General features: G+C 67.9%; 52 protein-coding genes (2 of these 52 cut by a window edge). 35 read left to right on the forward strand and 17 right to left on the reverse strand.

Features of this window, described 5'->3' with window-relative positions; translation table 11 throughout:
• The 12 genes from fliF to AC1DVI_RS06895 form a co-directional block, all read left to right on the forward strand.
• Positions 1-728, forward strand: the end of a protein-coding gene (fliF, locus tag AC1DVI_RS06840) for a flagellar basal-body MS-ring/collar protein FliF (protein ID WP_476957286.1). It extends 937 nt beyond the left edge of the window; 728 of the gene's 1665 nt are visible here — the last part of the coding sequence; the start codon falls outside the window, past its left edge; the stop codon is at positions 726-728.
• A gap of 4 nt (positions 729-732) precedes the next feature.
• Entirely contained in the window at positions 733-1503 is a 771-nt protein-coding gene (locus tag AC1DVI_RS06845; RefSeq protein WP_476957287.1) for a FliH/SctL family protein, read from the forward strand.
• Between the two features lie 67 nt (positions 1504-1570).
• Complete coding sequence (gene fliN, locus AC1DVI_RS06850) at positions 1571-1900, forward strand: flagellar motor switch protein FliN (RefSeq protein ID WP_014198330.1); 330 nt, start codon at positions 1571-1573, stop codon at positions 1898-1900.
• The gene (locus tag AC1DVI_RS06855) at positions 1897-2763 is read left to right on the forward strand and encodes a motility protein A (protein WP_476957288.1); all 867 of its coding nucleotides are present in this window, start codon (positions 1897-1899) and stop codon (positions 2761-2763) included. The genes fliN and AC1DVI_RS06855 overlap by 4 nt, the downstream gene beginning before the upstream one ends.
• A 1-nt stretch (position 2764) precedes the next feature.
• On the forward strand, positions 2765-4303 hold the full coding sequence (locus AC1DVI_RS06860) for a sigma-54-dependent transcriptional regulator (RefSeq protein WP_476957289.1): 1539 nt from the start codon (positions 2765-2767) through the stop codon (positions 4301-4303).
• A 35-nt stretch (positions 4304-4338) separates the two neighbouring features.
• Complete coding sequence (gene flhA, locus AC1DVI_RS06865; RefSeq protein ID WP_476957290.1) at positions 4339-6501, forward strand: flagellar biosynthesis protein FlhA; 2163 nt, start codon at positions 4339-4341, stop codon at positions 6499-6501.
• A 43-nt stretch (positions 6502-6544) separates the two neighbouring features.
• The gene (locus AC1DVI_RS06870) at positions 6545-7606 is read left to right on the forward strand and encodes a flagellar biosynthesis protein FlhF (RefSeq protein ID WP_476957291.1); all 1062 of its coding nucleotides are present in this window, start codon (positions 6545-6547) and stop codon (positions 7604-7606) included.
• A complete protein-coding gene (locus AC1DVI_RS06875; protein ID WP_014198325.1) occupies positions 7603-8397 on the forward strand; it encodes a MinD/ParA family protein in 795 nt (264 codons plus the stop codon). Before AC1DVI_RS06870 ends, AC1DVI_RS06875 begins: the two co-directional genes overlap by 4 nt.
• A 7-nt stretch (positions 8398-8404) precedes the next feature.
• On the forward strand, positions 8405-10468 hold the full coding sequence (locus AC1DVI_RS06880) for a hypothetical protein (protein ID WP_476957292.1): 2064 nt from the start codon (positions 8405-8407) through the stop codon (positions 10466-10468).
• A gap of 14 nt (positions 10469-10482) precedes the next feature.
• Positions 10483-10845, forward strand: coding sequence for a hypothetical protein (locus AC1DVI_RS06885; RefSeq protein WP_476957293.1), 363 nt, complete (start codon positions 10483-10485; stop codon positions 10843-10845).
• A gap of 143 nt (positions 10846-10988) precedes the next feature.
• On the forward strand, positions 10989-11297 hold the full coding sequence (locus tag AC1DVI_RS06890; protein ID WP_476957294.1) for a hypothetical protein: 309 nt from the start codon (positions 10989-10991) through the stop codon (positions 11295-11297).
• A 66-nt stretch (positions 11298-11363) separates the two neighbouring features.
• Positions 11364-12596: a diguanylate cyclase domain-containing protein gene (locus AC1DVI_RS06895; RefSeq protein ID WP_476957295.1), complete on the forward strand. Its 1233-nt coding sequence runs from the start codon at positions 11364-11366 to the stop codon at positions 12594-12596.
• 13 nt (positions 12597-12609) lie between these two features.
• On the opposite strand, the gene AC1DVI_RS06900 is transcribed toward AC1DVI_RS06895, so the two are convergent.
• On the reverse strand, positions 12610-13047 hold the full coding sequence (locus AC1DVI_RS06900; RefSeq protein WP_149165171.1) for a flagellar export protein FliJ: 438 nt from the start codon (positions 13045-13047) through the stop codon (positions 12610-12612).
• Positions 13044-14390 carry a flagellar protein export ATPase FliI gene (gene fliI / locus AC1DVI_RS06905; RefSeq protein ID WP_149165170.1) on the reverse strand — a complete coding sequence of 449 codons (1347 nt, stop codon included), beginning with the start codon at positions 14388-14390 and terminating at the stop codon, positions 13044-13046. Before fliI ends, AC1DVI_RS06900 begins: the two co-directional genes overlap by 4 nt.
• A 277-nt stretch (positions 14391-14667) precedes the next feature.
• On the opposite strand from fliI, the gene ctrA reads away from it, so the two are divergent.
• A complete protein-coding gene (ctrA, locus tag AC1DVI_RS06910) occupies positions 14668-15399 on the forward strand; it encodes a response regulator transcription factor CtrA (protein WP_040134966.1) in 732 nt (243 codons plus the stop codon).
• Positions 15400-15469: 70 nt separating this feature from the next.
• Here ctrA and AC1DVI_RS06915 read toward each other — a convergent pair whose 3' ends face one another.
• The gene (locus AC1DVI_RS06915) at positions 15470-15709 is read right to left on the reverse strand and encodes a DUF1127 domain-containing protein (RefSeq protein WP_476957296.1); all 240 of its coding nucleotides are present in this window, start codon (positions 15707-15709) and stop codon (positions 15470-15472) included.
• A gap of 134 nt (positions 15710-15843) precedes the next feature.
• Here AC1DVI_RS06915 and gcvA point away from each other — a divergent pair, with 134 nt between their 5' ends.
• Positions 15844-16749 (forward strand): transcriptional regulator GcvA, encoded by a 906-nt coding sequence (gene gcvA / locus AC1DVI_RS06920; RefSeq protein WP_476957297.1) that lies wholly within the window; start codon positions 15844-15846, stop codon positions 16747-16749.
• Between the two features lie 46 nt (positions 16750-16795).
• Here gcvA and AC1DVI_RS06925 read toward each other — a convergent pair whose 3' ends face one another.
• The 6 genes from AC1DVI_RS06925 to AC1DVI_RS06950 form a co-directional block, all read right to left on the reverse strand.
• Positions 16796-17641 (reverse strand): CheR family methyltransferase, encoded by an 846-nt coding sequence (locus tag AC1DVI_RS06925; RefSeq protein WP_476957298.1) that lies wholly within the window; start codon positions 17639-17641, stop codon positions 16796-16798.
• Entirely contained in the window at positions 17638-18738 is a 1101-nt protein-coding gene (locus tag AC1DVI_RS06930; RefSeq protein WP_476957343.1) for a protein-glutamate methylesterase/protein-glutamine glutaminase, read from the reverse strand. The genes AC1DVI_RS06925 and AC1DVI_RS06930 overlap by 4 nt, the downstream gene beginning before the upstream one ends.
• 138 nt (positions 18739-18876) lie before the next feature.
• On the reverse strand, positions 18877-19242 hold the full coding sequence (locus tag AC1DVI_RS06935; protein WP_476957299.1) for a response regulator: 366 nt from the start codon (positions 19240-19242) through the stop codon (positions 18877-18879).
• Positions 19243-19290: 48 nt separating this feature from the next.
• The gene (locus tag AC1DVI_RS06940; protein ID WP_149165165.1) at positions 19291-19791 is read right to left on the reverse strand and encodes a chemotaxis protein CheW; all 501 of its coding nucleotides are present in this window, start codon (positions 19789-19791) and stop codon (positions 19291-19293) included.
• Positions 19788-22547: a hybrid sensor histidine kinase/response regulator gene (locus AC1DVI_RS06945; protein ID WP_149165164.1), complete on the reverse strand. Its 2760-nt coding sequence runs from the start codon at positions 22545-22547 to the stop codon at positions 19788-19790. Before AC1DVI_RS06945 ends, AC1DVI_RS06940 begins: the two co-directional genes overlap by 4 nt.
• A 331-nt stretch (positions 22548-22878) precedes the next feature.
• Positions 22879-23523, reverse strand: coding sequence for a histidine phosphotransferase family protein (locus AC1DVI_RS06950; RefSeq protein ID WP_476957300.1), 645 nt, complete (start codon positions 23521-23523; stop codon positions 22879-22881).
• A 243-nt stretch (positions 23524-23766) separates the two neighbouring features.
• On the opposite strand from AC1DVI_RS06950, the gene AC1DVI_RS06955 reads away from it, so the two are divergent.
• The 5 genes from AC1DVI_RS06955 to AC1DVI_RS06975 all read left to right on the forward strand — a co-directional run bounded on the left by AC1DVI_RS06955 (position 23767) and on the right by AC1DVI_RS06975 (position 30160).
• Positions 23767-23949, forward strand: a complete 183-nt coding sequence (locus tag AC1DVI_RS06955) for a DUF3553 domain-containing protein (RefSeq protein WP_476957301.1) — start codon at positions 23767-23769, stop codon at positions 23947-23949.
• A complete protein-coding gene (locus AC1DVI_RS06960) occupies positions 23946-24332 on the forward strand; it encodes a c-type cytochrome (RefSeq protein WP_476957302.1) in 387 nt (128 codons plus the stop codon). The genes AC1DVI_RS06955 and AC1DVI_RS06960 overlap by 4 nt, the downstream gene beginning before the upstream one ends.
• Positions 24333-24438: 106 nt before the next feature.
• Positions 24439-26859 carry a penicillin acylase family protein gene (locus tag AC1DVI_RS06965; RefSeq protein WP_476957303.1) on the forward strand — a complete coding sequence of 807 codons (2421 nt, stop codon included), beginning with the start codon at positions 24439-24441 and terminating at the stop codon, positions 26857-26859.
• Complete coding sequence (locus AC1DVI_RS06970; protein ID WP_476957304.1) at positions 26856-28091, forward strand: threonine ammonia-lyase; 1236 nt, start codon at positions 26856-26858, stop codon at positions 28089-28091. The genes AC1DVI_RS06965 and AC1DVI_RS06970 overlap by 4 nt, the downstream gene beginning before the upstream one ends.
• A gap of 113 nt (positions 28092-28204) precedes the next feature.
• The gene (locus AC1DVI_RS06975; RefSeq protein WP_476957305.1) at positions 28205-30160 is read left to right on the forward strand and encodes a M10 family metallopeptidase C-terminal domain-containing protein; all 1956 of its coding nucleotides are present in this window, start codon (positions 28205-28207) and stop codon (positions 30158-30160) included.
• Positions 30161-30219: 59 nt separating this feature from the next.
• On the opposite strand, the gene AC1DVI_RS06980 is transcribed toward AC1DVI_RS06975, so the two are convergent.
• Positions 30220-30699, reverse strand: a complete 480-nt coding sequence (locus tag AC1DVI_RS06980; RefSeq protein ID WP_149165158.1) for a flavin reductase family protein — start codon at positions 30697-30699, stop codon at positions 30220-30222.
• Positions 30700-30918: 219 nt separating this feature from the next.
• On the opposite strand from AC1DVI_RS06980, the gene AC1DVI_RS06985 reads away from it, so the two are divergent.
• The 6 genes from AC1DVI_RS06985 to AC1DVI_RS07010 all read left to right on the forward strand — a co-directional run bounded on the left by AC1DVI_RS06985 (position 30919) and on the right by AC1DVI_RS07010 (position 37792).
• Entirely contained in the window at positions 30919-31989 is a 1071-nt protein-coding gene (locus tag AC1DVI_RS06985) for a flagellar motor protein MotB (RefSeq protein ID WP_476957306.1), read from the forward strand.
• A gap of 198 nt (positions 31990-32187) precedes the next feature.
• Entirely contained in the window at positions 32188-33687 is a 1500-nt protein-coding gene (locus tag AC1DVI_RS06990) for a circularly permuted type 2 ATP-grasp protein (RefSeq protein WP_476957307.1), read from the forward strand.
• Positions 33684-34661 carry an alpha-E domain-containing protein gene (locus tag AC1DVI_RS06995; protein WP_476957308.1) on the forward strand — a complete coding sequence of 326 codons (978 nt, stop codon included), beginning with the start codon at positions 33684-33686 and terminating at the stop codon, positions 34659-34661. The genes AC1DVI_RS06990 and AC1DVI_RS06995 overlap by 4 nt, the downstream gene beginning before the upstream one ends.
• Positions 34662-34755: 94 nt before the next feature.
• Complete coding sequence (locus tag AC1DVI_RS07000; protein WP_476957309.1) at positions 34756-35496, forward strand: arginyltransferase; 741 nt, start codon at positions 34756-34758, stop codon at positions 35494-35496.
• A gap of 224 nt (positions 35497-35720) precedes the next feature.
• Positions 35721-36260 carry a TRAP transporter small permease subunit gene (locus AC1DVI_RS07005; protein ID WP_145627225.1) on the forward strand — a complete coding sequence of 180 codons (540 nt, stop codon included), beginning with the start codon at positions 35721-35723 and terminating at the stop codon, positions 36258-36260.
• A gap of 20 nt (positions 36261-36280) precedes the next feature.
• Positions 36281-37792: a TRAP transporter large permease gene (locus tag AC1DVI_RS07010; RefSeq protein WP_476957310.1), complete on the forward strand. Its 1512-nt coding sequence runs from the start codon at positions 36281-36283 to the stop codon at positions 37790-37792.
• Between the two features lie 123 nt (positions 37793-37915).
• Here AC1DVI_RS07010 and AC1DVI_RS07015 read toward each other — a convergent pair whose 3' ends face one another.
• The 3 genes from AC1DVI_RS07015 to recO form a co-directional block, all read right to left on the reverse strand.
• Entirely contained in the window at positions 37916-39013 is a 1098-nt protein-coding gene (locus AC1DVI_RS07015) for a TRAP transporter substrate-binding protein (protein ID WP_476957311.1), read from the reverse strand.
• 474 nt (positions 39014-39487) lie between these two features.
• The gene (gene parC / locus AC1DVI_RS07020) at positions 39488-41758 is read right to left on the reverse strand and encodes a DNA topoisomerase IV subunit A (RefSeq protein WP_476957312.1); all 2271 of its coding nucleotides are present in this window, start codon (positions 41756-41758) and stop codon (positions 39488-39490) included.
• Between the two features lie 18 nt (positions 41759-41776).
• Positions 41777-42499: a DNA repair protein RecO gene (gene recO / locus AC1DVI_RS07025; protein ID WP_476957313.1), complete on the reverse strand. Its 723-nt coding sequence runs from the start codon at positions 42497-42499 to the stop codon at positions 41777-41779.
• A gap of 204 nt (positions 42500-42703) precedes the next feature.
• Between recO and AC1DVI_RS07030 the strand changes: the two genes are divergently transcribed.
• The 3 genes from AC1DVI_RS07030 to AC1DVI_RS07040 all read left to right on the forward strand — a co-directional run bounded on the left by AC1DVI_RS07030 (position 42704) and on the right by AC1DVI_RS07040 (position 46585).
• A complete protein-coding gene (locus AC1DVI_RS07030) occupies positions 42704-45220 on the forward strand; it encodes a sensor domain-containing protein (protein WP_476957314.1) in 2517 nt (838 codons plus the stop codon).
• A 217-nt stretch (positions 45221-45437) separates the two neighbouring features.
• A complete protein-coding gene (locus AC1DVI_RS07035) occupies positions 45438-46031 on the forward strand; it encodes a hypothetical protein (RefSeq protein WP_476957315.1) in 594 nt (197 codons plus the stop codon).
• A 170-nt stretch (positions 46032-46201) separates the two neighbouring features.
• Entirely contained in the window at positions 46202-46585 is a 384-nt protein-coding gene (locus AC1DVI_RS07040) for a hypothetical protein (RefSeq protein ID WP_014198290.1), read from the forward strand.
• Positions 46586-46597: 12 nt separating this feature from the next.
• Here the strand turns inward: AC1DVI_RS07040 and AC1DVI_RS07045 are convergent, their stop codons facing one another.
• From AC1DVI_RS07045 to AC1DVI_RS07055, 3 genes are all read right to left on the reverse strand, one after another.
• Complete coding sequence (locus AC1DVI_RS07045) at positions 46598-47110, reverse strand: hypothetical protein (RefSeq protein WP_109070310.1); 513 nt, start codon at positions 47108-47110, stop codon at positions 46598-46600.
• Between the two features lie 102 nt (positions 47111-47212).
• Positions 47213-48901, reverse strand: a complete 1689-nt coding sequence (locus AC1DVI_RS07050; protein WP_476957316.1) for a DHA2 family efflux MFS transporter permease subunit — start codon at positions 48899-48901, stop codon at positions 47213-47215.
• Between the two features lie 54 nt (positions 48902-48955).
• Positions 48956-50062, reverse strand: a complete 1107-nt coding sequence (locus tag AC1DVI_RS07055) for an HlyD family secretion protein (protein WP_476957344.1) — start codon at positions 50060-50062, stop codon at positions 48956-48958.
• Positions 50063-50368: 306 nt separating this feature from the next.
• Here AC1DVI_RS07055 and AC1DVI_RS07060 point away from each other — a divergent pair, with 306 nt between their 5' ends.
• Entirely contained in the window at positions 50369-50989 is a 621-nt protein-coding gene (locus AC1DVI_RS07060) for a TetR/AcrR family transcriptional regulator (protein WP_476957317.1), read from the forward strand.
• Between the two features lie 11 nt (positions 50990-51000).
• Here AC1DVI_RS07060 and AC1DVI_RS07065 read toward each other — a convergent pair whose 3' ends face one another.
• Positions 51001-51675 carry a zinc-ribbon domain-containing protein gene (locus AC1DVI_RS07065; RefSeq protein WP_476957318.1) on the reverse strand — a complete coding sequence of 225 codons (675 nt, stop codon included), beginning with the start codon at positions 51673-51675 and terminating at the stop codon, positions 51001-51003.
• Positions 51676-51906: 231 nt separating this feature from the next.
• Here AC1DVI_RS07065 and ftsE point away from each other — a divergent pair, with 231 nt between their 5' ends.
• The 6 genes from ftsE to AC1DVI_RS07095 form a co-directional block, all read left to right on the forward strand.
• Positions 51907-52587: a cell division ATP-binding protein FtsE gene (gene ftsE, locus AC1DVI_RS07070; RefSeq protein ID WP_109070314.1), complete on the forward strand. Its 681-nt coding sequence runs from the start codon at positions 51907-51909 to the stop codon at positions 52585-52587.
• A 22-nt stretch (positions 52588-52609) separates the two neighbouring features.
• Positions 52610-53512 (forward strand): cell division protein FtsX, encoded by a 903-nt coding sequence (locus AC1DVI_RS07075; protein ID WP_476957319.1) that lies wholly within the window; start codon positions 52610-52612, stop codon positions 53510-53512.
• 35 nt (positions 53513-53547) lie between these two features.
• Positions 53548-54183, forward strand: coding sequence for a YdcF family protein (locus AC1DVI_RS07080; protein ID WP_476957320.1), 636 nt, complete (start codon positions 53548-53550; stop codon positions 54181-54183).
• Between the two features lie 13 nt (positions 54184-54196).
• Entirely contained in the window at positions 54197-54979 is a 783-nt protein-coding gene (locus AC1DVI_RS07085) for a lysophospholipid acyltransferase family protein (RefSeq protein WP_476957321.1), read from the forward strand.
• Entirely contained in the window at positions 54979-55962 is a 984-nt protein-coding gene (locus tag AC1DVI_RS07090) for an alpha/beta hydrolase family protein (protein WP_476957322.1), read from the forward strand. The genes AC1DVI_RS07085 and AC1DVI_RS07090 overlap by 1 nt, the downstream gene beginning before the upstream one ends.
• 130 nt (positions 55963-56092) lie before the next feature.
• Positions 56093-57163, forward strand: partial view of an adenosylcobalamin-dependent ribonucleoside-diphosphate reductase gene (locus AC1DVI_RS07095; protein WP_476957323.1) — the 5' end (the start) only. 1194 nt of this gene lie beyond the right edge of the window; 1071 of the gene's 2265 nt are visible here — the first part of the coding sequence; its start codon is at positions 56093-56095; the stop codon falls past the right edge of the window.

The following is a 57163-nucleotide window of genomic DNA, read 5'->3' on the forward strand; positions in this document are numbered from 1 at the left end:
CGCAGTCGGGCAACAACGCCGGGCCGATCTCGCAGAACAAGCAGAACCGCAGCGAAGAGACGATCAACTACGAGATCAGCCGGACCACCAAGAACCACGTCCGCGAATCCGGGCAGGTCCGCCGCCTGTCGGTCGCCGTGCTGGTCGACGGCACCTACAGCCTGCCCAAGGACGGCAACCCGGCGGCCTACCAGCCGCGGCCGGAGCAGGAGCTGGAGAGCATCAAGGCGCTCGTCCGCTCCGCCGTCGGCCTCGACGCCGTGCGCGGCGACACGCTGGAAGTCATCAACATGCGCTTCTGGTCGCCGGAAGACGATGTCCAGAAACCGGAGGAGCTGTTCCTCGGCATGACCAAGGACGACCTGTTCCGCATCGCGGAGATGGTCGTGCTGGGCATCGTCGCCGTGCTGATCATCCTGCTGGTCATCCGCCCGCTGATCACCCGCGCCTTCGAGAAGGCCGACCAGCAGGAGGAGGACGACATGGACCGCCTGCTGGCCGACCAGAGCGGCATGCCCGCCGCCCTGGCCGCGCCGACCGGCGCGCTGGCCCAGGACCTCGCCCTGGAAGCCGCCCAGGCCGACGAGGAGCTGGAGCAGATGATCGACATCAACCGCGTCGAAGGCCGCGTCCGCGCCTCCTCGCTGCGCAAGGTGGGCGAGATCGTGGAGAAGCATCCGGAGGAAGCGGTGTCGATCCTGCGCAACTGGCTGTATCAGGAGAGCTGACGCGATGAGTTCGGTCCGCAAATTCCTGTTCGACGAGTCCTTCGACGTGGATGCACCACCGCGCCGGCAGCGTCAGGCCGACGACGACTATTTCGACAACATCCCCCTGCCGGAACCGGAGCCCGAACCGGAGCCGGAGCTGCCCCCCGAGCCGCCACCGCCGGTGTTCGGCGAGGCCGATCTGGCCGCCGCCCGCGCCGCAGGCTTCGCGGAGGGCGAAACCGCCGGCAAGTCGACGGGCTACGGCAAGGGCTTCCTGGACGGCAACAACGCCGGCCGCAAGGACGGCTACGAGAAGGCCCGCGCCGAGATCGAGGCCACGGTGCAGGCCCGGACCGCCAACGCGCTGGAAACCATCGGCAACGGCGTGCAGCACTTGCTGAACGAGCATTACGCCACCAGCGCCCAACGGGCCGACCAGCCCGTGCACATCGCGCTGGCCATCGTCCGCAAGCTGATGCCGGAACTGGCGCGGCGCGGCGGGCTGATGGAGGTGGAAGGGCTGGTGCGCGCCTGCCTGACCGACCTGATCGACGAGCCGCGTCTGGTGGTGCGCGTCGCCGACGGCATGGTGGACGCGGTGCGCGAGCATCTGGATCAGGTGATCGCGGCCCGCGGCTTCGGCGCGAAGCTGATGGTGGTGGGCGATTCCGGGCTGGCGCCGGGAAGCTGCCGGATCGAATGGGCCGAAGGCGGGGTGGAGCGCGACACCGCCGGCCTGCTCGCCCAGATCGAACGGCGGATGGCCGGCCTGCTGGAGGCGCCGCCGGGCTGACACCTCGGCGGACCGGATGGCGGCAAGTAGCATTTTTTTGAGGTTCTAAGGGCTTCTGGAGACTTCGATGGCCAAGGACAGCTTCTCCCTCGACGAGTTGGACGGCGGCGGCCGCAGCGACATTGCGGAGTATGAGACCGGCCTGGGTCCAGCCAAGGACCTGGAAGCGGTCTACGACATCCCCGTCCAGATCTCCGCCGTGCTCGGCAAATCGACCATGCAGGTCAGCCAGCTGCTCAAGCTCGGGCGCGGCGCGGTGGTGGAACTGGACCGCAAGGTCGGCGAGGCCATCGACATCTACGTGAACAACCGTCTGGTCGCCCGCGGCGAGGTCGTCGTGGTGGAGGACCGGCTGGGCATCACCATGACCGAAATCATCAAGTCGGACCGCGGATGAGCCTCACACGAGACAGCGCCGAATCGTCCCGCCGGGGTGGGCGCTCCGCCCGGCCGCGCGGCGGGCTGGACATGGCGACGCTGGTCGGCCTGGCCGCCGCCGCCGTGGTCATCTTCGTCGCCATGGCGTCGGGCGGCAGTCTGCGCGCCTTCGTCGACCCGCCGTCGCTCATCATCGTGCTGGGCGGCACGCTGGCGGTCACCACCGCCTCCTTTTCGCTGTCCGACGTGGCCATCGCCTGGCGCGACGCCGGGGCGGTGCTGATCCACCGCACCAGCGACCCGCGCGGCGTGGCCCGGCAGGTGCTGCTGCTGGCCGAGGCGGCGCGGCGCGCTCCGGAGACGCTGCGCAACGTCCTGCCGGAGCTGAAGCACGAGTCCTTCCTGCACCGCTCCGTCACGCTGGTGGCCGAGGGCCTGCCGCCCGACGACATCGAGCGGATGCTGATCGGCGAGGTCGAGGCGTCGGGCGCCGGCAAGGTCAAGAGCGCCGGCGTGCTGCGCCGCGCGTCGGAGGTGGCGCCGGCCATGGGGCTGATCGGCACGCTGGTCGGCCTCGTCCAGATGCTGGGCAGCCTGAACGACCCGTCGAGCATCGGCCCGGCGATGGCGCTGGCCCTGCTGACCACCTTCTACGGGGCGGTGCTCGGCAACGTCGCGCTGGCCCCGCTGGCCGCCAAGGTGGAGCGGACTGCGGAGGAGGACGCGCTCGTCAAGACTCTCTACACCATCGGCGCGGTATCCATCGCGCGTCAGGAAAATCCGCGGCGTCTGGAGATGCTCCTGAACGCCGTTCTTCCGCCTGGAAAGCGGATTCAGTACTTCGACCGGGACTCCGACCGGGGTTCTCCGAGGGGAGCGTAAGATGCGTCTGCTGATCGTTGGAACGTTGGAAGGGTACATCACCGCCGCTGGCAAGATCGCCATGCAGCGCGGGGCGAAGGTGTCCCACACCGACAGCATCGAGGGCGCCCTGAACGCCCTGCGCGCGGCGGCGGGGGCGGACCTCGTGATGATCGACGTCAAACTCGACATCGCGACCTTCATCGTAAGTCTGAAGGCGGAACGGATCACCATTCCCGTGGTGGCCTGCGGCATCGGCACCGACGCGGCGGCGGCGGTGAAGGCGATCCGCGCCGGCGCCAAGGAATACATCCCCCTGCCCCCCGACGCGGAGCTGATCGCCGCCGTGCTGGAAGCGGTGGCGGAGGAAAGCCACGCCATCGTCTGCCAGGACCCGGCCATGCTGGCGACCCTGCGGCTGGCGGACCAGGTGGCGCCCAGCGACGCCTCGGTCCTCATCACCGGCGAGAGCGGCACCGGCAAGGAGCTGATGGCCCGCTACATCCACCGCAAGAGCCGGCGCTCCGACGCGCCCTTCGTCGCGGTGAACTGCGCGGCCATCCCGGAAAACCTTCTGGAATCGGAGCTGTTCGGCCATGAGAAGGGCGCCTTCACCGGCGCCGTCGCCCGCCGGCTGGGCCGCTTCGAGGAAGCCAACGGCGGCACCCTGCTGCTGGACGAGCTGTCGGAGATGCACCCGCGGCTCCAGGCCAAGCTGCTGCGCGCCATCCAGGAGAGGGAGATCGACCGCATCGGCTCGTCCCAGCCGGTGAAGATCAACGTCCGCCTGATCGCCACCTCCAACCGCAACCTGGAAAACGAGGTCCGCGCCGGCAACTTCCGCGAGGATCTGTATTTCCGCCTGAACGTCTTCAGCGTCGCCATTCCGTCCCTGCGCGAACGGCCGGCCGACATCCCGATGATCGCCGACCATTTCCTGAAGAAATACGCGCAGGCCAACGGGCTGGGCGAGAAGCGGCTGTCGGACGACGCGCTGCTGATGCTGCGTGCCCATCACTGGCGCGGCAACGTGCGCGAGCTGGAAAACACCATGCACCGCGCCGTCCTGCTCTCCAAGTCGGAGACGGTCGGGCCGGACGCGATCATGCTGACCAGCCAGTTGCTCGCCCCGGAAGGCTCGGCGCAGGCGTCGATCCCGACCAACTCGCCGGTCGCCAACCCCTTCGCCGGGCCGGGCGGCACGGTGCCGCAGGCGCCGCGCGGCTATGGGCAGCCGGCTCCCGGCTACCCGACCTCCTACGCGCCGCCGCAGGGCCACGCCGCGGGGGCCGCGGCCTACGGCAACGCCGGAGCGTCGTCCTATGGCAACGCCGGAGCGGCGTCCGGCGCTCCCGCCGTCCAGGGACTCGTCGGACGCACGGTGGCGGAGGTCGAGCGCGACCTGATCATCGGCACGCTGTCGCACTGCCTGGGCAACCGCACCCACGCGGCGAACATCCTGGGCATCTCCATCCGCACGCTGCGCAACAAGCTGAAGCAGTACAGCGAGGATGGGGTGCCGGTGCCGCCGCCGGGCAGCGAGGAACGGGCGGCCTATTGATCCGCTGATCGGAGGAAAGGCGGAGGAGCGGCGGCATGGCACTGACCGAACACAATCCCGGAGCGCGAGCAGGCGGCGGCAACATGTCCGCGCTGACCGACATGGTGGCCGTCGCCAAGGGCGCGCTGAAGCGCGGCGACCTCATCATGGCGGCCGGCATCATGCTGATCGTCGTCGGCTTGATTCTGCCGCTGCCGCCGATGCTGCTCGACATGATGCTCGGGCTGAACGTCACCATCTCGATCCTGATCCTGATGGTGGTGCTGTTCATCGAAAAGCCGCTGGAGCTGTCGTCCTACCCGACGATCCTGCTGATCACGACGCTGCTGCGCCTGTCGCTGAACATGGCGTCCACCCGCCTGATCCTGACCCAGGGGCATGAGGGGACGTCCGCTGCGGGCCATGTCATCGAGGCTTTCGCCGGCTTCGTCATGGGCGGCGACTTCATCATCGGCGTGATCGTCTACGCGATCCTGACGATCGTGAACTTCAAGGTCATCACCGCCGGTTCGGGCCGCATCGCCGAAGTGGCGGCGCGCTTCACCCTGGACGCCATGCCCGGCAAGCAGATGGCCATCGACGCCGACCTGTCCGCCGGCATGATCGACGAGACCACCGCCCGCGCCAAGCGCAAGGAGCTGGAGGACGAAAGCGCCTTCTTCGGCTCCATGGACGGTGCGTCGAAGTTCGTGAAGGGCGACGCCGTCGCCGGCCTGATGATCATGTTCATCAACGTCATCGGCGGCGTGTCGCTGGCGGTCCTGCGCTACGACATGCCGATCCTGCAGGCGCTGGACACCTTCACCAAGCTGACCATCGGCGACGGCCTCGTCTCGCAGATCCCGGCGCTGGTCATCTCCATCTCCGCCGGTTTCCTGGTGTCGAAGGCCGGCACCGGCGGCTCCACCGACAAGGCCGTCGTCGGGCAGCTCACCAACCACATCAGCGCGCTGGGGCTGGCCGCGGGCGCCATCACGCTGCTGGCGCTGATGCCGGGCATGCCGGTGCTGCCCTTCCTGCCGGTGATCGCCATCGTCGGCGCCGCCGCTTGGTATCTGCCGAGGATGCGCGCCAAGAAGGAGGCGGAGGAGGCGGAGGCGGCCGCCGCCGAGGCCGCGGGCATGGGCGGGCCGGGCGGCGGGGCCGCCCCCGTGGCCGACGAGCCGATCGCCACGGCGCTGGCCATCGACCTGATCCGGCTGGAGCTGGGCTACGGCCTGCTGTCGCTGATCAACCAGCCGCAGGCGGGCAGCCATCGGCTGACCGACCAGATCAAGGGCCTGCGCCGCCAGATCGCCGGCGAGGTCGGATTCGTCATGCCGGCGGTACGCATCCAGGACAACCTGCAGCTTCCGCCCAACTCCTACATCATCCGCGTCAAGGAGATCGAGGCGGGGCGCGGCGACATCCGCCCGAACATGCTGCTGGTCATGGACCCGCGCGGCGAGGCGATGAGCCTGCCCGGCGAGCAGACGGTGGAGCCGACCTTCGGCCTGCCGGCCATCTGGATCGAGCCGGGCTACCGCGAGGAGGCGCTGTTCAAGGGCTACACGGTGGTCGACCCGTCCACGGTCATCACCACGCATCTGACCGAGCTGATCAAGGACAACATGCCCGAGCTGCTGTCCTTCACCGAGACGCAGAAGCTGCTGGACGAACTGGACAAGGAACACCAGAAGCTGATCGCCGACGTGGTGCCGGCGCAGATCACTGTGGGCGGATTGCAACGGGTGTTGCAGAACCTGCTTGCAGAACGGGTTTCGGTACGCGATCTTGCCACCATTCTGGAGGGCGTGTCCGAGGCGGCAAGCCAAACCCGCAGCATCACGCAGATCACCGAACATGTGCGCACGCGCTTGGCGCGGCAGATCTGCGACGCGAACATCAACGAGATGGGAGTCATCCCGCTCGTCACCCTGTCCCCCGAGTGGGAGCAGGCGTTCGCGGAATCGCTGGTGGGTGATGGCGACGACCGGCAACTGACGATGGCGCCGAGCCGGCTTCAGCAATTCATCACTTCGGTCCGCCAAACCTTCGAGCGACACGCCATGATGGGCGAGACCCCCGTCCTGTTGACCAGCCCCCTGATCCGTCCCTTCGTCCGCTCGATCGTCGAGCGGTTCCGGCCGGCCACCGTGGTGATGTCGCAGAACGAGATCCACCCCAAGGCGCGGATCAAGACCCTGGGGCAGATCTGATGCAGGCCATGACGAACCAGTGTGACGGGCGGGGAGCGAGCCGATGCGGCTGAAGTCGTTCCACGCCAAGTCCATGTCCGAAGCCATGCGCATGGTCCGCCAGACGCTGGGCGACGATGCCATCATCGTCGCCACGCGCGAGGAGGAAGGCGGCGGCGTTCGCGTGACCGCGGCGGTGGAGGACGACGATCTGCTGATGGCGCAGGCGCGCACGGCCCAGCCCACCAGGACCGCCCGCCCCATGGTGGTGGTCGAGGAGGAGCCGGAGATCGACGTGGGCGAGGTGGTGGCCGACGTGCTGCACCGCCACGGCGTTCCCGCCGCGCTGGCCGAGCAGCTCATCGACGCCGCCGCGGGGCTGGACACCGACGACCCCGCGCTGGCGCTGGGCGCCGCGCTCGACTCCATGTTCACCTTCAGCCCGCTGCAGGACCGGCGCGGCGGCAACAAGCCGCTGATCCTGGTCGGCCCGCCGGGCAGCGGCAAGACGCTGATCGTCGCCAAGCTGGCCGCCCAGGCGGTCTTCCGCAAACGCTCGGTCGGCGTGATCACCACCGACACCGTTCGCGCCGGCGGCATGGAACAGTTGGCCGCCTTCACGCGTCTGATGAAAATCAAACTGGCGACGGTGGAAGACCCCGACGCGCTCGCGGGCGCGTTCGAAGTCAGCCGCGGCGCCGACGTCGTCCTGGTGGATACCGCCGGACGCAACCCCTACAACCGGGAAGACATGGCCGACCTCAAGGCCCTGCTGTCCGCCGGGGTGGCCGAGCCGATCCTCGTGCTGCCCGCCGGGCTGGACGCCATGGAAGCCGCCGACATTGCCCAATCCTTCAAGGCGCTGGGCGTGCGGCGGATGCTGATCACCCGGCTCGACATGGCGCGTCGGCTGGGCAGTCTCCTGGGCACCGCGCACCGTGCGCGGATGGCCTTCTGCAACGCCAGCGTTTCCTCCAAGGTGGCCGAGGGGCTGACACCGCTGAACCCGGTGGCCTTCGCTCGCCTGATGATGCCCGCCGAGGACAAGGCGGCGCGCAACCGGCCCAAGCCGGCGGCCCCTGCCAAGACCAAAGCCGTTCGTTCTTCGTCGAGGACCATCCCATGACCGATCCGGTGTTTCCGGCCGCCCTCAAGAACGTCCACCCGCTGCGCGGTGCCAACGTCATCGCCGTGGCCAGTGGAAAGGGCGGCGTCGGCAAGACGTGGTTCTCGATCACGCTCGCCCACGCGCTGACCAAGATGGGCAAGAACTCGCTGCTGTTCGACGGCGACCTCGGCCTCGCCAACGTCGACATCCAACTCGGCTTCCAGCCCAAGAACGATCTCGGCGCTGTCATCAACGGCGACGTGACGCTGGGCCGCGCGGCCCAGCGCTACACCGAGGGCGGCTTCGACATCATCGCCGGCCGCTCCGGCTCCGGAACGCTCGCCCAACTGCCGAGCCAGCGCCTGTCCGGCCTGCGCAACGACCTGATGGAGTTGGCCCGGCGCTACGACTGCGTCATCATGGACATGGGGGCCGGCGTCGACCGCACGGTGCGCACCCTGTCCGGCCCGGCCGGGACGACGCTGGTGGTGACGACGGACGAGCCGACGTCGCTGACCGACGCCTACGCCTTCATCAAGCTGACCCACGCCACCAACCCCACCGCCGACCTGCGCGTCGTGGTCAACATGGCGCAGAGCGTGAAGGACGGGGAGCGCACCTACGGCACGATTCTGAAAGCCTGCCAGAACTTCCTGAAATACAAGCCCGCCCTGGCCGGCATCATCCGCCGCGACCTGAAGGTGCGCGACGCCATCCGCAACCAGTCGCCGCTGCTGACCCGCTCCCCGAGCTCCGACGCCGCGCGGGACGTGCTGGCCATCGCCCAGCGGCTTCTGAACGGCCAGTAAGTCGGGTATGGGGGGCGCCCTTCCACCCCCGGCCGGCGGCACGCCCGCCGCCCCCGTGGCGGCCACCCCCGCGCCCGCCCCGGTGGCGGTCGCCGAGGGCACGGTCAAGGCCCTGCCGGAGCGCTTGCAGGACATCGCCCGCCCGGTGGTGCTGACCGGAACCGTCGTCGGCACCACGCCGGAGGGCGTGACCCGCGTGCGCACCCAGGCCGGCGAGGTGCTTGTGCAAACCCCGACGCCGCTGCCCGCCGACAAGCCGGTGACGCTCCAGATCACCCCGGCGCAGGCGTTGCTGGAGCAGGCGCAGGCCGCGTCGACCGACCCCGCCGCCGCATCCCCCACACAGAGCCTCGCGGCGAAGGTTCTGGTGCTGACCCAAGGCACCCAGACCGCACCCCCGACCACCGCGCCGAACGTCCCGACAGCACCGCCGACGAGCGGACCGGCGCAGACCGTCCCCGGCCAAACCGGCGTGGCGCGGCCTCAGGGCTCGGCGACGCCGGTCGTGATCCTGCCAACCCCGACGCCCGCCACGCCGACGGTGGGACCGGCGGGCCAGCCGCTTCCCCTGCTGCTGCCGGGCACCATCGTTCCCGCGCTGGTCATCGCCGCGGCGCCGAAGCCTCCGGCCGCGCTCGGCGCCGCCCCAGCCCTGCCCGGCCAGACCACCGCCACCCCGGCGACCCTGCCGCCCCTTCCCGTCGCGGACGGCGACAGCGGCCAAGCCCCGGCACCAACACAAGCCGGCCAACCCAACACACCCCCCGCCCCTCCACAGGCGCAGCCCACGCCTTCGGGCGCAGCACCGCTCCCCGGCAAGCCGATGCTCGACGCCACGGTGGAACTCGGCGGCGACGCGGCGCATCCCGGCGGGGAACTCGCGGAGCCCGCCGCTCCCCCAAAGCCAACCCCCGCGAAGCCTGCCGGGGAACCGGTCCTGACCCAGGGCGGCACCGTCGCTCTCAAAATCCTGACCGTCACCCCCCCGCCGGACCAGCCGCAGGCCACCCCGCCGGACGACGGGTCCCTCCCACCGGACGGCCAGAGCGCCGGCACCCCGCCCCGCAAGGACGGTGCCCCGTCCCAACCCGGTTCTTCGCCTCCCGCAGCGTCGCAATCGGCCCCTGCCTCGCCCCGCGGCGCTGCAACCCCGACCGCAACGCCCAGTGTTGACTCCGGCGCCTCCCCGACAACGCCGGAGATGCCCGACGGACCGGTGCTGAAGGGCACGGTGGCCGGCAGCACGCCGCAGGGCCAGCCGATCCTCGCCACGCCGCAGGGCATGCTGGCGCTGAACGTCCAGGCGAGTCTACCGCAGGGCAGCGCCGTCACCGCGGCCCTGACCGACCCCGCCAAGGCGTTCCAGACCGCGCCACCCCCGCTCACCGCAGAACCGGGGCCGCTGAGCGAACGGGACTGGCCCGCCATGCGTCAACTCCTGGCCACCCTGGCCGGGGTGGACCGCTCCGCCGCGCAAGCGCTGATCGGCACAGTGATGCCGCAGCCGAACCGCAAGTTCGGCGCGGCGCTGAGTTTCTTCCTGTCGGCGATCCGCGGCGGCGACGCCCGCGGCTGGCTGGGGGAGGACGCCGCCTCCGCCCTGGAGAAATCCGGCCAAGGCAGCCTGCTGTCCCAGTTGGAACGCGAGTTCCGCAGCCTTCAGCAGCAGGCGGGCGATCCCCTGCCCGGCGACTGGCGCCCCTACACCCTGCCGATGATGGACGCCAATGGGCTGATGCCGCTCAAGCTGCACATCCATCCCATAAATTCGGAAGAGGACGGCAAGACGGGCCGCAAGGGCGGCGACAAGGGGAGCCGCTTCCTGCTCGACCTGGATCTCAGCCGTCTCGGTCCGATGCAGCTCGACGGGCTGGTGCAGCCCAACCGGTTTGACCTGATCCTGCGCAGCCACACCCCGCTGGCGCCGGAGATCCGCCTGGACCTGATCCAGATTTTCGCGGACAGCATCCGCGCCGTGGGTTACATCGGCGGCCTGTCCTTCCAGTCCGGCGCCAAATGTTGGGTCAAGCTGACCCGCGTCGGAGCCGGCGGAAGCAGCTACACCGCCTGACGAGCCTGGACGCCATGCACCGCCGCGAGCTTCTGACCACCGCCTCCAACCCGGATGCCCGCCATGACTATCTGGTGGAGCTTCACGGGGAACCGGTGCCCGGCACTCGCCTGACCCTGCGCTACGTCCCAGACCGCGCGGTCGTGACGCCGGACGGCGTCGCCGCCTATCTCGGCGCCCTGTCCGACACCGCAGCGGCCGCCGGACCGGAGTCCCTGGCCGTCGCCGTGCTCGACGACCTGAACAACGAGCTGATCCCCCGCTGGGTGGAAGTCACGGTGGAGCGGACCCTGCCCGTCCCCCAGCGTGTGATCATCGAGGATCGCCAGCCCGGTTGGGACAACCCGCATCTTTTCGCCCGGATGCGACGCGTCTGATCCCTCGATCCCCGCCTTACCCTTCGTCCGGCATGGCTGCACCGCGCTGCGCCACAGCTTTCACCGCTTGCTTTCCTCAACCCGCATGAGAATAAAACGGGTCGGTCGGTGCGTGGATGAGTCCGTTGAAACGTGCACGAATATTGAGGCGTGCCCAAACCCTGTGGGCGCGCGTTGGGCTTCGCGCACGCCTCGAAGCCTTCATCCTGCTCGCCCTTCTTCCGATGGCGGGTCTGGTCGTCGTCCTTCTGCTTCAAGAGCGCAGCCAGGACATCGAGCGGGCGCGGGAGGCCACCCGTCTGCTCGCCGACCGCGGGGCGCAGCAGCAGGCGCAGATCGTGCAGCAGGCCCGCAGCGTCCTCCAGCTTCTCACCCTGGTCCCCGACATCCGGGACGCAAGCCCGGAACGTTGCTCGACCTTGTTGAAGCAGGCAACGGACCTTTATCCTTGAAGCACCGGCTTTGGGGTGTTCAACCCCGATGGCAACCTGTTGTGCAGCAGCAACAGGAGCCGGCCCATGAACCTGGCCGACCGTGACTATTTCCGCGAGGCTCTGGCGACGCACGGCTTCACGGTCAGCAACTTCCTGATCGGGCAGAACAGCAAAAAACCCCGCGTGGTCGCGGCCCTGCCGATTCTCGGTGACGACGGTTCGGTCATCCGCGTCCTGCTGGCTGGAGTGGACTTGAACTGGCTTGCGGAGCTGTCCGTCGACATCGCTCATGAGTCCGGTGGAACCGTATCGCTGTTCGATTCCGAAGGGACGATCCTCGCGCGCGTGCCGGACCCGCAGGGGATTGTCGGGCGATCGATGGCCGATCACCCGATGGTTCGAAAAATCATGGAGGAGGAGGCCGGGATCATCGAGGACGACGGTCTGGACGGCATTCCCCGGATCAGCGGCTTCTCGACCCTGGAGGAAACCGGTGCCAAGATCGTCGTCGCGGTCGCGCGCGCCGACATCCTGGCCGCGGCCGACCGGAATTTGCTCTTGGGAACCGGCGTGATCACCGGCGTGGTGCTTCTCATCGTCGGAGGGGTCTGGGTGCTAATGGAAGTCATGGTCCTGCGTGGCCTGAGGGACCTCAAGGCGTCGGCGGCGTTCCTGTCGTCAGACCTTTTCGATCCCCACGCCCCCTGCGCCCCGGCACCGGTCCACCCGTCGGAAATCGGCCAAGTCGCCCACGCGATGCGGACGATGGGACGGACGCTGAGCACCATTGCTTTCGAGGATCGCTTGACCGGGCTCGCCAACCGGCGCTTCTTCGAGGCTCACGTGGAGCGCCTTCAGGAGCAGCCGGCATCGGATCGCGATGCCGTGGCGATCCTCTACATCGACCTCGACGGGTTCAAGCCGATCAACGACCGGCACGGCCACCATGCCGGTGACATGGTGTTGAAGGAGATCGGCGACCGGCTGGCGCGTTGCGTGCGCCACGGCGATTTCGCCGCGCGCCTCGGCGGTGACGAGTTCGCGGTGCTGCTCTCCCTGCCGGACGGCCCACAGGGGCATTATGCCCTGGACGTTGCCAGACGCATCATCGACAGCGTTTCCACCCCGATCGCGGGCGACGGGCTCAACATCCGGATCGGATGCAGCATCGGCATGGCGCTGTGGCCGTCGGAGGCGGCGGACTTGGCCCTGGCGCTTCAGAACGCCGATCGGGCGCTGTACGCCGCCAAACGCGCCGGCCGTGCGCGCGTGGTGTCCTATTCGGATCTTCCCACTGACGACGCCACGGTCGATTGAACAGGCCGTGCTGTCAGGTTTCCAGTTCGCTTTCTTCCCGCTGGCGGCGGCGGAAGCCGACCAGCGCGGTTTCGTCCAGCATGTTGGCCTCCTTGCGCTTCAGCTTTTCCTTCTCGCGCTTCAGCCGCTCCTCCTCGGCCAGCTCGTAGCGCTTCAGCTCCTGGAAGGCCTCGGCCATCTCGTCGGTGGCGACGGCGATCTGGGCCTCCACCTGCCCCATGGACTGGGTCAGCCGCTTGCCGCGCTCCATCGCCGCCTGGATGTAGTTGCTGTAGGTGAAGGCGTATTCGACGTTGCCGCGCGCGGTGTCGCGCTCCGCCGCGATCTCTTCCTTCAGCCGGTCGATTTCGGCCTGGAGCCGGTCGGCGAGGTTCTGCAGCTCCGCCAGAGCCCGGCGCTTCTCGTCGAGCTTCCATTTCTGGAGGCGGATGATGGTCTTGAGACTGCTCATTCTTGCGGCGGCCACTGTTCAATGCCGAAGATGGCGGCAAGCTGGGCGTAGCTGTTGTCGAGGTCGGTCGCCTCGCGCTTGCCCTGCTTGAGGAACGCCTCCAAGGCCGGCTGGAAATGGATGGCCTCGTCCACCTGCGGGTCGGTGCCCTTGCGGTAGGCGCCGAGGCGGATCATCTCCGCCATATTGTCGTAGGACGACATCAGCCGCCGCGCGTGGTTCACCAGCTCGTTCTCCATGGGGGAGTTGCAGCCGGGCATGGTGCGCGACACGCTGCGCAGGATGTTGATGGCCGGATAGCGCCCGCGCTCGCCGATCTGGCGCTCCAGGACGATGTGACCGTCCAGGATGCCGCGCACGGCGTCGGCGATGGGCTCGTTGTGGTCGTCGCCTTCCACCAGCACGGTGAACAGCCCGGTGATGGAGCCCGACCCGCTGAGGCCCGGGCCGGCGCGTTCCAGCAGGCGCGGCAGCTCGGCGAAGACAGTCGGGGGATAGCCCTTGGTCGTCGGCGGCTCGCCGGCCGACAGGCCGATCTCGCGCTGAGCCATGGCGAAGCGGGTCACGCTGTCCATCATGCACAGCACGTTGCGGCCGGCATCGCGGAAGGCCTCCGCCACGGCCAGAGTCATGTAGGCAGCCTGGCGGCGCATCAGCGGCGCCTCGTCGGAGGTAGCGCAAACCACGACGCTGCGCGACAGGCCCTCCTCGCCCAGATCCTCGGTGATGAATTCCTGCAATTCACGCCCGCGTTCGCCGATCAGACCGATCACCGCGACCTCCGCGCCGGAGAAGCGCGCGAGCATCGACATCACCGACGACTTGCCGACGCCGGAGCCGGCGAAGATGCCCATGCGCTGCCCGCGGCAGCAGGTGAGAAAGGCGTTGATGGCGCGGATGCCCAGGTCCAGCTTCTCGCCCACCCGGGCGCGGGAGTGGGCGGGCGGCGGGTTGTTGCGGATGGGAACGCCATGCGTCCCCTTGGGCAGTGGTCCCTTGCCGTCCACCGGCTCGCCCAGCGCGTTGATGACGCGGCCGAGCCACGCCTCCGTCGGGAAGACCATGGGCTGGCTGTCCGACACCAGCGCGCGGCAGCCCAGCCCGACCCCGTCGATGGAGCCGAAGGGCATCAGCAGCGCGCGACCCTGGCGGAATCCCACCACCTCACAGGGGACCTGCCGGCCGTCGCGGGATTCCACGATGCAGCGGCCGCCCACCGACAGCTCCTTCTCGATCCCTCCGACCTCGACCAGCAGGCCGAGCACGGCGGTGACCCGCCCGAACCGGCTGCAACCGGACACGGACTCGATTTCCTGGAGGATGCGGGCGACGTCGGCGGGCACGGTCTTGCGGATCAGCGTACGGAAATGGGACGGGTGAGCCGGGCGCAGGCGGCGCAATTTGCGGTGGGCCGGGAGTCCGCCGCCATGCCGCCCGCGTCATGCTCGTCCAAAAACATTAACGTTAAATGAAGTGCTATGCCTCTGGCGTTAAGCTGAATCGTCTGTTAACCTGTGTAAACAGACGAGCGGATCTGTTAAGGGAATTGGTTAAGGAACTGCGGGACAGCAACGCCGCTTCGGAAGCCAGAAACGCGCCATCAAACATCGGGATATCGCCATGAGGGTTCTGCTGGTCGAAGACGATTCCTCCACGGCCAAGAGCATCGAACTGATGCTCCAGTCGGAAGGCTACATCGTCGACTCTACCGACCTCGGTGAGGATGGACTCGAAATCGGCAAGCTGTACGATTACGACATCATCATCCTCGATCTGATGCTGCCGGACATCGACGGCTACGAGGTGCTGCGCCGCCTGCGCGCCGCGCGGGTGACCACGCCGATCCTCATTCTTTCCGGCCTGTCGGAGCTGGACCACAAGATCAAGGGTCTGGGCTTCGGCGCCGACGACTATCTGACCAAGCCCTTCGACAAGCGCGAGCTGATCGCCCGCATCCAGGCCATCGTCCGCCGCTCCAAGGGCCATTCCGACAGCATCATCCGCACCGGCCGCCTGACCGTGAATCTGGACACCCGCACGGTGGAGGTGGACAACCAGCCGCTCCACCTGACCGGCAAGGAATACGGCATTCTGGAACTGCTGTCCCTGCGCAAGGGCACGACCCTGACCAAGGAGATGTTCCTAAACCATCTCTACGGCGGCATGGACGAGCCGGAACTGAAGATCATCGACGTCTTCGTCTGCAAACTGCGCAAGAAGCTGGCCGCCGCCACCCAGGGCGACAACTACATCGAGACGGTGTGGGGCCGCGGCTACGTGCTGCGCGACCCGCACGAGGAGGCGTCGCCGATCCCGCGCGTCCCGCACCAGCAGGCCCAAGCCGCCGGCTGACTGCCGAACGCCCATCACTGTTGAACGTCATGCCGGTGAGCGGCGGGTTCAGGCCCGCCGCCTTCCACGGTTATTCCTGCCAGAACGCCTTGTCGGCTTCGCGGCGGGCCTCCGTGCGGCTCAACCCGACATCGCGCAGCAGATGGTCGTCCAGTGCCGCCAGGGAGCGGCGCTGCCGGTGGCGTTCGATCATGCCGAGCACCTCCCTGAGCCCCCGCTTCAAAAATCCCTGCGCGCCGTCAATTCCAGCGTGTCCGAAGGACACCGTGCCCCGCTCCGCGGAAACGGCGCCCAGCGCTCTCCTGCTCATGATCCGACACTCCGCTTGATGAATTCCGTCCCTTAGGAATGCACCTGGAAGCGGCTTGCCCGCAAAGGATGCTTTCTCTAACCTGCATGAGAGAATTTCATGCGGCTAGGCAACAATCCGGCGGATGCGGACCCATGCAGATCCCTCCCCTCAACGGCCTGCGCGCCTTCGAAGCGGCGGCGCGCCATCTCAGCTTCACCCGGGCGGCGGAGGAGTTGAACGTCACCCAGAGCGCGATCAGCCACCAGATCCGGACCTTGGAGGATCGACTGGGCATCCGGCTGTTCCGCCGGTTGAATCAGGCGTTGGTTCTGACCGACGCCGGCCAGCTCCTGCTGCCCAGCGTGCGCGACGCCTTCGCGCGGCTGGCCACCGGCCTGGAGCGGGTGATGGAGCATGAGCGCTCCGGCGTGCTGACGATGAGCGTCTCGCCCTCCTTCGCCAGCCGCTGGCTGATGAGCCGCATCGGCCGCTTCCGCGCCCGCCACCCGGAAATCCATCTGCGCATCAGCGTCAGCCAGCACGAGATCGATTTCGAGCGCGAAGCCGACATCGACATCGGGCTCCGCCATGGCCTTGGGGTGTGGGAGGGCTTGCGGGCCGACCGCTTCCTCGACGACGCGGTGTTCCCGGTGTGCAGCCCGGCCCTGCTGCAGGGTCCGACGCCGCTGCGGCAGCCCGCCGACCTGCGCCATCATGTCCTGGTCGAGGAGACCGGCCACAGCTATTGGGCGACGTGGCTGGCGATGGCCGGGCTCGGCGACCTGAAGCCAAGCTCCGAGATGGTCTTCGACGAGATCGGAATCGCCATCGAAGCCGCGGAAAACGGCCAGGGCATCGCGATGGCGCGCGGCACCCTGGTGTCGGAGGAGTTGGCGAGCGGGCGGCTGACCCGGCTGTTCGACCTCGCCCTGCCGGGAGACTTCGGTTACTACCTCGTCTGCCCGGAGGTCACCGCCGACCGGCCGAAGATCGCCGCCTTCCGCCGTTGGGTCATGGAGGAAGGCGCCGCCGACCGTATCACCGTCACGCCGCCCTAAATCAGGCCGTTTTGAATCACAGCCTTTTGAGTCACAGCCATTTGAGTCACACGGCCGCCTTGAGCCCGCTCGGCACCTGGAAGCCGCCCAGGCTGTACAGACCGCGTTGGCCTTCCACCGGCTTGAAGCGGTCGGTGATGCCCAGCACGGTTTCCGCACCGCCCAGATAGAGCACGCCGTCCTGCGGCATCTGGCGGGCGATCGCCTCCAGAACCTTGGTCTTGGTCGGCTGGTCGAAATAGATCAGCACGTTGCGGCAGAACACGATGTCGAACTGCCCCAGGCCCGACAGGTCGCCCAACAGGTTGAATTCGCGGAAGGAGGCCATCTGGCGCAGTTGCTGGCTGATCTGCCACTTGTCGCCCTGCTGCTTGAAATGCTTCACCAGCATCTGAATCGGCAGGCCGCGCTGCACCTCGAACTGGGTGTAGACGCCCGACTTGGAGCGTTCCACCATTTCCGCGGAGATGTCGGTGCCGACGATCTCGATCCGCCAGCCGGCCAGCTTCGCCGCGTCCTCGCTCAGCAGCATGGCCAGCGAGTAGGCCTCCTGCCCGGACGAGCAGGCCGCCGACCAAATGCGGATCGACCGCTTGGCGGCGCGCGCCTCCAGCAGCCTCGGCAGAACGATCTGCTTGAACTGGTCGAAGGGCTTCTGGTCGCGGAAGAAGGACGACTCGTTGGTCGTCATCGCCTCCGTGATGTCGCGCAGCAGAGCTTCGTCCTTGCGCGTCCGCACGGTGGAGGCCAGCTCCTCCAACCCCTTCATGTTCCACTTGCGCGCCACCGGCATGAGCCGGGATTCGAGCAGGTAGGCCTTGTCCCGGGTCAGGACCAGACCGGAACGCTGCTTGAGCAGCGTGGAGAACATGTCGAAATCTTCGACTCTCATGCTGCCCTCGATGCGAACTTGCGGATGTAGGGACCGATTTCCTTGAGCGGCAGCACCGCGGAGCAGATGCCCGCCTGGGCGACGGCGCCCGGCATGCCCCACACGACGCTGGACGCCTCGTCCTGCGCGATCAGGGTGCCGCCGGCGTTCACCACATCGGTGCAGCCCTTCAGCCCATCCTGCCCCATGCCGGTCAGGATGCAGGCGAGAACCTTGCGCCCGCCGAAGGCGCGGAGGATGGACCGCATCATCGGGTCCACCGCCGGGCGGCAAAAATTCTCGGGTGGGTCTTTGGTCAGCGAAATCACGTTGGCGCCCGCACGCTGGGTGACCAGCATGTGGAAGTCGCCCGGCGCGATGTAGCAGCGCCCCGACACGACCGGCTCGCCGTCCTTCGCCTCCTGGGCGTTCAGCCCGCATTGGCGGGTGATGTGTTCGGCCAGGATGGTGGTGAAGGTCGCCGGCATGTGCTGGGTGATCAGGATCGGCTGGGTGACCCCGGTCTTCAGATGGGCGAGCACCTCGAACAGCGCCTGCGGGCCGCCCGTGGAACTGCCGATGGCGATCACGTCCGGCTTGACCTGGCCGACGGAGCCGACGGCGGGAGCCGGGCGCAGCGTGACGGTCGGCGGCTCGCGCTTGAGGAAGGCGGCGGGCACCGGGTTCAGCGGGCGCAGCTCGCCGCGGGTGCGGGACCCGGCGCGGCGGGCGGCGGCGCCCAGCGCCTTGACCTTCGACACCAGCTCGCGCTTGAAGGCGTCCGCGCCGCCGATCTCGCGGGTGGAGGTCGGCTTGGGGATGTAGTCGGCGGCCCCCGCGGACAGGCAGCGCATGGAGATGTCGGCCCCGCGCAGCGTCAGCGTGGAGGCCATGATGATCTTCACCTGCGGCGCCACCGCCAGCAGCTTCGGGATGGCGGTCAGCCCGTCCATCACCGGCATCTCGATGTCGAGGACGATGACGTCGAGCGAGTTGCGTTGCAGGGCGTTGACCGCCATCTGGCCGTCGCCGACCGACGCGACCACGCGGATCTCGGAATCGCCTTCCAGTGCGCGGGTCAGAAGGCCACGGATCACGGCGGAATCGTCGACCACCATCACCCGGACGGGATCGCCGCCGGCCGCGCCGGACGGATGCCCCGACGGCGCGGGGGGAGGAGGTCTGCCGAAACGATCGGACATAACGCAATCAGCCTTTCAGGGTCGGAGCGGCAAACGGTGCGGTGGTCCCGCCCGTCACAGCAGCCCGACCTGCTGGAACTTGGTCTGGATGATGTCGCTGTCGAAAGGCTTCATGATGTACTCGTTCGCCCCGGCGGACAGCGCCTCCTGGATGTGGGCGAGGTCGTTCTCGGTCGTGCAGAACACGACCTTGGGAAGATCCCCGCCGCTCATCTTGCGCAGACGGCGCAGGAACTCGATGCCGGTCATCACCGGCATGTTCCAGTCCAGCAGGATGGCGTCCGGCATCTTCTGCGCGCAGGCCTCCATGGCCTGCCTGCCGTCCTCCGCCTCGGTGCAGGCGAAGTGCAGCTCTTCCAGGATCTTCCGCGCGACCTTGCGGACCACGCGGCTGTCATCGACGACCAGGCAAACTTTCATGGTGAACGGGCCTCAGGCTTCGCTTTGCACACCGACCGGGGTTTCGCCTCAGGCCGCTTCCAACGTGGTGAAATTCAGCAGACGCGGCACGTCCAGAACCACCATGAGCTGACCGTTCAGGCGATAGATGCCCGTGGACACCTCGCGCCAGCGCGGGTCGAGGGTGGCCGGGTTGCGCTCGAAATCGTCGTTGGAAAGGCTCAGCACCTCCCCCACCGAATCGACCATCAGGCTGTAGAGTTCGCCGCGCAGGTCCACCACGATGGACATGCCCGGCTTGTCCTTCGGGCGCGACGTCAAGCCGAGCCGCAGGCGCACGTCGATGGCGGTGACGATGCGCCCGCGCAGGTTCAGCGAACCGGCGACCTCCGGCGGGGCCAGCGGGATGCGGGTGATCCGCTGATGCCCCAGCACGTCCTGGACCTGCAGGACCGGGATGCCGAACAGCTGGTCGGCGATCGTCATGGTCACATAGTCCTGGCTGCCACCGGAGGTGATCTCGTCGCCCTTGGACTTCTTGGTGGTGGCGGGCAGCTTGGCGTTGCTCATGCGGCACCTTTCTGCTCGGACAGGGTCTGCTGCAGCGCGTACAGCAGCGCGTCACGGTCGAACTTGGCGACATAGTCGGTGAACCCGGCCTGACGGCCGCGGTCGAGGTCGCGCGGGGAAGCGTGGCTGGACAGGGCGACCATCGGCGTGCCGCTCCAGCGGGTGCCGCCCTGGCGGACCGCTTCGGCGAAGTCGAAGCCGCTCATCCCCGGCATCTCGATGTCGGAGACGATGACGTCGAAGTCCTCGCCCGCCTCGCAGAGCGCCAGCGCTTCGTTGGCGTTCTCCACCGCGGTGACGTCGTAGCCGGCGACCGACAGCAGCGGGGTCAGCAGGTTGCGGAAGAAGGGGCTGTCATCGACCAGCAGCACGCGCTGGAGCGCCCTCTCCTCCTCATACGCATCGGTCGAGGACGAGCCGAACCAATCCTTGTAGGCCTGGGTCAGGAAGAAGCCCGCATCGATCACATCCGTCGCCTTGCCGGCGATGATCGCCGAGCCCATCAGGCCCGGACGGTCGGCGGTGAGTTGCACCACCAGACGCTCCTCGACGATGTCGACGATCTCGTCGACGATCAGGCCCATCGACCGGTCGCCGTCGGCGAAGACCAGCACCGGCTGGCGGCCTTCCTGGCCGATCATGAAACCCGGATCGATCGGCACCAGCGGCATCAGCTTGCCGCGGTACTGGACCACCGGCATGCCGTTGGACGATTCGACGCTGGCGAGATCGACATCCTCCAGGCGGGCGACCAGCGACAGCGGCACCGCCTTCGGCGCGCCGGCCCCGGCGCGGAACAGCAGGAGCGCCATCTTGTCCTCCTGGCGGGTCGCCTGGACAGAGGCCGCCTCCTTCGAGACGTTCTCGCCCATGGCCATCTCGCCGGTCGCCGACGCGATGCCGTTCGGGTCGAGGATCATGATGACCGAGCCGTCGCCGAGGATGGTGTTGCCCGAGAACATCTCGATGTGGCGCAGGATCGGCGCCACCGGCTTCACCACGATTTCCTCGGTGTCGAACACGCGGTCGACCATGATGCCGAAGGTGTAGGTGCCGACCTGCGTGACCACGATGAAGGTCTCGTCGGTCTTCTTCTCCCCACCTTCCTGGTCGTCCAGCCGCAGCAGCTCCTGCAGCGAGACCAGCGGCAGCAGGCGGTTGCGCAGGCGCAGGACCGGCGTGCCCTTCAGCCGCTCGATGGTGTGCTCGCTGTCGGCGGCGGCGCGCACCAGCTCGACTACGCTGATCTGCGGGATGGCGAAGCGCTCGCCGGCGCACTCCACGATCAGGGCGGAGACGATGGCCAGCGTCAGCGGGATCTTGATGACGAAGGTCGAGCCCTTGCCCTGCTGGGACTTGATCTCGATCGTGCCGCCGATCTTCTCGATGTTGGTCTTCACCACGTCCATGCCGACGCCGCGGCCCGACACGTTGGTGACCTTCGCCGCGGTCGAGAAGCCGGGCTTCATGATGAACTGGATGATCTGCTGGTCGGACATCGCCGCCAGCTCGCCTTCCGAGGCCATCCCGTTCTGGATCGCCTTCTGCTTGATCCGGTCGATCGCCAGGCCCTTACCGTCGTCCTGGATCTCGATGATGATGTGGCCGCCCTCGTGATAGGCGTTCAACGTGATGCGGCCGGTCTCCGACTTGCCCGAGCGCAGACGGTCGGCGGGCACCTCCAGGCCGTGGTCGGCGGAGTTGCGCACCATATGCGTCAGCGGGTCCTTGATCAGCTCCAGCACCTGGCGGTCCAGCTCGGTGTCGGCGCCGAGCATCTGGAGGTCGATCTTCTTGCCCAGTTCGTGCGACAGGTCGCGCACCAGACGCGGCAGCTTGGCCCAGGCGTTGCCGATGGGCTGCATGCGCGTCTTCATGACGCCTTCCTGCAACTCCGACGTCACGTGGTTCAGGCGCTGCAGCGGGGCGGCGAACTCGCTCTCCTTCTGCGACCGCAGGATCTGGAGCAGCTGGTTGCGGGTCAGCACCAGCTCCGACACCATGGTCATCAGGTTTTCGAGCAGGTCCACGTTGACGCGGATGGTCTGCGCGGCGACCGCCGATTCCTTCGTCGCGGCCTCGCCGCCCGCACCGGCGCCGGAGGCGGCCTCCGCGGCGGGAGCGGGCATCTTGGCGGCGGCGGGGACCGGATCGGGGTCCGGCACCACCAGATCGTGCGAGGGGACGGGGTCTTCCGCCGGTTCCGCGGCGACCGGGGCCAGGGCGGTGCTGGTCGGACCGGGAGTTGAGTTCCAGATCGCCTCAAGCTCGTCCAGCGTGAGGTTGCCCGAGGAGGCCGGGGCCACCTCCGCCGCCGCGACCGCGGGGGCCGGCGGGGGCTCCGGGGCCGGGGCGGGCTTGGCCGCGGCGGCGCCCAGCTTGCCTTCGGCGCACAGGTTCAGCCGCTCGATCAGCGGCAGGTCGTCGCCCGGCGGTTCCGCCTCCGTCGCCTCCAGCACCGCCAGCAGGCTCTTGATGGTGTCCAGCGCCTGAAGGATCAGCGAGACCGCTTCCGGGTTGATGGTCAGTTCACCGTCGCGGAACTTGCCCAACACGTTTTCCGAGGCGTGCGCAACCTTTTCCAGGCGTGGCAGGCCGAGGAAGCCGCAGGTGCCTTTGATGGTGTGCACCAGACGGAAGATGTTCGACAGAAGTTCCGGATTGTTGGGATTCTGCTCCAGACGGACCAGTTCCACGTCGAGAACCGACAGGTTCTCGTTGGTTTCCGTCAGGAATTCGGAGAGCAGATCATCCATGTCGCGATCCCCACGCCCGCAATTGTATCCGTTTCCGGCCGGGCCGTCCGGAGGGCGGCGTGCGCGACGCCGCCGGTACGGGCCTTTCCAGCTATGGTGGGAGCCTGTCAAACACTGATTAAGAGAACCTTACCTCCTTCGATACCACTCTCGGGCTCCGCCGTCATGCCGAGCCACGCGGCCCAAGGTCACAGCCGGCGAGGCCGGTGCCGACGCGGCGGCCTATGACCGCCGGACATGCTGCGCACGGCCATGACCAAACGCCGCGCACCGGACCGGCGGCGGTTTGAAAGACGTCGATGCGCGGGTCACGCCTCCGGCGGGGGCCGCGTCACCACTCCACGGTGAAAACCAGCCGATCCGGCCCGGCCGGGGTGGCGGCGACGCGGTAGCCGTCGTCTTCCGCGAAGCGCCCGGTCATGTAGGCGTGGATGCTGCGCGGGGTCAGGTCGGCGGCGGCCACTGTGCCGGCCAGCGCCGCCGCGGACTCGTCCTTCAGGGCGCCGGGCCGTCCGGCGGCGGTGATGATGAAGCGCCCCGCCTGCTCGTCCCCGTCCGCCGCGACGGTGATGGTGCCGCCGTGGGTCAGCGCCTCGTCGGCCAGGATGATGACGTTGAGCAGCACCTTCGACGCGCCGCGCTTGAAGGCGAGCTGGTCGTTCGGCACCCCCGCCGGCCAGTCCAGCGTGGTCCGCCCGCCCTCCAGCAGCCCCTGCGCGGAGGAGCGGGTGTCGCCGAAGCCCTTCTGCTCCCGCCCGGCGAGGCCGTAGGCCAGCCGGAAGACGCGCAGCCGCCGGTCGGCCTGCCCAGAGGAATGCTCGATCAGCTTCACCGCCTCGCCCATGAAGCCCCCGGCGGGCTCGTCCTCCATCTCCTCGATCAGTTCCAGCCCGTTGCGGATCGCTCCCACCGGGCTCACGAGGTCGTGGCAGATGCGGGAAGCGACAAGCTCGATCACGCGAATGTCCAGCGGCACGGGAGGTCTCCAGATCGTTGATGGCCGACCGTCGGCGAAACGGCCATCGGCCAAAGCGCGGCCCGGGGAACGTCGTCCAGGAACTTCCCCCGGCCGGGCGGCATTCTGTTGCATGCCGGTGCCCCATGGGGATGGCCGGCGGCGACGTCTGTTTGTATCATTCCAGGGGCGCGGATGCCGCCGCTTTTCCGCGGTCATCCCGCGAAAGCGATAACCGAATCCAGTGGATGCAGGGGGCGCGGCATGGWCGATTCATTGGTTCCCGGCGCCTGGGTGCGCCACCCCGCCCGCCCCGACTGGGGGTTGGGGCAGGTGCAGTCGGCCATCGGCGACCGCGTCACCGTGAATTTCGAGAATGCGGGAAAGCTGCTCATCAACACGTCGGTGGTCTCGCTGACCGTCACCGATCCGGACGACGCGCCGTGAATGGAAGGTTGCCGCTGGCCGTCCTCCTCCTGCTGGCCGCCGGCAGCCCCGCGCTGGGCGACGACGCGCCCGATCCGGAGCGCGGTAGGACGCTGTTCCGCGCCTGCGCCTTCTGCCACACGCTGACGCCGGACGGCGGCAACCGCGCCGGCCCGACGCTGTGGCGGTTGTTCGGGCGCCCCGCCGGGGCGGTGGAGGGCTATCACTACTCCCCGGCGCTGAAGGGCAGCGGCATCGTCTGGGACGAGGCGGCGGTGGCCCGGCTGTTCGAGATCGGCCCCGACGTGATGACCCCCGGCAGCAAGATGCCGATGCAGACCATCACCAGCGCGTCCGACCGGCGGGATCTGGTCGCCTATCTGAAAGAAGCCACGGCACCGTAGGTCCGGCATCGCGGGCTGTCGCGATCAGAATCGGTGAGCATGGCCCCGGGCCGCCCCCATCCCCATCTCTGTCTGTCGTGCCCCCTTTCCGAGTTCTGGTCGCCCGATGATTCCCCGTGCCGCCCGCAAGCCCCTGGCCATCCTGGTCGCCGCTCTCGCCCTGGTGGTCGTGGTGCCCGTGCTGGGGGCGGGCGGCTTCCTGCTGTGGCTTCGCCAGCAGACCCCGGCCTATGAGGGCGCCGCCGCCGTCCTGGGGATCGAAGGCCCGGTGGAGATCCTGCGCGACCGCAACGCCATCCCGCACATCTTCGCCGCCACCGAGCGGGACGCCTATTTCGCGCTCGGCTACGTCCACGCGCAGGACCGGCTGTGGCAGATGGAGACGATGCGGCGCAGCGGCGCCGGGCGTCTGGCCGAGCTGGTCGGCACGCGCTTCGGCGACTGGGCGCTGCGGCTCGACCGCTCCATGCGCACGCTGGGCGTCTATCGCCGGGCCGAGGAGGCCTATGAGGAGCTGTCGCCGGAAGCCCGCACGGCCTTCGACGCCTACGCCGCCGGGGTCAATGCCTGGATGGAGACGCGCCGCGAGGCGCTGCCCATCGAGTTCCAGCTTCTGCGCCACACGCCGGAGCCCTGGCGGCCCGCCGACAGCCTCGTCTGGGGCAAGCTGATGGCGCTCCAGCTCTCCGGCGATTCGCGGGACGAGCTGTTCCGCGCCAGCGCCCTGAGAAGCCTGACGCCGGAGCAGATGCGCGACCTGTTCCCGGACTCCGACCCCACCGCCCCGGTGACCCTGGCGGCGGCGCTCGACGGCATGGATTTGCCGAAGGCGCTGGCCGCCTTGCCCGACCTCGGCTTCGACACCGCGTCCAACGAATGGGCGCTGACCGGGGCGCGCAGCGCGACCGGCAAGCCGATCATCGCCAACGACCCCCATCTCGGGCTGGAGGCGCCGATCCTCTGGTATCTGGCGCGCATCGTGACGCCGGACCACCGCATCGCCGGGGCGACGATCCCCGGCGTGCCGCTTCACATCCTGGGGCACAACGGGCGCGTCGCCTGGGGCTTCACCACCACCCACAGCGACACCCAGGACCTGTTCATCGAGAAGCTCGACCCGCAGGACCCCGACCGCTACCTGACGCCGGACGGCGGTGCGGCCTTCGAGACGCGCCAGGAAACGATCCGCATCGCCGGCCAGCCGGACGAGGCGCTGACGGTGCGCGAGACGCGGCACGGCCCGGTGCTGACCACGCCGGACGCCGCATCCGCCACGCCGGAGGGTCATGTTCTGGCGCTGGCCTTCCCCGGCCTGTCCGACGCCGACACCACGGCGGAGGCGCTGTACCGCCTCAACCACGCCGCCGACGCCGCCACGGTGCGCGAGGCGCTGTTCCTCCACGTGGCGCCGCAGCAGAACGTCGTCTACGCCGACACCGCGGGGACGCTGGGCTTCCTGTCGCCGGCGCTGGTCCCGGTGCGGCGCGGCGGCGACGGGCGCGTTCCGGTGCCGGGCTGGACCGGCGAACACGACTGGATCGGCTACATCCCCTTCGACGCGCTGCCCCAGGCGGTCGATCCGCCGTCGGGCCAGTTCGTCAACGCCAACAACGCGGTGGTCGGCCCCGGCTATCCCTACGCCCTGGCGACCGAATGGCCGGACCCCGCCCGCGCGGAGCGGATCGTGCAGATGCTGAGCGACGGCCCGCACACGGTGGAGGAGGTCGCCGCCCAGCAGATGGACGAGCTGTCCCTGCCCGCTCGCGACCTGCTGCCTCTGATGCTGGAGCCGCTGCGCGGCGTGCCCGATTTCAATGGGCAGGCCCGCGCCGCGCTCGACCGTCTGGCCGGCTGGGACGGGCGGATGGACCGCGACCGGGCCGAGCCGCTGATCTTCTCCTGGTGGGAGCGGGAGCTGGTGCGCAGCGTCTTCGCCGACGAACTGGGGCCGCTGTTCCAGGGCTACTGGGACCTGCGCCCCCGCGCCCTGCACCGCGTGCTGACCCAGGCGCCGCAGTGGTGCGACGACCGGACGACGCCGGCCCGCGAGGATTGCACCGTCATGCTGGCCGGCGCCCTGAAATCGGCGCTGGCGGAGATCGAGCGGCGCCACGGAACGGACATGAACGGTTGGCGCTGGGGGGCGGAGCACAAGGCCGCCCTGAACCACCGGCTTCTCGGCCGGGTGCCGCTGCTGGGCCAGATGTTCGACCTGTCGCTTCCGACCGGCGGCGGCGCCTTCACCGTCAACCGCGGCACCACCCGCGTGCGCGACCCGCAGGACCCCTTCTCCCACATCCACGGTCCGGGGCTGCGCGCGGTCTACGATCTGGCGGACCTCGGCAACTCCCGCTTCTCCATCGCCACCGGCCAGTCGGGCAACCCGCTGTCGCCCCACTGGGGGGATCTGGTGCAGGGCTGGCGCGACGGCCTGGGCCTGCGGCTGGCCGGCGACCGCGGCACGCTGGCCCGCGACGGCGCCACGCTGCTCACGCTTTCCCCCATCCGACCAGGGAGTCCGCAATGACCGAGGCTACACCGTCTCCGACCCTGACCCTGGACGACGTCCGCGCCGCCGCCGCGCGGATCGGCAATCATCTTCCCGTCACCCCCACCGAGGCCTCCCCCCGCCTGTCGGAGATCACCGGCTGCTCGGTGGTGTTGAAGCTGGAGAACCAGCATCTCACCGGCTCCTTCAAGGAACGCGGGGCGCTCAACAAGCTGCTGTCGCTGGGTGAGGCGGAGCGGCAGGCCGGGGTGATCGCCATGTCGGCGGGCAACCACGCCCAGGCGGTGGCCTGCCACGCCACGCGGCTGGGCATCCGCTCGGTCATCGTGATGCCGTCCTTCACCCCCTTCACCAAGGTGGAGCGCACCGAAAGCCTGGGCGCGCGGGTCGAGCTGCACGGCGAGACGCTGAGCGACGCGGCGGCCTACGCGCAGGAGTTGGCGGCGCGCGAAGGGCTGATCTTCGTGCATCCCTACGACGACCCGCTGATCGCCGCCGGCCAGGGCACCGCCGCCCTGGAACTGCTCGACGCCGCGCCGGACCTGCAGGTGCTGGTGGTGCCGGTGGGCGGCGGCGGGCTGATCGGCGGCATGGCGGTGGCGGCCAAGGCGCTGAAGCCGGACATCGCGGTGATCGGGGTGGAGTGCGCCATGTTCCCGTCGATGCGCCAGGCGCTTGCCGGGCAACCCATCGCCTGCGGCGGCGCCACCATCGCCGACGGCATCGCCGTCAAGGCCCCCGGCGCCGTCACCCTGCCGCTGGTCCGTCGGCATGTGGACGCGGTGGTCGAGGTGGGCGAGCAACGGCTGGAAGAGGCCGTCTACCGCCTCGCCACCGTGCAGAAGCTGGTGGCCGAAGGCGCCGGGGCGGCGGGGCTGGCCGCGGTGCTGGACGATCCGGAGCGGTTCCGCGGCAAGCGGGTGGGCATCGTCGTGTCCGGCGGCAACATCGACGCGCGCATCCTGGCGCAGGTCCTGACGCGCGGGCTGGTCTACGAGGGGCGCATGGTGCGGCTGCGCATCGGCATCACCGATGCCCCCGGCGCGCTCGCCCGGGTCGCCCGCTTGCTGGGCGAGGCCGGGGCCAACATCGTGGAGGTGCACCACCAGCGCCTGTTCCACGACGTGCCGGTGCGCATGGCCGAAATCGACGTGGTGCTGGAAACCCGCGGGCGCAGCCACGTCCAGCGACTCGTCGCCCATATGGAGGAAGCGGGCTTTCCGACGGAACTGATGACGGATATTTCCTGAGACGCGGTGGAATGACGCAATAGGGTTCTCTTCTTACAACGACCCTAGGCAAAAGATACGCACTCCGTGATAGAGAAAAGCAACAGCAATACTCTCCATTAGGATACTCGCGTATGCCAGCCGCCTCCTGGGTCCCCACCTCGGTCGCCACCGCCTACGGGTTGACCTCCGCCAACCGCCCCGCCACCGACATCGACGGCGGCCCGCTGGGATGCGATCCCGCCCTGCTCCGGACCGGCATCGTGACGGCACCGGAGACGATCTCCGATCCCTCCCTCACCCCCATCCTGTCGGGGACCAAATGGGGCACCAGCCAAGCCCCGGCTCCGGTTACCCTCACCTACTCCTTCTATGAGGCCGGCGGTCCCGCCATCGCCGCCGCGGGGGTGAATCCCGCCCCGCTGAGCGCGACCTTCCGCGACGCCATCCGCGGCGCCCTGGCCAGCATCGCCGACGTCGCCAGCATCCGTTTCGTGGAGATCACCGAGTCGGCAACGGGCGGCCCGCTCGGCGCTCCCGGAGCGTCCGGCGCGCTGGTCGGCCATCTGCGCTTCATCGACGACGCCCGGCTGGACAACGATCCGGGCACGCCCGCCTACGCCATCGGTCCGTCCGCCTCGACCCTGTCCAGTGGTCTGGTCGCCTTCGATTCCAACCGAATCGACGCCGCCAGCGGCGCTGGATACGCGCGGGTTCTCCGGGAGATCGGGCGCGCCCTCGGCCTCACCGACAGCTTCGAGCCCGGCGATGCACCTGCGTCCGGCAACGATCCGCGGGCGGAGAGCGGCGTGTGGAGCACGGGCTGGACGATGATGTCGGTCACGCCACCAGCCTCCCGCCTGCCGGCCGGCACGGCGTTCAACCCGGTCGGGCCGATGGCGGCGGACATCCAGGTGCTGCAGTCCTGGTACGGCGCCAACCTGGGCACGCGCACCGGGGACGACGTCTACCGCATCGACGGTCCGCTCGCGGGAGCGGCGATCTGGGACGCCGGTGGAACCGATACACTGGACGCCTCCGCCGCGTCGAGCGGTCTGCACATCGATCTCTCGTCCAATGAGATCAATGGCAACGCCGTCATCGCCAAGGGCATCGGCATTGAAAACGCCATCGGCGGGGCCGGCAACGACACCATCTTCGGATCGTTCTCCAACCCCATCCATTTGGTCAATGGCACGTTTCTTCCCGGCAGCGCCAACAATCGCCTCGACGGCGGACCGGGCAACGACGACATCATGGCGGGGTCCGGTGACGACACGCTGATCGGCGGAACGGGCAGCAACGTGCTCGACGGAAGCCTCGGGTACGACACCGCGGTCTATGGCGCCGCCTCGACCGACGCCTATGCCTACAGCCTGCACGGCACCCTGTTCCTGTCGATTCCCAAGCTGGGCATCAGCGACCGGCTGCACGGGATCGAACAATTGTCCTTCACCGACCGCAGCGTCGCCGTCGCGGACGCCACCTCCATCCTGCGGTCCCACCTTCCCAATCCCGCCAAGGAGCCTCCGGTTCCCGTGCCCATCGATCCCGCGCGCCGCCTTTCGATCACCCGCGGCGGCGTCAGCACCGAAATCGCGATGGACCACTACTCCGGCCCGGTGAGTTGGCTTCACAACAGCCACATCGGCCAGAACGACAGCGAGGCGATGCGCGGGACGGAGCGTGCCGACTTCATCAACACGGTGGGCGGCGACGACGCGGTGGACGGCGGCGGTGGCGACGACGTGCTGGACGGCGGTCTCGGTTCCAATTACCTGACCGGCGGGAGCGGCGGCGACACCTTCTTCGTGGACGGGCGCGGCGGTGGCGTCACCTGGTCGACGGTGACCGACCTGGAGGCGGGGGAATGGGTCACCGCCTGGGGCTGGAAGGAAGGGACGTCCAAACTGACCTGGGCCGAGATGGCCGGCGCCGAGAGCGCGAAGGGCGTCACCGCGCACATCGATCTCGACAACAACGGCAGCGTCGACATGAGCATGACCATCGCCGGAAAGTCCCTCGGCGCGATCTTCGTCACCCCCGGAGAGGTCGGCGGCTCCAGCTACCTCGCCTTCGCCCTCAAATGACGCCCGGCCGATGACGGGCGCCCGGTCCCGTCCGGGCGCCCCGAACACCCCCTGATGCCTCAGGGAAGCTGCGCATAGGCGCCGCGGAAATAGAGCAGCGGCTTCCCATCCTCGCTGCCGGACAGGCGGCGGACGCGGCCCACGATGATGACGTGGTCGCCGCCGTCATAGACATGCTCCCGGTCGCACTCCAGGCTGGCGAGGCAGCCGGTGAGGATCGGCACGCCGCTGTCCCAGCGCTCGACCCCCACCCCGTCCCAGCGCTCTTGAAGGTCGCGGCGCGAGAAGCGGTTGGACAGCTCCGCCTGCCCTTCGGCCAGGATGTTCACCGCGAAGGACGGCGCGGTGGTGAAGGCCTCGAACGACATGGCCGCGCGGCCCAGGCAGAACTGCACCAGCGGCGGGTCGAGCGATACCGACGAGAAGGAGTTCACGGTCACGCCGATCGGCTCGCCGTCCGGGGCGACGGTGGTGACCACGGCGATGCCGGTGGCGAAGCATCCGAGGGCATTGCGGAAGGCCCGAGAGTCGATGGTCATGGCGGCCTGTATGGGCTCGTCGGTTATTGGGGCGAGGGTGCGGCGGCGAAACAGCGGGATTAACCCAGCCGGACCCTCGGCGCAAGCCGCATCTGCCCCGGACCGTCCGGAAGCGGCCGCCTTCCGCATTAAATGGATCTTAAGGATGAAGGTCCACCCTTCGGGTGTCGGCACGGACCACGAATTCCCGACCTCAAGGCCCCATTCAGCCAAGGCTTCATGTCAGCGAACCCGTCCGGCGGCGAACGGCCGATCATCATCAAGAAGAAGAAGGGTGGCCACGGTGGCCACCATGGCGGCGCTTGGAAAGTCGCCTACGCCGACTTCGTGACGGCGATGATGGCCTTCTTCCTGCTGCTGTGGCTGCTCAACGTCACCACGTCGGACCAGCGCAAGGGCATCGCGGACTATTTCTCGCCCACCTCGGTCAGCCGCGAAAGCTCCGGGTCCGGCGGCATGCTGGGCGGACGCACCATCACCGCGCCGGGCGCCCAAATCTCTCCCTCCTCCCCGATGTCCGCCGATGTTCCGGTCTCCGGTCCGCCCGGCCATTCGACCCAGGAGGACGACGAGGCGAACGACCCGACCGACGCCGCCCCGCCGCCTTCCTCGCCCCCCGCCTCGCCCGCCGAGCAGAAATCCAACGAGTCGCGGCTCGACTACCAGAAACGGCTGGAGGAACAGGCCAAGCAGCTCGGCATTCCCGGCCAGAAGCCGGGGGAACGGCTGTCCGACTTCGCGGAGCGGGTGAAGGAAGGCGGCGAGAAGCTGCAGGACGCCCAGAAGGAGGCCCGCCAGTTCCAGCAGGCCGCCACCGAAATCCGGCAGGCGATCCAATCCGTGCCGGAACTGGAGCCGCTGGCCCAGAACCTGATGATCGACCAGACGCCGGAAGGCTTGCGAATCCAGATCGTCGACCAGGACCGCGTCTCGATGTTCCCCGGCGGGTCGGGCCAGATGTACCCGCAGACCCGCCAGCTCGTCATGCAGGTGGCCAAGGCGCTCGCCAAGCTGCCCAACAAGCTGTCGATCAGCGGCCACACCGACGGCATCCCCTTCACCTCCGGGGCCGGGCGCGACAACTGGGATCTGTCCACCGAACGCGCCAACGCCACGCGCCGCGCCCTGATCGCCGGCGGCATCCCGGAGGAGCGCGTCCAGGACGTGATCGGCCGCGCCGACCGCGATCTGCTGGTGCCCGACCAGCCCGGCAGCCCGCGCAACCGCCGCATCAGCATGGTGTTGCTGCGCGAAAGCAAGACCGCCGCCGCGCCCGCCGCCACGAATTGATACCAAAGCCGATGAGGGGTTGGTACCAAGGCGTTAGTTCTCTGCCTTTGAACGTACCCCTTCTTGTTTTGTCGATGCGCTGCACAACGCGGGGAATGTTTGCCCTGTTCAAATGGCGAAGTGATGGTTCATACTTCGCGGCAGACACCATTGCCATACGGCATCGGTCAATCAAGGGCGTTAGCTGCGGGGGAGTCTGTGAGCGTACCCGAAGGCAAGGCGACTGACCTATTGACGAACTACGATCCCGGCCTTTACTACGACGAATTGTTCGGAGGCCGTGATTATCCAGCCGAGCACTCGGCACTGATCCGGCAGAGACTGGCCGGTCTGAACTTCGGGGATCTGTTGCGGCGGTCGCAGGACGCCGAACGTGAACTGTACAATCTGGGCATCACCTTCCTCGTTTACTCGAACAAGGACGCGGTGGACCGGATTCTTCCCTTCGACATCATTCCCCGGGTGATCTCGGCCAAGGAATGGTCGCATCTGGAGGCCGGCATCACCCAGCGCGTCACGGCGCTGAACTTGTTCCTCCACGACATCTATCACGACCAGAAGATCCTCAAGGACGGGGTGATCCCCGCCGACCTCGTGCTGGGCAACGGCTGCTTCCGGCCGCAGATGGTCGGGCTGGACGTGCCGTTCGACACCTACATCCACATCATGGGCACGGATCTGGTCCGCGACCGCGAGGGGACCTTCCGCGTGCTGGAGGACAACGGGCGCGTGCCGTCCGGCGTGTCCTACGTGGTCGAGAACCGCCACATGATGCAGCGCGTGTTCCCGGACCTGATGCAGGACATCGGCATCCGCCCCGTGGACAACTACGGGCACAAGCTGCTCGACGCGATGATGGAGATCGCGCCGCAGGACGTCGCCGACCCGCAGGTCGTGCTGCTGTCCCCCGGCTCCTACAACTCCGCCTATTTCGAGCACATCTTCCTGGCGCGCGAGATGGGCGTGCCGCTGGTCGAGGGCCGCGATCTGGTGGTGGAGAACGACCGCGTCTACATGAAGACCACCAACGGTCTGGCGCGCGTCGATTCGATCTACCGCCGCATCGACGACGCCTTCATCGACCCGAAGGCCTTCAATCCGGACAGCATGCTGGGCGTGCCGGGCCTCCTGGAGGCCTACCGCAAGGGCAACGTGGCGCTGGCCAACGCCATCGGCACCGGCGTGGCCGACGACAAGGCGATCTACTGCTACGTCCCGAGGATGATCAGATACTACCTGGACCAGGAGGCGATCATCCCCAACGTGGACACGCGCATCTGCCGCGAGGCCGACGCGCTGCGGTACACGCTGGACAACCTGGACAAGCTGGTGGTGAAACCGGTCGGCGAGGCCGGCGGCTACGGCATCACCATCGGCCCGCGCGCCAGCAAGGAGGAGTTGGCGGATTGCCGGTCCAAGCTGCTGGCCGATCCGGCCAACTACATCAGCCAGCCGGTGGTCGACCTGTCGGTCTGCCCCACCGTGACCGACGACGGCATTGATCCTCGCCACGTTGATCTGCGGCCCTTCGCCATCACGGGCAAGAACACCTGGGTGCTGCCCGGCGGTCTGACCCGCGTGGCGCTGAAGAAGGGCACGCTGATCGTCAACTCGTCGCAGGGCGGCGGATCCAAGGATACCTGGGTTCTCCAAGATGGGGGTCTCCAGGATGGCGCACAGGAAGGGAGCGCGTCGTGAATCTGCTGGCCCGTTACGCCGAATGCATTTTCTGGATGGCGCGCTACATGGAGCGCGCCGAGAATCTCGCCCGTATCCTGGACGTGCATGAGACCTTCGCGCGCGACACGCGGGGGATGACCAACTGGTTCTCCATCGTCCAGCTCAACGCCGACGAGAAGGACTTCTTCAGCCGCCACGACCGCCCCACGGCGGAGGCGGTGGTCCATTATTATATGTTCGACACCCAGCACACGAACTCGCTGGTGTCCATGCTGCGCATGGCGCGGGAGAACGCCCGCGTCCTGCGCCCCTGGATCTCCACCGAGATGTGGACGCAGATCAACGTGTTCCACAACAAGCTGGTGGAGATGAACGGCAAGGACGTCGCCCTGTCCAACCTGTCCAAGGTCTGCACCTGGATCAAGGAGGAGTGCCAGACCCACACCGGCATCACCGAGGGGACCTTCTACCGCGACCAGGGCTGGTACTTCTACCAGCTCGGCAAGTACATCGAGCGGGCGGACCAGACCACCCGCCTGCTCGACATCAAGTACCACACGCTGCTGCCCTCCCCCGTGGTGGTCGGCTCCACGCTGGACATGAGCCAGTGGACGACGGTGCTGCGCTCCGCCGCCGGGTACCACGCCTTCCGGCGCGTCTACCCGCGTGGCATGTCGCCCACCACGGTCGCCGGCTTCATGATGTTCAACGAGGGATTCCCGCGATCCGTTGTGATGTGTGTGCGACAGATCGACGGCCTCTTGACCCGCCTGAAGTCCCGTTACACCCTGCGCAACGGCAGTGAGGCGATGGAGAAGGTGGACGAGTTGCTCGGCGCGCTTTTGGCCCGCCCGATCGAAGAGGTGATCCAGCTCGGCCTGCACGAGTATCTGGACGGCGTGCAGGCCCAACTCTGCGGCATCACCAACGAGATCGGACGCGCTTTTTTCGGCCAGGACACCGTCCCCATGACCCAGAGCCAGTCCCAGTAGCCTACTTAAAGTAAACCGCCGTTCAGCACCCTCTCCAGCCGCCGAACCCCAACAGCCGGCCCCCGAGCCGGTGATTCAGAAGTCAGCCAGCCCGATGTCGGTCATCCAGCCGCAACTCCGCCCGCTCCAGCAGTTCTTCCGGTCCGGGCCGATGCCCTGCCCCTATCTGCCGGGACGGGTGGAGCGCAAGCTGTTCACCCGGCTGTTGGGTCCCTATTCGGCGGAGGTCAATTCCACCCTGTCACGCGCCGGCTTCCGACGCAGCCACGACATCGTCTACCGGCCGGTCTGCCCGAATTGCCAGGCCTGCGTCCCGGTCCGAATCCCGGTGGGCTCCTTCGCCCCGACCCGGTCGCAGAAGCGCGTCCTCCGCGGCAACGGCGACCTGACCCTGGCGGAGGCTGCCGCTGCCGCCACGACGGAACAGTACCGGCTGTTCTCGCTCTATCAGAATTCCCGCCACGGCGAATCCGACATGGCGCGCATGGCGATGGCCGATTTCGCCGCCATGATCGACGAGGGGCGGGCCGACACCAGCCTGCTCGAAGCCCGCGACACGCAGGGGCGGCTGGTCGGCTGCATGCTGACCGACCGGCTGACCGACGGCTTTTCCGCCGTCTACAGCTTCTACGACCCCCGCCAGGACCGCCGCAGCCTGGGCAGCTTCATGATCCTCAGCCTGCTGGAGCGCGCCCGGGCGGAAGGCTTGCCCTACGTCTATCTCGGCTACTGGATCGCGCAGAGCCGCAAGATGGCCTACAAGGCCAAGTTCCGTCCCCTGGAGGCGCTGGGGCGTGACGGCTGGTTCCGCCTGCCGAACGATCCGGCCGACTGACAGACCGCCCTTCGGATTGCCCATGATTGGGGAATATTGGGGCAATCACGTATAAGGGCCTTCAAGCCCTTGCATAGCGGGGCCGCCTGCGGAATATTGCCGCAGAATACACACCCTTGGTGTTACCATAAAAGATTGAACCGGCGCCCAGCGCCACCGTTCACAGGGCAACAAAAGGAACGGACGGGGACATACCCGTTCCAAACCAACAGGGAGGCTCTCCGTTGAGGTTCCTGCTCCGAATCAGCGGGCTGATCGATGCTGTCAACAACGGCATCGGCAAACTCGTTTATTGGCTGGTGCTGGTCGCCGTGATTGTCAGCGCCGGCAACGCGGTCATCCGCTACAGCCTCCATTACAGCTCCAACGCCTGGCTTGAGCTGCAATGGTATTTGTTCTCCGCGATTTTCCTGTTGTGCTCCGGCTACACGTTCCTGCGCAACGAACACATCCGGATCGACATCGTGCTGGGTCGCTTCTCCAGGCGCGTCCAGTGCATGGTGGACATCTTCGGGATCGTCGTCTTCCTGTTCCCGATGGCCATCCTGATCATGTGGCTCTCCTGGCCGATGTTCTGGGACAGCTTCATCACCAAGGAGATGTCGAGCGACGCCGGCGGCCTGATCCGCTGGCCGGCCAAGATCCTGGTTCCCGCCGGTTTCTTCCTGCTGACCATGCAGGCGGTGTCCGAGCTGATCAAGCGCATCGCCTTTCTGGCCGGACTCATTGACGAGCCCGGCGAGAAGATGCACAGCCACTCCTAAGAGACCGGGGACCACACACGATGGCCGCCTTCCTCATTGAGAACATGGCGCCGCTGATGTTCGCGGCGCTTGTTCTTTTCCTTTTGATGGGTTTCCCGGTCGCCTTCGCGCTCGCCGCGAACGGCCTCCTCTTCGGTCTGATCGGCATCGAGCTGGGTCTGCTGACCCCGGCGCTGTTCCAGGCGCTGCCGGAGCGCGTCTTCGGCATCATGCGCAACGACACGCTGTTGGCCATTCCCTTCTTCACCTTCATGGGCCTGATCCTCGAACGATCCGGCATGGCCGAGGATTTGCTCGACACGGTCGGGCAGCTCTTCGGCCCGCTGCGCGGCGGTCTGGCCTATGCGGTGATCTTCGTCGGCGCGCTGCTCGCCGCCACGACGGGCGTGGTCGCCGCGTCGGTCATCTCGATGGGCCTGATCTCGCTGCCGATCATGCTGCGCTACGGCTATGACCGGCGGGTCGCCACCGGCGTCATCGCGGCGTCGGGCACGCTGGCCCAGATCATCCCGCCGTCGCTGGTGCTGATCATCCTGGCCGACCAACTCGGCCGTTCGGTCGGCGACATGTACGCCGGCGCCCTGATCCCCGGCCTGGTGTTGACCGGCCTCTACACCAGCTACATCCTGATCACCAGCATCGTCCGCCCCGAGTACACCCCGGCCCTGCCGCCGGAGGCGCGGAGCCTGCGCGGCTTCCAACTCCTGTTCCGGGTGCTGACCTCGCTGGTGCCGCCGCTGGTCCTGATCTTCCTGGTGCTGGGCACCATCTTCCTCGGCATCGCGACGCCGACGGAAGGCGGCGCCATGGGCGCCACGGGCGCCATGATCCTGGCGCTCATCAAGCGGCAGCTGAGCTGGTCGCTGATGCGTCAGGCGATGGACACGACGGCGAAACTGTCCTCCTTCGTCATCTTCATCCTGATCGGCTCGACGGTCTTCGGTCTGGTGTTCCGCGCCGTGAACGGCGACCTGTGGGTGGAGCATCTGCTGACCGGCCTGCCGGGCGGCGAACTGGGCTTCCTGATCGTCGTCAACATCATGGTCTTCCTGCTCGCCTTCTTCCTCGACTTCTTCGAGCTGGCCTTCATCATCGTGCCGCTGCTCGCCCCGGTCGCGGAGAAGCTGGGCATCGACCTGATCTGGTTCGGCGTCCTGCTGGGCGTCAACATGCAGACCTCCTTCATGCATCCGCCTTTCGGTTTCGCCCTGTTCTTCCTGCGAAGCGTCGCTCCACGGGAGGATTACAAGGACAAGATCACCGGAAAGATCATCAAGAAGATCACCACCGGCCAGATCTACTGGGGGGCCGTGCCGTTCGTCTGCATCCAGCTGATCATGGTGGCGCTGGTCATCATATTCCCGGAGATGGTCTTCTCCGGACTGGACCGTGGCGAGCCGATCGACATCGACAACATCCAGATCGAGATCCCGGCCTTCGATTCGGGCGAACCGCCGCCGCCCTTCGGCGCGCCGGAACAGCCCGCCGAGGACCCCAACGCCGACCTCATGCGGCAGTTGCAGGGCAAGTAACCGGCCTTCCTCTCCCTCCTCTCCCGCCCTGCGGGGGAGGACCTGGGAGCGGAAAGCCAACCGGGTCATCGGCACAAAAAAAGCCCCGCTTTCGCGGGGCTTTTTCGTGTCCAGCCTCTCTCCTTATGACTTCTTCTTCGGCGTCGGGGCCGAGTAGACGAAGTTGTCGAAGGTGTTCTCGGCGACGCGGAACCACAGATATTCCTCGTCGCGGAACTTGCGCCACTGCTCGTAGACCTTGCGGAACTTCTCGTTCTTCGCGGCCTCCTCCTCGTAGACGTCGAAGGTGGCCTGATAGCAGGCCTGCAGGATGTCGCGCGGGTAGGGCTTCAGCACCGTGCCGGCGCCGACCAGACGCTTCAGCGCGTGCATGTTCACCACGTCGTACTTGCCGACCATGTCGGCGGTCGCGTCGGCGCAGGCCGCTTCCAGAACCGCCTGATAATGCTTGGGAAGCTGCTCCCACTGCGGCAGGCTGACGAGGAAGGAGACCTGCGGGCCGCCTTCCCACCAGCCGGGATAGTAGTAGTATTTGGCGACCTTGTTGAAGCCCAGCTTCTCGTCGTCGTAGGGACCGACCCACTCCGCCGCGTCGATGGTGCCCTTCTCCAGCGCCGGATAGATGTCGCCGCCGGCGATCTGCTGCGGCACGACGCCCAGGCGTTGCAGGATGGTGCCGGCATAGCCGCCGATGCGGAACTTCAGACCCTTGAGGTCCTCAACGGACTTCAGCTCGTTGCGAAACCAGCCGCCCATCTGGGTTCCGGTGTTGCCCGCCGCGAACTGGATGATGTTGTAGCCCTTGAAGAACTCGCGCATCAGGTCCATGCCGCCGCCGTGCGTCATCCAGGCGTTCTGCTGGCGCGCGTTCAGGCCGAAGGGCATCGCCGCGTCGAAGGCGAAGGTCGGGTCCTTGCCGACGTAATAATAGGAGACGGTGTGGCCGCACTCCACGGTGCCGTCCTTCACGGCGTCCAGCACCTGCAGGCCGGGAACGATCTCGCCGCTGGCGAAGGTGCGGATCTGGAACTTGCCCTCGGTCATCTCGGCGACCCGCTTGGCCACCCGTTCGGCCCCGCCGTAGATGGTGTCCAGGCTCTTGGGAAAGCTCGAGGCGCAGCGCCACTTGATCTCGGGGTTGCTCTGCGCGATGGCGGGGGCGGCCAATGCGCTGGCGGCGACACCGACACCGGCGCTGGTGATGAAGGTACGGCGTTTCATGGCGGTCTCCTTGGGTCCTCTCGTCCCGGCGCGGGTGCACGCCGCCGTTCCGGCCCCCGGAAAGGGAGCGCGGCGTGCGAACCGAAAGGCTGTTGTTTGTTGGAAGTCTTCTGGCAACGCCGGATCGACGTCACCGTGCGGGTCACGGACCGAGACTGCCGGAGCCGATGGGACCCCGTGCCACCGCTGTGCCTTCACACGGATCTGTGGTGACCATGCGCGTGCCTCCCCTATGCCCGGCGTTCCTTCAGCCCTGATGTCCCCGTTCGGGGCACCGCTTCGGCCGACGGCACCGGGTTCCTTTTGATACGATGACTATGCCGGAATCGCGGGGCAGACTTCAAGTCCAAGCATGGCTCAACCCTACCAATTCGGGAACTTTCCGTCGGAAATTCCGCCAAAAGTGAAACGGGGAGCCTAAAGCCCCCCGTTTGCGTGCAACGTTAGGTAATCCAGGTCAGATGAAGCGCCGTTTCACGTAAAGCGGTTGACCTTGGGGAAGCCGTTGGGCGGCATCTTGCCCACGCCGGCGCGGTTGCCCAGCCAGCCGGTCAGGTTGGTGACGTTGAACTGCCGCTCGCCGTGCTTCCAGCTCAGCCCCTCGGCGATGGTGAAGACCTTGAGGTCGGACAGGCTGCCGTCCTTGTACTTCTGAAGCTGCACACCCTTGCCTCGGGCCATCACCGGCACCTGATCCAGCGGGAAGACCAGCAGCAGGCGGTTGTTGCCGATGACGGCGACATGGTCGCCCTCCGCCGGGATGCAGATCTTGGCGTCCTTGTTGTCGTCGGGGTTGAGGACCTGCTTGCCGGAACGGGTCTGGGCGACGACCTCGTTCTCCTCGACCTGGAAGCCGCGCCCGTCCTCCGACGCGACCAGCAGGCGGCGGTCGGGCTGGTGCTTGAACAGGGTGATGATGTCCGCCTCGTTGCCGAGGTCGATCATCAGCCGCACCGGTTCGCCGAAGCCGCGCCCGCGCGGCAGCTTGTCGGCGGTCAGCGTGTAGAATTTGCCGTTGGTGCCGAAGACGAGGAGCTTGTCGGTGGTCTCGCAATGGACCGAGAAGCCTTCCTTGTCGCCCTCCTTGTACTTCACGTCGAGGCGCTCGGCGTCGGTCAGGTGGCCGCGCACCGCGCGAATCCAGCCCTTCTGCGAACACAGGACGGTCAGCGGCTCGCGCTCCACCATGGCGTCGACGGGGATGTCGATGATCGCCGTCGCGACGGCCACCTGGGTCCGGCGGTCCTCGCCGAAGCGCTTGCGCGTGTCCTCCGTCTCCTTGCCGATCCGTTCCCAGCGCAGGACCGTGTCGGAGAGAAGCTCCGTCAGCCCAGCCTTCTCGGCGCTCAGCGCGTCGTTCTCGCGCTGGATCTCCATCTCCTCCAGCTTGCGCAGGTTGCGCAGCCGCATGTTGAGGATGGCCTCGGCCTGCACCTCGGTCAGGGAGAAGGCGCGCATCAGCTCCTGCTTCGGCTCGTCCTCCTCGCGGATGATGCGGATCACCTCGTCCAGATTCAGATAGGCGATCAGGTAGCCGCCCAGAACCTCCAGCCGGTGGTCGATCTTGGCCAGCCGATGCCGGGAGCGGCGCTCCAGAACCTCCATCCGATGGTCGAGGAAGGCGTCCAGCACCTCGAACAGGTTCATGACGCGCGGGGCGTTGTCCTTGCCCAGCACGTTCATGTTCATGGCGAAGCGGATTTCCAGATCGGTCGTCTGGAACAGCGAGGCCATCAGGACCTCGGGATCGACGTTGCGGCTCTTCGGCACCAGGACGAGACGCACATCCTCCGCCGACTCGTCGCGCACGTCGTCCAGCAGCAGCAGCTTGCGGTTGGTCAGAAGCTCCGCGATCTTCTCGACCAGACGGGCCTTCTGCACCTGGTACGGAACCTCGGTGACGACGACCTGCCAAGTGCCCTGCCCCAGCTTTTCCACCTCCCACTTGGCGCGCAGGCGGAAGGAGCCGCGGCCGGTCCGGTAGGCCTCCACCACGTTGGCGCGCGGCTCCACCAGCACGCCGCCGGTCGGGAAGTCGGGGCCGGAGATCAGGGTGACCAGATCCTCGATCGACGGAGGGGGAGGCGCTGCCTTGTCGGCCAGGAGAGCCTTCTCGCAGCGCTGCCGGTACTTCACGATCAGCCGCAGGGCGGAGCAGAGCTGCGCGGCGTTGTGCGGCGGGATGTTGGTCGCCATGCCGACCGCGATGCCGCTGGAGCCGTTGGCCAGCAGGTTGGGGAAGTTGGCGGGCAGGACCGCCGGCTCGTCCCCGTCGCCGTCGTAGGTCGGGCGGAAATCGACCGCGTCCTCGTCGATGCCTTCCAGCAGGGCCTTGGCGACGTCGGTCAGGCGCGCCTCGGTGTAACGCATGGCCGCGGCGTTGTCGCCGTCGATGTTGCCGAAGTTCCCCTGGCCGTCCACCAGCGGGTAACGCACCGCGAAGTCCTGCGCCAGACGGACCAGCGCGTCGTAGACCGAGGTGTCGCCGTGCGGGTGGAACTTGCCGATCACGTCGCCGACCACGCGGGCCGACTTCTTCGGCGGCGTCGAGGGGTCGAGCCTCAGCTGGCTCATGGCGTAGAGCAGCCGCCGGTGCACCGGCTTCAGCCCATCGCGCACGTCGGGCAGCGACCGCGCCATGATGGTGGACAGCGCGTAGCTCAGGTACCGCTCGCTCAGCGCGTCGCGGAGCGGCTTCTCCTGGATATCGAGGACGGGGTCTTGGGCAGGGTCTCGGGACGTCATGGCGCGTGAATACCAAATCTAGCGGCCACGCGCCACAATGTTCTCGTAACGTTCTCTTAATCGCAGCCTTGCGGGCGGCAGCGGGCCGTTCAGCAGATGACGCTCCAGGAAATGCCCGGTCAGGCGCAACCCCTCCCCGACCGCCTGCGGTCCGCCGCCGCCCAGCCCGATCAGGAATCCGGGCAGCGGCAGCAGCCGGTCGCGGTAGGGTTCCCCGGCCGACGCCGACACCGCGCGCCCGGTGCGCGGGCTGACATAGGCGAGGTAGTCGTTCGCCCCGGTGACCGCGCAGCGGTCGAGATCCAGCCCGAATCCGAGTTCCGCCAGCAGCCCGACCTCCCACCGCACATAGGACTCGGCCCAGGCGTCGCCGGCCAGCAGGCCGAACAGCGCCAACAGCCCGTCGAACAGCGCCGGGTGCGGCTGGTGCTCCGGAAGAGCGGCTTCGGCCAGCGCGCAGGCGGCGGTCAATGCCGCGAGTCGCGGCGGGTCGTCCAGGAAAGCGGCGGAATAGCCTTGCACCACCTCCAGCGTCAGGTTGCCCAGATGCTCCGGCAGGCGCCCGCGCCAGCGCGCCGACACCAGCGTGCCCGGCTCCAGCGCCGCCCGCGTCCGGCTGGACCGCCCGCCCATGACCATGCCCGCATGCCGCCCATGGTTCCGCGTCAGCAAGGTGACGACCGCCGAGGTCTCGCCATGCGGCCGCGCCGACAGCACAACCCCCTGATCGGACCATTCCATAGGCCTGCTTCCTTACGTTGACGAACCGCGGCCGACTCGCCCACGGCACCCGGGCCGGCCACGGGGCGCCCGCGACGCGGGATCGGTCAATTTTTCCGCCAGCATGGCGCAAATCCTTCGCAACGGGGCTTCATTTCTCATTCACCATTCGGGCACTATGTTGCGAGTGACAGAATGCGGGCGCACCGCAGCGGTGAGGGGGCTTTGAACAGCACGATCGAGCGATATCTGCTGGCCGAGAAAGCCGGCTCCGAGGGCGTCTGGGATTGGGACCTTCGCAACGATACGATGTTCCTGTCTCCCCGCTTCAAGGAGTTTCTCGGCCTGCCGCCGGGCGAGATCAATCGCCCGGAAGATTGGCTCGACCGCGTCCACCTGGACGACATCGACTGGCTCTACGCCTCCTTCGAAGGCCAGATGGTCGGCGTCTCGCTGCCTTTCCAGATCGAGCACCGCGTTCGTCGCATCGGAGTCGGCGCATCTCCGGGCGACAGCGACGCCAATTGGCGTTGGTTGGTCTGCCGCGGCATGGCGGTGACCGACGAATCGGGTGACCCGGTCCGTCTCGTCGGGTCGGTCGCCGACATCACCGACCGCAAGCACGCCGAACGCCAGCTGCGCAAGAGCGAGGAACGCTACGCGCTCGCCGCCGCGGCCAGCAATGACGGTTTGTGGGACTGGGATCTCGACGCCGGGACCGCCTATTACTCGCCGCGCTGGCTGTCGCTCCTCGGGCTGGAGGAAGGCAGCGTCGGCAACAGCCCGGACGAATGGATGGAGCGCGTCCATCCCGAGGACCGCCGTTCCCTGCGCGAGGCGCTCGACGCCCTGGGCGGCGCCAACACCGTGTTTCAGATCGAATACCGCGTGCACCACGCCGATGGCGGCATCCGCTGGATGGCCTGCCGCGGCATCGCCGTGCTGGACGCCCAGGGCCGCCCGGTCCGGTTGGTCGGCAGCCAGGCCGACGTCACCGACCGCAAGTCCGCCGAGCAACGCCTGCTGCAGAGCGAGGAGCGCTACGCGCTGGCCGCCGCCGGCGCCAACGACGGGCTGTGGGACTGGCGGCTGGACAACGACGAGGTCTACTACTCGCCGCGCTGGGCGGCCATGCTGGGTTTCGCCGTGGACAGCCTGTCCAACCGCATCGGCGAATGGTTCGACCGCGTGCATCCCGACGATCTGGCCGGGCTGCGCACCGCCTTCGACCTCCACCTGTCCGGCGAGCGGGAAAATCTCCAGCACGTCTTCCGCATCCGCGCCGCCGATGGGGACGAGCTGTGGATGCTGGTCCGCGGCCTCGCCGTTCGCGACGGGTCGGGCCGGTCGGTGCGGATCGCCGGCTCGATGACCGACATCACCGCCCAGAAGCGGGCGGAACAGCAACTCCTGTTCGACGCCTTCCACGACGGCATGACCGGGCTGCCCAACCGCACCCTGCTGCTGGACCGCATCGGCCAGGCGCTGGACCGCAACCGGCGGGCCGGCGGCAAGGCCTTCGCCGTCATCTTCGTCGATCTCGACCGCTTCAAGTCGATCAACGACGCGCTGGGGTCCAGCGTCGGCGACCGGCTGTTGAAAACCATCGCCGAGCGGCTGGACGAGACCCGCCGCATGGGCGACACGCTGGCCCGCTTGTCGGCGGACGAGTTCGCCGTGCTGCTGGACGGCATCGACGACGTGGGCGACGCCCTGTCGGCGGCGGAGCGCATGGGCGAGGCCGTCGCGCGGCCCTTGGCGCTGGACGGGCACGAATTCGTCCTGTCCGCCTCCATCGGCATCGCGCTCAGCGTTTCCGGCTACGACCGGGCGGAGGAGATGCTGCGCGACGCCAGCCTCGCCATGTACCGCGCCAAGTCGGGCGGGCGGGCGCGCATCGACGTGTTCGACAGCAACCTGCGCCGTCAGGCGATGGCCCAGATGCGCACGGAAACCGACCTGCGCATGGCGCTGGAGCAGAACCAGCTGGTCCTCTACTACCAGCCGATCGTCGCCCTGTCCTCGGGCCAGATCGCCGGGTTCGAGGCGCTGATGCGCTGGAAGCATCCGGAGCGCGGGCTGGTCCCGCCGGGCGAATTCATCCCGCTGGCCGAGGAATCGGGGCTGATCGTCCCGATGGGCCGCTGGGCGTTGCGCGAGGCGGCGCGCCAGCTCGGCCAGTGGCAGACCCGCTTCCCGCGCTCCACCCCGCTGTTCATGAGTGTGAACGTTTCCTCCCGCCAGTTCAGCGACGACGACCTGATCGGGCTGGTCAGCGAGGTTCTCCAGGAAAGCCGGGTCCCGCCCTCCAGCCTGAAGCTGGAGATCACGGAAAGCCTGCTGATGAAGGACCCCGCCAAGTGCCGGGTGCTGATGCAGGGCATCCGCGACATGGACGTGCGCCTGTCCATCGACGATTTCGGCACCGGCTATTCGTCGCTGTCCTACCTGCACAAGTTTCCGGCGGACACGCTGAAGATCGACCGCAGCTTCGTCCAGGCCATCTCGTCGGGCGAGGGCAACGCCGCCATCGTGCAGGTGATCGCCACGCTGGCCGCCATCCTGGGCATGGACGCGGTGGCCGAAGGCGTGGAAACCGAATTGGAGTCGGAGTTCCTGCGCGACATCATGTGCAAGTACGCGCAGGGCTACCTCTACGCCCGCCCGGCCCCCGCCGACGCCATCGAGGCGCTGCTGCTCCGCGAGGCGGAGGAACCGCTGGTCGTTCCCAGCCTGGCGTAAGGCGCCTCCCGATAATCCTTCCGCATGCCGGCGATATAATTCGCTCAGCTTCCTCCTCAGGTTGATTAATTGCGAACGACAAAGACTAAGCGCTTGATTTTGCGAAGATGTACTATCAATAATTGCAGTGAACGGTGTCGGCCGGAGATTTTCCTCCCAAGCCTATCCATGCGATGGCGCATCACCTATCAAAAACATAAAATGGAGAGAAATAACAATGATAGCGAGAAAAATTCGCGCGGCCTTCTTAGCAATTAGCTCATTGCTATTGCTCAGCGCCTGCGCCAGCACACACATGCGAGACGTTCCGGAGCCAATCGCCGCATCCAAGCCCGCTGAAAACACCGCGACACTTGTCCTGATGCGGCCATCGTTCTTCGGAGGCGCAATTCAGTCTTCGGTTTATGACATAACGACCGGCAATTCCGAATTCATCGGCATCGTGTCTGCTGGAAAAAAGATTGCTTATGAAGCCCCGGCGGGCAAGCGTCGCTTGATGGTTGTTGGAGAATCGGCGGACTTCATGGACGCTGATTTCGCACCGGAGCAAATTTATTATGCTCGCGTCGTTCCGCGACTTGGGGTGTGGAAAGCGCGCTTTTCTTTGGAACCGGTTCCAGCCTCCTCGTCCGAGCTGGAGAGCGATTTGAAATCCTGCACTTGGGTGGACAACACGCCGGCTTCGCATGATTGGGCGCGCGCAAACATTCAAAGCGTGGATGCGAAAAAGGCGGAATACCTGGAAGATTGGGAAAAGGGGGCGGACAAGCCGTTCATCGCCCGGGATGCTGGCCAGAAAGCGCGCCCGTAAAGGAGTGGCCAGAACGCCCCAGGGGTTCCCAGCAGTTGGACCTTCTGATCCGGTCAGCTGTCTGTTTCGGCCCGCTGGGGCCCTCCCCTCTCCAACGGGCACTTTCCCCCGCGCCGCCCTTTGTGCGAGTGTCCGCGCTCTTTCACCGGGACAGATCAGGATTTCGCGTTATGGCCGACCGCAACTGCGGAGAATGCACGCTGTGCTGCAAGCTGATGGGCGTGCCCGAACTGAAGAAGCCTTCGGCCAAGTGGTGCGTGTCCTGCGACCAGGGCAAGGGCTGCACCGTCTATGAGGAGCGTCCGCAATCCTGCCGGAACTTCCAGTGCTTCTGGCTGATGGACGAGAATTTCCCCGACGAGTTCCGGCCCGACCGCATCCATGCCCTGGCCGCCTTCAACGACGTGAAAGACAGCTGCGTTCTCCATGTCGATCCGGCCAAGCCGCGCGCCATGTCCAGCCCGAAGGTCAACGCCCTGATCGACGCGCTTCTCAAGAGCTACGCCAAGGTGTTCGTGCTGTCCGGCAAGGAAAGCGCGCTGATCCAGCGCTGATCGCCGGCGCGGTCACCCCCCGCGGAAGTTGAGCAGGCTCGGCGCCTTGTCGATGATCTCCTCCAGGATCAGGGAGGCGGTCTCCAGATCGCGCTCCAGGTCCGCGCCGAGCTTGCCGGCGTAGTTGGGGCGCTTCAGCTTCTCGTGGGCGTCGTGCAGGCTGCGGAGCTCCGCCACGAAGATCTCACGGGCGCCCATCGGCAGGATCGGGTTTGCCGACAGCACGAAGAAGAAGCGCATGCTCGCCCGCACGAGAAGGGCCAGCATCACCGTGTCCAGCCGCTCGAACTGGTCGCGCAGGTCGTCGGACCGGGTGTCCACAAGGTTGCGCAGCCGCTGCTCGATCAGGATCACCAGCGCCTGGAACTCGCCCACCTTGTCGCGGAACTCGCGGTAGGCGCCGAAGCTGTGCTTGCTCGCCTCATGCTCGGCCAGTTGGGCGAGCTTCGACGCCTCCCGGCACTGGCGTTCCAGCGCGGACAGCAGTTCCTTGACCTCGGCGCGGGTGTATTGGCGCTTGCTCATGACGGTGGAAAGACCCTTCGACGCGACGGCCTGCCCTATAGCACGAAGACGGGCGCCGGTCACCGGGACGCTTCACCGCGACAACGGAGCGGCGAGCTGCGATCAGTGATCCGCCGCCACCGGCTTGCCGCCGGGCCGCCTCACCAGCGGCATCAGCAGAAGCCCGGCGAAGAACACGCCGGCCATCAGCAGCAGGCAGTCGTTGAAGGTCAGCACCATCGCCTCGCGCTCAACCATGCGGGCCAGCGTCTTCATGGCGGCGGCCTGCGGGTCGGCGACCAGCCCGTCGAACTTGGCGGCCAGCCCGTCCAGAGTCTCCTGCACCAGCGGGCGGGCGAGGTTCAGATTGTCGCCCAGCCGGTTCATGTGCAGGGAGGCCCGCTCCAGCAGCACCGTGTTGATCGCCGCCAGACCGATGGCGCCGCCCAGGTTGCGCATCAGGTTGTAGAGACCGGACGCGTTCTTGAGCTGCTCCGGCGGCAGGGTGCCGAGCGCGATGGTGTTCACCGGGATGAAGCACAGCATCAGCGACAGGCCGCGCACCGCCTGCGGCAGGAACAGCTCCCAGAAGCCCGACTGGTTGGTCAGGTGGGCGTTCAGCCAGACGCCCGTCCCGAACAGGCACAGCCCCAGCGCCAGCATCACCCGCAGGTCCATCTTCTTCGACAGCACCCCGGCGATCGGTGCGGACAGGAACTGGAACGCGCCGGTCACGAACATGATCGTGCCGATCTGCAGGCTGTTCAGCCCGCGCACCCGCGCCAGGAACAGCGGCTGCAGATAGACCGCCCCGTAAAGCCCGATGCCGATGATGAAGCTGTAGAGCGAGCCGATGGCGAAGTTGCGGTCCAGGAAGGCGCGCAGTTCGACGATCGGGTTGCGGTAGGTCAGGACCCGCCAGAAGAAGCCGACGGCGGACACCGCGGCGACCACGGCGAAGATCGCCACATACTCGTCCTGGAACCAGTCCTGGCGCGGCCCTTCCTCCACCACGAACTCCAGGCTGCCGAGGAAGGCGGCCATCAGCCCCAGACCGATGAAGTCGAAGCCCTTGCGCAGCGCCGGGTTGGGCTTGTCCACGTCGACCAGCGTCCAGACCAGCGAGGTCACGGCGATGCCCGGCAGCACGTTGGCCAGGAACAGCCAGTGCCAGGAGAAGCTCTGGGTCAGCCAGCCGCCCAAAGTCGGCCCGAGCGTCGGCGCCATGGTGGCGACCAGACCGATCATCACCGACACGCCGGCCCGCTTTTCGGGCGGGAACAGGGAGAAGCTGGTGGCGAAGACGGTCGGGATCATCGCGCCGCCGATGAAGCCCTGGAGCGCCCGCCACACGATCATCGATTCGATGCTGGAGGTGAAGGCGCAGGCGACGCTGGTCAGGGTGAAGCCGGCGGCGGCGATGGTGAACAGCACGCGGGTGGAGAGAATCCGCGCCAGCATGCCGGACAGCGGGATCATCACCACCTCGGCGATGAGGTAGGAGGTCTGGACCCACGAGATCTCGTCGGCGCTGGCCGCGAGGCCCGCCTGGATCTCCGACAGGGAGCTGGAGACGATCTGGATGTCCAGGATCGCCATGAACATGCCGACGACCATGGACAGGAAGCCCAGCCAGTCGCGCGTGGTCACCGGGCGCGGTCCCGCCGTGGGCGGGGAAGAGGGAGCCGCCGCGCCCCGGCCCGCGGGGGGCGGGGGAGTTTGGAGCCGGGACGCGGCGGCCTCGCCGCCCGCGTCCGCCGGGGGATTGGCGTCGCGGGCGGTGGGCGTGTCGTCGTTGGTGATGGCGGTCATGGTCGCCCTCTCCAGGACGAAAGAGATTGGGACGAAAAGCGGTTGTTGGCGCGGTTACTTCGACGCGACCGTCCGGCCGGGAACCAGCGCGCCCATGACGGTGCCCGCGCTGTGCGGCTGCTCCTCGGCGCCGCGGGTGTCCACCTCGGCGACCACCGACAGGCCGGGGCGCAGCAGGCCGGACAGCGCGCTGTCGCGCGGCAGGGCGATGCGCACCGGCACGCGCTGGACGATCTTGGTGAAGTTGCCGGTCGCGTTCTCCGGCGGCAGCAGGCTGAACTGCGAGCCCGACGCCGGGGCGAAGCTCTCGACCCGACCCAACAGGTGCTTGTCCGGATAGGCGTCCACCTCCACCGTCACCGGCTGGCCGGGGCGCATGCGGGCGAGCTGCGTTTCCTTGAAATTGGCGACCACATAGACGTCGGGCAGCGGCACCAGCGAGAGAAGCTGCACGCCCGGACGCGCGTACTGGCCGACTTGGACGCCGCGGTTGCCGACCACCCCGTCCACAGGGGCGCGGATGACCGTGTTGTTCAGATCGTTGCGCGCGGTCTGCAGGGCGGCCTCCGCCTGACGCAGGCGGGCGTCGGTCTCGCTGCGGTTGGCGTTCAGCACGCCGACCTGATCCTGTTCCGCGACCAGCGCCGCGCGGGTGCGGGCGGTTTCGGCCACCGCCTTGCGCAGGTCGGCATCCGCCGTCTCGAACTTCTGGCGGCTGGCCCAGCTGTCACTGGCGAGCGCTCGGGTGCGGTCGAAATCCTGCTGGGCACGGCGCTGCTCGGCCTCCGCGCTGGCGACCGAGGCGGCGGCCTGATCGATGATCGCCTTCTGGAGCTGCAGTTTGCTGTCGATGGTGCCGAGCGCCGCCTTCTGAGCGGCGACGTTGGCCTCGGCCTCCGCGACCTTGGCGCGGAAGTCCTGGTCGTCCAGAACCGCCAGAACGTCGCCAGCGGCCACCTGCTGGTTCTCCGCAACCCGGACGTCCCGCACATAGGCGGAGACCTTGGGGCTCACCACCGTGATGTCGCTGTGGACATAGGCGTTGTCGGTCGACTCGAAGAAGCGCCCCTCGGTCCACCAGCCCCAGCCGGCGTAGCCGCCACCGGCCAGCGCCGCCACCGCCACACCCGACAGAACGATCTTTCGCACGGCCTTGACCATCGTGATCCAACCCACCCGTTTCGGTTCTTCGCCCGGCAGGGGCCGGCTTGCCACCGCTCCGCCGAAACTGAACCGTTCAGTTTAGTCTTGCGGAAAGATGATCGCGGGCCTACCTGTTGTCAAGAGTGAACTGAACGGTCTAGTTTTAACGTTTGGGATTGTGGTTGAATGCGGAACGCGCTACGGCAGCGGGGACTCGGCGCACGAAGTCCCGCAAGCAACGCCGGCACCGTGGTAGAACAGGACGGAAGGTCGGTTGCAGGCCCCCCGGTTCCAGCACACCCGGTTTCAGGACACGAGGAACGCATGAGCACGCTGGTCGCCCCCACCCCGGAGGCAGGATCGAAGCCCGCGCAGATCCTGGAGGCCGCCGCAAAGCTGTTCCTGGACCATGGCTACGGCGCCGTCAGCATGGACGCCGTCGCCAAGACGGCCAACGTGTCCAAGGCGACCCTCTACGCCCATTTCGGTAGCAAGGACGAGTTGTTCCGCGTCATGGTCGCCCGCGAATGCAAGGGACAGGCGATGGCCGCCGTCTGCGACGAGGCGCGTACGCTCGACATGGCCGACGGGCTGCGCCTGATCGCCCGCCATTTCGTCACGCTGATCCTGTCGCCGCAGGCGCTGGCCGGCTACCGCGTGGTGGTCGGCGAGGCGCACCGCTTCCCCGAGCTGGCGAGCGCCTTCTACGAGGCCGGCCCGGCCCGGACCATGGAGCACATCAGCGCCTTCATGACGGACCTCGACCGCCGCGGCCTGCTGCGCATCCCCGACCCGCAATTGGCGGCGGAGCAGTTCGTCGGACTCGTCAAGTCGCACACGCATCTGCGCTTCATGCTGTGCCTGTCGGAACGCCCGACCGAGGAGCAGCTGACCCGGATCGTCGACGGCGCGGTTTCCCTGATCATCCGGGGCTACGCGCCATAACGAAACTGGGTTCAGCGCCCCCCGTCGAAGGTGATCATGACCTCCAGCACCCCGGCGGCGTCCGCCTGGACATCGCGGAAGGTGGCGATCTCACCGGGAAGGATCTGCGGCGGCACCGGTTCGACGGTCCAGTTCCTCAACGGCTGACGGTCGGCGCCCAGCGCGGTGACCCGCAGCGCCGGCACCATGCGCGCCGTCTCGGAGACGTTGAGAATCTGCCCTTCCACCAACAGAGCCGTCTTGCCATCCTCGGCCTTCTGTTCCGAGCGGACGTTCTGAAGCTGGAGACCACTGCCCGGCGGTTCCACAGGCAGGCCGACCGTCTCGTAGAACAGGGCGGCCGGAGGCCACAACCGCACCACGGTGGCACGGCCGAAATAGCCGGCGGCGCCGATGGCCACCAGCACCGCCACGAAGGCCCCCCAGCCGACCAGCGCCCGGCGTCGCGCTCCCACCGCCGCCGCGGACTTGGCAGGCGCCTTCTTCTTGGAGGATTGCGTTTTGGAGGAGGGCGGCGGGACCGGGTGGAACTCGGTCACCGCGTCGGGATGGAAGACGGACTCGTCCTGCGGCGACTGCCACCACATGTGGCCGCATTGGGCGCAACGCACCTTCCGGCCCTGCGGACCGACCGCCGAATCGGCAAGAGTGTACCGTGTGTCGCAGGCCGGGCAGGTGATGATCATAGATGCCGATCGTTGTCACCGAAATTGCAGACTGTCCTTATAGGTAGTCATGAGGTGTGAAGCAAGGAACGCACGGGCGCCGCGCGCGGCCGTCCCAAACCGGATGATCGGTGCCGCGATCGGTGCCGCAGGACGGACAGCGGTGGACGCGCCGGCCCCTGCCGGTGCATTGTCCATCCGCGCACCCGGCGGGACGCCGCCGGGGCCTTCCGTTGCGCCTTTGGTGGGACCGTGATCCGTTTCGAGAATGTGGGACTGCGCTATGGCACCGGACCGGAGGTGCTGCGCGACATCAGCTTCACCCTGCCGCCCGGCTCGTTCCATTTCATGACGGGGGCGAGCGGGGCCGGCAAGTCGTCGCTGCTGAAGCTGATGTATCTGGCGCTCCGCCCGTCGCGCGGGCTGGTCACCCTGTTCGGCAAGGACATGGCGCGGGTCAAGCGCGCCGACCTGCCGGCGCTGCGCCGCCAGATCGGCGTGGTGTTCCAGGACTTTGCCCTGCTCGACCATCTCTCGGCGCTCGACAACGTGGCGCTGCCGCTGCGCATGGGCGGTGCCCGCGAATCGGATGTGGTGGAGCACTGCACGGAGATCCTGCGCTGGGTCGGGCTGGGCAACCATCTGAACTCCCTGCCCTCCACCCTGTCGGGCGGGCAGCAGCAGCGCGTCGCCATCGCCCGCGCGGTCATCAACCGCCCGCGCCTGCTGCTGGCCGACGAGCCGACCGGCAACGTCGACGACGGCATCGGCATGCGCCTCCTCTATCTGTTCGAGGAGCTTCACAAACTGGGCACCACCGTGGTCATCGCCTCCCACAACGAGGCGCTGATCCGCCGCTTCGAGCACCCGCGCCTGATGCTGGAGAACGGACGCCTGCACGTCCTGCCGGCGCACGCCTCGCGCTGGGCCTGACGCGGAGGAAAGGAGACACGCCATGGCCCTGCCGCCGCTGACCCGCCGAAACTCCGACCTGCCGCTGGCGAAGGACCCGACCTCGCGCTTCCTCATGGGATTGACCGCGCTGATGGTCTATCTGGCGGCGCTGGCGCTGGCCGGAGCCCTGCTCGTCTCCGACATGACCCGGCGCTGGGACAGTGGTCTGGCCGGCGGGCTGACGGTGCAGATCATGCCGCTCCCCGACAGCGCCCAGGGCGCCCCGCTGGAGGAGCGGACGGAGGCCGCGCTGACCGTTCTGCGCTCGACTCCGGGCATTTCGACCGCCAGCGTCCTGTCCAGCGGCGACGTCGGGCGGCTGCTCGAACCCTGGCTGGGCAAGGAGGCCGCCGACCCGCTGCTGCCGATGCCGCGGCTGATCGACGTGATGACCAACGGGCCGGTGGACACGGCGGCGCTGTCCGCGCGCCTGACCTCCGCCGCCCCCGGCGCCACGCTGGACGACCACGCGGTGTGGCTGGCCGACCTGCGCCGCTTCGCCGGGGCGATGCATCTGGCGGCGCTGGGCATCGTCGCGCTGATCGGCGGGGCGGGCGTGATGGCGGTGATCTTCGCCGTGCGCTCCGGCCTCGCCATCCACCGCCATGTGGTGGAACTGCTGCACCTGATGGGGGCCACCGATCGCTATGTGGCGCGGCAGTTCGAATCGCACGTCATCGGCCTGACCCTGCGCGGCGGGATGACCGGGCTGCTGCTGGCCGCCGGCACGCTGGGCGGGATCGGCCACGCCGCCGCCGGGCTTCACGCCAGCCTGCTGCCCGACCTCGCCACCTCGCCCTGGTGGGCCGTCGCCGCGCTGGCCGCCGTGCCGCTGGCCGCCTGCCTGCTGGCCGCCCTGACCGCGCGCTGGACGGTGCTGCGCACGCTGGAGTCGATGCCGTGACCGCCGGCCCGCTCCGTCGGTCCGGAGGCTGAGGGATGGCCCACTCGCGGCGCGCCCGCGTCCTGCGGGCTTTGCGACGGCTGCTGCTGCTGGCGATGCTGGGCGGGCTGGCGTGGCTCGGCGGGCTGTTCTGGTTCGCCGCGTCGATTCCCCGAACCCCACCGCCGCCCGGCAGCGCCGAGGCCACCCGCAACACCGACGCCATCGTCGTGCTGACCGGCGGCAGCGGCCGGCTGAGCACCGGGCTGGAACTGCTGGCCGATGGGCGGGCGCACCGGCTGTTCGTGTCCGGAGTCTATGAGGGGCTGGAGGTGCAGGAGCTTCTGAAACGCTCCCGCCAGTTCCCCGGCGAGATGGAATGCTGCATCACGCTCGGCTACTCGGCGGACAGCACGGTCGGCAACGCCTACGAGACGGCGGACTGGCTGCGCGCGCAGGGCTACGGCTCGATGCGGCTGGTCACCGCCAATTACCACATGATGCGCAGCCTGCTGGAGTTCCGCATGGTGATCCCGGAGGTTGAGGTGGTGCCCCACCCCGTCGCCTCCCCCAACGTGCATCTGAACGACTGGTGGCTGTGGCCGGGCACAGCGAGCCTGCTGATGACCGAATACAACAAATACATTGTGACGCGGCTTCGCTACGCGCTTGAGAAGCTGATCGAATCCTGACAAGTTCCCGGCCATGATCTTCCTGCGTTCCCTCGCCTTCAACGTCGCCTTCTATGTGTGGACGGCGATCATCTGCGTCGGCATCCTGTGGTCGCTGCTGCTGCCGCGACGCAGCATGATCCGCGTGATCACGTGGTATTTCGGCACCGTCTCGTGGTTGGAGCGCACGCTCGTCGGCATCCGTTACGAGGTGCGCGGGCGGGAGCATGTTCCCCAGAGCGGGTCCTTCCTCCTGGCCGCCAAGCACCAGTCGGCCTGGGAGACGATGAAGCTGCACTTCCTCGTCAACGATCCGGCGATCATTCTGAAGCGGGAGCTTCTGTGGATTCCCATCTGGGGCTGGTACGCCGCCCGATCCCGGATGATCGCCGTCGACCGCGGCGCCAAGGGCCGCGCCGTCGCCTCGATGGTCCGGAACGCCCGCCCGGTGCGGGACGAGGGGCGGCCCATCGTGATCTTCCCGCAGGGCACGCGGGTCGCCGTCGGCGCCTATCGCCCCTACCGGATCGGCGTCGGCGTGCTCTACGACCATCTCAAAATCCCCATCGTGCCGATGGCGCTGAACGCTGGCCTGTACTGGGCGCGCAACAGCTTCATCAAGCGGCCCGGCACCGTGATCGTGGAGTTCCTGCCCCCCATCCCGGCGGGTCTGGGCCGCGCCAAGGCCATGAAGGAGCTGGAGGAGCGGCTGGAAGCGGCCACCGACCGGCTGGTCGTCGCCGCGGGCGGCCCGGCGACCGTGCGGCCGAAGGCGGCGGAACCGGTCACCGCCGACGTGGCCGAAACCGCGTCCTGATGCGCCGGGGCGCGGCCTTCGCCTTTCTCGCCGGTCTTGTGCTGGCGATGTCGATGGCGACGGACGCCCACGCCCAGTCGCAGCCGAGCGCGGAACGCTTCTCCAACGCCGCGGTCACCGGGGGCGTCACCATCACCCGCAAGGCCTGCGCCATGCTGGAGGCCCAGGAAACCGCCGCCTGGGTCGAGGTCGACGGGCATGGGGAATGCCTGCGCTACTACGCGGCGGGCCTGCGCCCCGCCCCCGGCCCCAACCCCATCGCCGCGGCCTGGATGCACGGCGACATCATGGGGACCAAGCCGACCTCCGTCGGCCATCAGGAAGGGCTGGGCGTCGCCGCCATGATCGATCAGGAGCGCGCCCTGGCGGAGCGGTTCCGCATCCCCTTCCTGTTCCTCGCCCGGCCCGGCGCCTACGGCAGTTCCGGCCGTTTCTGGACGACGCGCCACACGCCGCGCGAGGCGGCCCTGATGAACGCCCTGCTCGACGTCCTGAAGGCCCGCTACGGCGTGACGGCATGGGCGCTGGGCGGGCACAGCGCCGGCGGCACGCTGACCGCCGAGTTCCTGGCCCGCCGCAATGACCTGCGCTGCGCGGTCATCTCCTCCGGCGCGCCGGCCTACCGCGCCTATCTGGAGGCGCGCGGGCTGCGGTCGCTGTTGGCCCGCCCGCAGGGCTGGTTCGACCCAGCCGCATCGCTCGACCGCATCCCGCCCGATCCCGAACGCCGCGTCTTCGTCATCGGCGACCCGCGCGAGACCAACATCCCGTTCCACACCCAGCGCGGTTATTTCGACGCCCTGGTGGAACGCGGGCACGCGGCGTGGCTGGTGCCGCTGGAGCGGGCACCCGCCCCGCGCCACCACAGCCTCGTGGACTTCGGCGAAACCGCTCTCGGCCTGTGCGGGTCTGACGCCGACAGCGGGCACATCCTGGCGACGCTCAAGGCCATGCCGGACCAGCGGGACCGCATCAGCAACTGACGGGCGGAACGCAAGAGGAACGGCCGGGGCGCCCACGCGGTTGACCCCCGCGCGGGCGCCCCCTACTCTTCGGGCACCGCTGTCGGCGGGCCGGCGCTGCGGACCGGCCGCCCGCGCAAGGGGAGGACGCATGACGGGGATCGCCGCAATTTCCCAGCGGATCTGGGACATGAAGTACCGCTTCAAGTCCGCCGCGGGCGATCCCATCGACCAGACCGTCGCCGACACCTGGCGCCGCGTCGCCACGGCGCTCGCCGCGCCCGAGTCCGATCCTCAGGTCTGGGCGCCGCGCTTCGAACGGGCGCTGTCCCGTTTCGAATTCCTGCCCGCCGGGCGCATCCTGGCCGGGGCCGGCACCGGGCGGACGGTGACGCTGTTCAACTGCTTCGTCATGGGACGGATCGAGGACGACCTCGGCGCCATCTTCGCCCATCTGCGCGAAGCGGCGCTGACCATGCAGCAGGGCGGCGGCATCGGCTACGACTTCTCCACCCTGCGGCCCAAGGGCGCCCTCGTGAAGGGCGTGGGCGCCGACGCCTCCGGCCCGCTGTCCTTCATGGACGTGTGGGACAGCATGTGCCGGACCATCATGTCGGCGGGCGCCCGGCGCGGCGCGATGATGGCGACCCTGCGCTGCGACCACCCCGACATCGAGGATTTCATCGACGCCAAGCGCGAGCCCGGCCGGCTGCGCATGTTCAACCTGTCGGTCCTGGTCACCGACGCCTTCATGGACGCCGTGCGCGAGGACCGGCCCTGGCCGCTGGTTTTCGACGGGCAGGTCCACCGCGAGGTGCGGGCCCGCGGCCTGTGGGACCGCATCATGCAGGCCACCTACGCCTATGCGGAGCCGGGCGTCATCTTCATCGACCGGGTGAACGGGCAGAACAACCTGGGCTATTGCGAGTCCATCTCCGCCACCAACCCCTGCGGGGAGCAGCCGCTGCCCCCCTACGGCGCCTGCCTGCTCGGCTCGATCAACCTCGCCGCCCTGGTGCTCGACCCGTTCGAGGAGACGGCCCGGCTCGATACAGACCGGCTGAAGGAGCTGACGGCGCTCGCCGTGCGGATGATGGACAATGTGGTCGACGCCTCGCGCTTCCCGTTGGAACCGCAGGCGCAGGAGGCCCACGCCAAGCGCCGCATCGGGCTGGGCGTCACCGGGCTGGCCGACGCGCTGATCCTCTGCCGCGCGCGCTAC

It is taken from the genome of Azospirillum sp. P4_B5 (genome assembly GCF_056402275.1).

Excerpts from the sequence above, each read along its gene's own strand:
- recO (WP_476957313.1), bottom strand. The coding sequence starts at position 42,499 with ATGGAATGGTCCGATCAGGGGGTTGTGCTGTCGGCGCGGCCGCATGGC.
- AC1DVI_RS06855 (WP_476957288.1), top strand. The coding sequence starts at position 1,897 with ATGAGCCTCACACGAGACAGCGCCGAATCGTCCCGCCGGGGTGGGCGC.
- AC1DVI_RS06925 (WP_476957298.1), bottom strand. The coding sequence starts at position 17,641 with ATGAGAGTCGAAGATTTCGACATGTTCTCCACGCTGCTCAAGCAGCGT.
- AC1DVI_RS07050 (WP_476957316.1), bottom strand. The coding sequence starts at position 48,901 with ATGACCGCCATCACCAACGACGACACGCCCACCGCCCGCGACGCCAAT.
- ctrA (WP_040134966.1), top strand. The coding sequence starts at position 14,668 with ATGAGGGTTCTGCTGGTCGAAGACGATTCCTCCACGGCCAAGAGCATC.
- AC1DVI_RS06895 (WP_476957295.1), top strand. The coding sequence starts at position 11,364 with ATGAACCTGGCCGACCGTGACTATTTCCGCGAGGCTCTGGCGACGCAC.
- AC1DVI_RS06900 (WP_149165171.1), bottom strand. The coding sequence starts at position 13,047 with ATGAGCAGTCTCAAGACCATCATCCGCCTCCAGAAATGGAAGCTCGAC.
- AC1DVI_RS07090 (WP_476957322.1), top strand. The coding sequence starts at position 54,979 with ATGCGCCGGGGCGCGGCCTTCGCCTTTCTCGCCGGTCTTGTGCTGGCG.
- AC1DVI_RS06845 (WP_476957287.1), top strand. The coding sequence starts at position 733 with ATGAGTTCGGTCCGCAAATTCCTGTTCGACGAGTCCTTCGACGTGGAT.
- AC1DVI_RS06915 (WP_476957296.1), bottom strand. The coding sequence starts at position 15,709 with ATGAGCAGGAGAGCGCTGGGCGCCGTTTCCGCGGAGCGGGGCACGGTG.
- AC1DVI_RS06985 (WP_476957306.1), top strand. The coding sequence starts at position 30,919 with ATGTCAGCGAACCCGTCCGGCGGCGAACGGCCGATCATCATCAAGAAG.
- AC1DVI_RS06875 (WP_014198325.1), top strand. The coding sequence starts at position 7,603 with ATGACCGATCCGGTGTTTCCGGCCGCCCTCAAGAACGTCCACCCGCTG.
- AC1DVI_RS07060 (WP_476957317.1), top strand. The coding sequence starts at position 50,369 with ATGAGCACGCTGGTCGCCCCCACCCCGGAGGCAGGATCGAAGCCCGCG.
- AC1DVI_RS07035 (WP_476957315.1), top strand. The coding sequence starts at position 45,438 with ATGATAGCGAGAAAAATTCGCGCGGCCTTCTTAGCAATTAGCTCATTG.
- AC1DVI_RS06935 (WP_476957299.1), bottom strand. The coding sequence starts at position 19,242 with ATGAAAGTTTGCCTGGTCGTCGATGACAGCCGCGTGGTCCGCAAGGTC.
- AC1DVI_RS06870 (WP_476957291.1), top strand. The coding sequence starts at position 6,545 with ATGCGGCTGAAGTCGTTCCACGCCAAGTCCATGTCCGAAGCCATGCGC.
- AC1DVI_RS06965 (WP_476957303.1), top strand. The coding sequence starts at position 24,439 with ATGATTCCCCGTGCCGCCCGCAAGCCCCTGGCCATCCTGGTCGCCGCT.
- gcvA (WP_476957297.1), top strand. The coding sequence starts at position 15,844 with ATGCAGATCCCTCCCCTCAACGGCCTGCGCGCCTTCGAAGCGGCGGCG.
- fliN (WP_014198330.1), top strand. The coding sequence starts at position 1,571 with ATGGCCAAGGACAGCTTCTCCCTCGACGAGTTGGACGGCGGCGGCCGC.
- AC1DVI_RS06970 (WP_476957304.1), top strand. The coding sequence starts at position 26,856 with ATGACCGAGGCTACACCGTCTCCGACCCTGACCCTGGACGACGTCCGC.
- AC1DVI_RS07045 (WP_109070310.1), bottom strand. The coding sequence starts at position 47,110 with ATGAGCAAGCGCCAATACACCCGCGCCGAGGTCAAGGAACTGCTGTCC.
- AC1DVI_RS06975 (WP_476957305.1), top strand. The coding sequence starts at position 28,205 with ATGCCAGCCGCCTCCTGGGTCCCCACCTCGGTCGCCACCGCCTACGGG.
- AC1DVI_RS06880 (WP_476957292.1), top strand. The coding sequence starts at position 8,405 with ATGGGGGGCGCCCTTCCACCCCCGGCCGGCGGCACGCCCGCCGCCCCC.
- AC1DVI_RS06980 (WP_149165158.1), bottom strand. The coding sequence starts at position 30,699 with ATGACCATCGACTCTCGGGCCTTCCGCAATGCCCTCGGATGCTTCGCC.
- AC1DVI_RS06945 (WP_149165164.1), bottom strand. The coding sequence starts at position 22,547 with ATGGATGATCTGCTCTCCGAATTCCTGACGGAAACCAACGAGAACCTG.
- AC1DVI_RS07085 (WP_476957321.1), top strand. The coding sequence starts at position 54,197 with ATGATCTTCCTGCGTTCCCTCGCCTTCAACGTCGCCTTCTATGTGTGG.
- AC1DVI_RS06940 (WP_149165165.1), bottom strand. The coding sequence starts at position 19,791 with ATGAGCAACGCCAAGCTGCCCGCCACCACCAAGAAGTCCAAGGGCGAC.
- flhA (WP_476957290.1), top strand. The coding sequence starts at position 4,339 with ATGGCACTGACCGAACACAATCCCGGAGCGCGAGCAGGCGGCGGCAAC.
- AC1DVI_RS06930 (WP_476957343.1), bottom strand. The coding sequence starts at position 18,738 with ATGGTGGTCGACGATTCCGCCGTGATCCGTGGCCTTCTGACCCGCGCA.
- AC1DVI_RS07055 (WP_476957344.1), bottom strand. The coding sequence starts at position 50,062 with ATGGTCAAGGCCGTGCGAAAGATCGTTCTGTCGGGTGTGGCGGTGGCG.
- AC1DVI_RS07065 (WP_476957318.1), bottom strand. The coding sequence starts at position 51,675 with ATGATCATCACCTGCCCGGCCTGCGACACACGGTACACTCTTGCCGAT.
- parC (WP_476957312.1), bottom strand. The coding sequence starts at position 41,758 with ATGACGTCCCGAGACCCTGCCCAAGACCCCGTCCTCGATATCCAGGAG.
- AC1DVI_RS07080 (WP_476957320.1), top strand. The coding sequence starts at position 53,548 with ATGGCCCACTCGCGGCGCGCCCGCGTCCTGCGGGCTTTGCGACGGCTG.
- AC1DVI_RS07000 (WP_476957309.1), top strand. The coding sequence starts at position 34,756 with ATGTCGGTCATCCAGCCGCAACTCCGCCCGCTCCAGCAGTTCTTCCGG.
- AC1DVI_RS06885 (WP_476957293.1), top strand. The coding sequence starts at position 10,483 with ATGCACCGCCGCGAGCTTCTGACCACCGCCTCCAACCCGGATGCCCGC.
- AC1DVI_RS06860 (WP_476957289.1), top strand. The coding sequence starts at position 2,765 with ATGCGTCTGCTGATCGTTGGAACGTTGGAAGGGTACATCACCGCCGCT.
- AC1DVI_RS07040 (WP_014198290.1), top strand. The coding sequence starts at position 46,202 with ATGGCCGACCGCAACTGCGGAGAATGCACGCTGTGCTGCAAGCTGATG.
- AC1DVI_RS07015 (WP_476957311.1), bottom strand. The coding sequence starts at position 39,013 with ATGAAACGCCGTACCTTCATCACCAGCGCCGGTGTCGGTGTCGCCGCC.
- AC1DVI_RS07075 (WP_476957319.1), top strand. The coding sequence starts at position 52,610 with ATGGCCCTGCCGCCGCTGACCCGCCGAAACTCCGACCTGCCGCTGGCG.
- AC1DVI_RS07010 (WP_476957310.1), top strand. The coding sequence starts at position 36,281 with ATGGCCGCCTTCCTCATTGAGAACATGGCGCCGCTGATGTTCGCGGCG.